The sequence below is a fragment of the Companilactobacillus halodurans genome, assembly GCF_009600985.1.
GTDB lineage: Bacteria > Bacillota > Bacilli > Lactobacillales > Lactobacillaceae > Companilactobacillus > Companilactobacillus halodurans.
On record NZ_VDFP01000006.1, the window covers coordinates 1 to 57,671 of the forward strand.

The 57,671-nt window shown below is 35.2% G+C and carries 44 protein-coding genes, 4 tRNA genes, 1 riboswitch and 1 other annotated feature (1 of these 50 running past the window's edge); of the genes, 14 read left to right on the plus strand and 34 right to left on the minus strand.

Annotated elements, in window-relative coordinates; all coding sequences use genetic code 11:
* Positions 1 to 274 precede the first annotated feature (274 nt).
* The 5 genes from FHL06_RS04105 to FHL06_RS04125 form a co-directional block, all read right to left on the minus strand.
* Complete coding sequence (locus tag FHL06_RS04105; protein WP_238333960.1) at positions 275 to 1,213, minus strand: 3'-5' exoribonuclease YhaM family protein; 939 nt, start codon at positions 1,211 to 1,213, stop codon at positions 275 to 277.
* A complete protein-coding gene (locus FHL06_RS04110; RefSeq protein ID WP_153384978.1) occupies positions 1,194 to 3,638 on the minus strand; it encodes an AAA family ATPase in 2,445 nt (814 codons plus the stop codon). The genes FHL06_RS04105 and FHL06_RS04110 overlap by 20 nt, the downstream gene beginning before the upstream one ends.
* A 2-nt stretch (positions 3,639 to 3,640) precedes the next feature.
* Positions 3,641 to 4,804, minus strand: coding sequence for a metallophosphoesterase family protein (locus FHL06_RS04115; protein WP_153384979.1), 1,164 nt, complete (start codon positions 4,802 to 4,804; stop codon positions 3,641 to 3,643).
* Positions 4,805 to 4,871: 67 nt separating this feature from the next.
* Positions 4,872 to 5,210 carry a YlbF family regulator gene (locus FHL06_RS04120; RefSeq protein WP_153384980.1) on the minus strand — a complete coding sequence of 113 codons (339 nt, stop codon included), beginning with the start codon at positions 5,208 to 5,210 and terminating at the stop codon, positions 4,872 to 4,874.
* Between the two features lie 9 nt (positions 5,211 to 5,219).
* Positions 5,220 to 7,295: a PBP1A family penicillin-binding protein gene (locus tag FHL06_RS04125; protein WP_153384981.1), complete on the minus strand. Its 2,076-nt coding sequence runs from the start codon at positions 7,293 to 7,295 to the stop codon at positions 5,220 to 5,222.
* A gap of 92 nt (positions 7,296 to 7,387) precedes the next feature.
* Between FHL06_RS04125 and FHL06_RS04130 the strand changes: the two genes are divergently transcribed.
* Positions 7,388 to 8,269 (plus strand): RluA family pseudouridine synthase, encoded by an 882-nt coding sequence (locus FHL06_RS04130; protein WP_153384982.1) that lies wholly within the window; start codon positions 7,388 to 7,390, stop codon positions 8,267 to 8,269.
* 107 nt (positions 8,270 to 8,376) lie between these two features.
* On the opposite strand, the gene FHL06_RS04135 is transcribed toward FHL06_RS04130, so the two are convergent.
* The 6 genes from FHL06_RS04135 to FHL06_RS04160 form a co-directional block, all read right to left on the minus strand.
* A complete protein-coding gene (locus FHL06_RS04135) occupies positions 8,377 to 9,297 on the minus strand; it encodes a prenyltransferase (RefSeq protein WP_153384983.1) in 921 nt (306 codons plus the stop codon).
* A gap of 12 nt (positions 9,298 to 9,309) precedes the next feature.
* Positions 9,310 to 11,004 carry an arginine--tRNA ligase gene (argS, locus tag FHL06_RS04140; RefSeq protein ID WP_153384984.1) on the minus strand — a complete coding sequence of 565 codons (1,695 nt, stop codon included), beginning with the start codon at positions 11,002 to 11,004 and terminating at the stop codon, positions 9,310 to 9,312.
* 251 nt (positions 11,005 to 11,255) lie between these two features.
* A complete protein-coding gene (gene arcC / locus FHL06_RS04145) occupies positions 11,256 to 12,197 on the minus strand; it encodes a carbamate kinase (RefSeq protein ID WP_153384985.1) in 942 nt (313 codons plus the stop codon).
* 161 nt (positions 12,198 to 12,358) lie between these two features.
* Positions 12,359 to 13,396, minus strand: coding sequence for an ornithine carbamoyltransferase (gene argF, locus FHL06_RS04150; RefSeq protein WP_238333961.1), 1,038 nt, complete (start codon positions 13,394 to 13,396; stop codon positions 12,359 to 12,361).
* 58 nt (positions 13,397 to 13,454) lie between these two features.
* The gene (arcA, locus tag FHL06_RS04155; RefSeq protein WP_153384987.1) at positions 13,455 to 14,687 is read right to left on the minus strand and encodes an arginine deiminase; all 1,233 of its coding nucleotides are present in this window, start codon (positions 14,685 to 14,687) and stop codon (positions 13,455 to 13,457) included.
* Positions 14,688 to 15,145: 458 nt separating this feature from the next.
* Complete coding sequence (locus FHL06_RS04160; protein ID WP_153384988.1) at positions 15,146 to 15,622, minus strand: hypothetical protein; 477 nt, start codon at positions 15,620 to 15,622, stop codon at positions 15,146 to 15,148.
* A 165-nt stretch (positions 15,623 to 15,787) separates the two neighbouring features.
* Here FHL06_RS04160 and FHL06_RS04165 point away from each other — a divergent pair.
* Positions 15,788 to 15,858 (plus strand) — tRNA-Gly (locus FHL06_RS04165).
* Positions 15,859 to 15,991: 133 nt separating this feature from the next.
* Here FHL06_RS04165 and FHL06_RS14900 read toward each other — a convergent pair.
* The 7 genes from FHL06_RS14900 to FHL06_RS04195 all read right to left on the minus strand — a co-directional run bounded on the left by FHL06_RS14900 (position 15,992) and on the right by FHL06_RS04195 (position 24,833).
* The gene (locus FHL06_RS14900; protein ID WP_272950444.1) at positions 15,992 to 16,117 is read right to left on the minus strand and encodes a hypothetical protein; all 126 of its coding nucleotides are present in this window, start codon (positions 16,115 to 16,117) and stop codon (positions 15,992 to 15,994) included.
* A 371-nt stretch (positions 16,118 to 16,488) separates the two neighbouring features.
* Positions 16,489 to 17,343 (minus strand): diguanylate cyclase domain-containing protein, encoded by an 855-nt coding sequence (locus FHL06_RS04170; protein ID WP_153384989.1) that lies wholly within the window; start codon positions 17,341 to 17,343, stop codon positions 16,489 to 16,491.
* Positions 17,330 to 19,360 carry a cellulose biosynthesis cyclic di-GMP-binding regulatory protein BcsB gene (locus tag FHL06_RS04175; protein ID WP_153385072.1) on the minus strand — a complete coding sequence of 677 codons (2,031 nt, stop codon included), beginning with the start codon at positions 19,358 to 19,360 and terminating at the stop codon, positions 17,330 to 17,332. Before FHL06_RS04175 ends, FHL06_RS04170 begins: the two co-directional genes overlap by 14 nt.
* 19 nt (positions 19,361 to 19,379) lie before the next feature.
* Positions 19,380 to 20,609 (minus strand): glycosyltransferase family 2 protein, encoded by a 1,230-nt coding sequence (locus FHL06_RS04180; protein ID WP_153384990.1) that lies wholly within the window; start codon positions 20,607 to 20,609, stop codon positions 19,380 to 19,382.
* Between the two features lie 49 nt (positions 20,610 to 20,658).
* Positions 20,659 to 22,221: a hypothetical protein gene (locus FHL06_RS04185; RefSeq protein WP_153384991.1), complete on the minus strand. Its 1,563-nt coding sequence runs from the start codon at positions 22,219 to 22,221 to the stop codon at positions 20,659 to 20,661.
* On the minus strand, positions 22,208 to 23,698 hold the full coding sequence (wsfD, locus tag FHL06_RS04190; RefSeq protein WP_153384992.1) for a glycan biosynthesis hexose transferase WsfD: 1,491 nt from the start codon (positions 23,696 to 23,698) through the stop codon (positions 22,208 to 22,210). The genes FHL06_RS04185 and wsfD overlap by 14 nt, the downstream gene beginning before the upstream one ends.
* A 13-nt stretch (positions 23,699 to 23,711) precedes the next feature.
* Positions 23,712 to 24,833, minus strand: a complete 1,122-nt coding sequence (locus FHL06_RS04195; protein WP_153384993.1) for a hypothetical protein — start codon at positions 24,831 to 24,833, stop codon at positions 23,712 to 23,714.
* A gap of 236 nt (positions 24,834 to 25,069) precedes the next feature.
* Here FHL06_RS04195 and FHL06_RS04200 point away from each other — a divergent pair, with 236 nt between their 5' ends.
* Positions 25,070 to 25,351 (plus strand): hypothetical protein, encoded by a 282-nt coding sequence (locus tag FHL06_RS04200; protein ID WP_153384994.1) that lies wholly within the window; start codon positions 25,070 to 25,072, stop codon positions 25,349 to 25,351.
* A gap of 428 nt (positions 25,352 to 25,779) precedes the next feature.
* On the opposite strand, the gene glnA is transcribed toward FHL06_RS04200, so the two are convergent.
* Positions 25,780 to 27,108, minus strand: a complete 1,329-nt coding sequence (gene glnA, locus FHL06_RS04205) for a type I glutamate--ammonia ligase (protein WP_337692527.1) — start codon at positions 27,106 to 27,108, stop codon at positions 25,780 to 25,782.
* A 320-nt stretch (positions 27,109 to 27,428) separates the two neighbouring features.
* Between glnA and FHL06_RS04210 the strand changes: the two genes are divergently transcribed.
* Positions 27,429 to 28,406 carry a GMP reductase gene (locus tag FHL06_RS04210; protein ID WP_153384995.1) on the plus strand — a complete coding sequence of 326 codons (978 nt, stop codon included), beginning with the start codon at positions 27,429 to 27,431 and terminating at the stop codon, positions 28,404 to 28,406.
* Between the two features lie 222 nt (positions 28,407 to 28,628).
* On the opposite strand, the gene FHL06_RS04215 is transcribed toward FHL06_RS04210, so the two are convergent.
* Both FHL06_RS04215 and FHL06_RS04220 read right to left on the minus strand, forming a co-directional pair.
* Positions 28,629 to 29,597, minus strand: coding sequence for a glycosyltransferase family 2 protein (locus FHL06_RS04215; protein ID WP_153384996.1), 969 nt, complete (start codon positions 29,595 to 29,597; stop codon positions 28,629 to 28,631).
* 20 nt (positions 29,598 to 29,617) lie between these two features.
* Positions 29,618 to 32,059, minus strand: coding sequence for an ArnT family glycosyltransferase (locus FHL06_RS04220; RefSeq protein WP_153385074.1), 2,442 nt, complete (start codon positions 32,057 to 32,059; stop codon positions 29,618 to 29,620).
* Positions 32,060 to 32,282: 223 nt separating this feature from the next.
* Here FHL06_RS04220 and FHL06_RS04225 point away from each other — a divergent pair, with 223 nt between their 5' ends.
* The 4 genes from FHL06_RS04225 (at position 32,283) to FHL06_RS04240 (ending at position 37,443) form a co-directional block, all read left to right on the plus strand.
* Positions 32,283 to 32,969 (plus strand): response regulator transcription factor, encoded by a 687-nt coding sequence (locus FHL06_RS04225; RefSeq protein ID WP_153384997.1) that lies wholly within the window; start codon positions 32,283 to 32,285, stop codon positions 32,967 to 32,969.
* Entirely contained in the window at positions 32,938 to 34,302 is a 1,365-nt protein-coding gene (locus tag FHL06_RS04230) for a sensor histidine kinase (protein ID WP_153384998.1), read from the plus strand. Before FHL06_RS04225 ends, FHL06_RS04230 begins: the two co-directional genes overlap by 32 nt.
* A gap of 218 nt (positions 34,303 to 34,520) precedes the next feature.
* Positions 34,521 to 34,898, plus strand: coding sequence for a hypothetical protein (locus tag FHL06_RS04235; protein WP_153384999.1), 378 nt, complete (start codon positions 34,521 to 34,523; stop codon positions 34,896 to 34,898).
* A gap of 16 nt (positions 34,899 to 34,914) precedes the next feature.
* Positions 34,915 to 37,443 carry a hypothetical protein gene (locus FHL06_RS04240; protein ID WP_153385000.1) on the plus strand — a complete coding sequence of 843 codons (2,529 nt, stop codon included), beginning with the start codon at positions 34,915 to 34,917 and terminating at the stop codon, positions 37,441 to 37,443.
* A gap of 60 nt (positions 37,444 to 37,503) precedes the next feature.
* Here the strand turns inward: FHL06_RS04240 and mscL are convergent, their stop codons facing one another.
* Positions 37,504 to 37,890 (minus strand): large-conductance mechanosensitive channel protein MscL, encoded by a 387-nt coding sequence (gene mscL / locus FHL06_RS04245; protein ID WP_153385001.1) that lies wholly within the window; start codon positions 37,888 to 37,890, stop codon positions 37,504 to 37,506.
* Between the two features lie 154 nt (positions 37,891 to 38,044).
* Here mscL and FHL06_RS04250 point away from each other — a divergent pair, with 154 nt between their 5' ends.
* Positions 38,045 to 38,431, plus strand: coding sequence for a hypothetical protein (locus FHL06_RS04250; protein WP_153385002.1), 387 nt, complete (start codon positions 38,045 to 38,047; stop codon positions 38,429 to 38,431).
* Positions 38,432 to 38,563: 132 nt separating this feature from the next.
* Complete coding sequence (locus tag FHL06_RS04255; protein ID WP_153385003.1) at positions 38,564 to 39,937, plus strand: FAD-dependent oxidoreductase; 1,374 nt, start codon at positions 38,564 to 38,566, stop codon at positions 39,935 to 39,937.
* Positions 39,938 to 40,024: 87 nt separating this feature from the next.
* On the opposite strand, the gene FHL06_RS04260 is transcribed toward FHL06_RS04255, so the two are convergent.
* Positions 40,025 to 40,108 (minus strand) — tRNA-Leu (locus FHL06_RS04260).
* 67 nt (positions 40,109 to 40,175) lie between these two features.
* Between FHL06_RS04260 and FHL06_RS04265 the strand changes: the two genes are divergently transcribed.
* Positions 40,176 to 41,030, plus strand: coding sequence for an NAD(P)H-hydrate dehydratase (locus FHL06_RS04265; protein WP_153385004.1), 855 nt, complete (start codon positions 40,176 to 40,178; stop codon positions 41,028 to 41,030).
* 45 nt (positions 41,031 to 41,075) lie between these two features.
* Here FHL06_RS04265 and FHL06_RS04270 read toward each other — a convergent pair whose 3' ends face one another.
* The 3 genes from FHL06_RS04270 to FHL06_RS04280 form a co-directional block, all read right to left on the minus strand.
* Positions 41,076 to 42,713, minus strand: a complete 1,638-nt coding sequence (locus FHL06_RS04270) for a putative polysaccharide biosynthesis protein (protein WP_153385075.1) — start codon at positions 42,711 to 42,713, stop codon at positions 41,076 to 41,078.
* Positions 42,714 to 43,096: 383 nt separating this feature from the next.
* On the minus strand, positions 43,097 to 45,511 hold the full coding sequence (gene leuS, locus FHL06_RS04275) for a leucine--tRNA ligase (RefSeq protein ID WP_153385005.1): 2,415 nt from the start codon (positions 45,509 to 45,511) through the stop codon (positions 43,097 to 43,099).
* 40 nt (positions 45,512 to 45,551) lie between these two features.
* Positions 45,552 to 45,762 (minus strand) — a binding site (T-box leader).
* Positions 45,761 to 47,053, minus strand: a complete 1,293-nt coding sequence (locus FHL06_RS04280) for a glucosaminidase domain-containing protein (protein ID WP_153385006.1) — start codon at positions 47,051 to 47,053, stop codon at positions 45,761 to 45,763. It overlaps the preceding feature by 2 nt.
* An 80-nt stretch (positions 47,054 to 47,133) precedes the next feature.
* Between FHL06_RS04280 and FHL06_RS04285 the strand changes: the two genes are divergently transcribed.
* Complete coding sequence (locus FHL06_RS04285) at positions 47,134 to 47,784, plus strand: phosphatase PAP2 family protein (RefSeq protein ID WP_153385007.1); 651 nt, start codon at positions 47,134 to 47,136, stop codon at positions 47,782 to 47,784.
* Here the strand turns inward: FHL06_RS04285 and FHL06_RS04290 are convergent.
* Positions 47,731 to 49,206, minus strand: coding sequence for an MDR family MFS transporter (locus FHL06_RS04290; RefSeq protein ID WP_153385008.1), 1,476 nt, complete (start codon positions 49,204 to 49,206; stop codon positions 47,731 to 47,733). The two genes, FHL06_RS04285 and FHL06_RS04290, sit on opposite strands and share 54 nt — an antisense overlap.
* A 73-nt stretch (positions 49,207 to 49,279) precedes the next feature.
* The gene (metK, locus tag FHL06_RS04295; RefSeq protein WP_153385009.1) at positions 49,280 to 50,476 is read right to left on the minus strand and encodes a methionine adenosyltransferase; all 1,197 of its coding nucleotides are present in this window, start codon (positions 50,474 to 50,476) and stop codon (positions 49,280 to 49,282) included.
* A riboswitch (SMK box riboswitch) is annotated at positions 50,474 to 50,553 on the minus strand. It overlaps the preceding gene by 3 nt.
* A gap of 92 nt (positions 50,554 to 50,645) precedes the next feature.
* On the opposite strand from metK, the gene FHL06_RS04300 reads away from it, so the two are divergent.
* Entirely contained in the window at positions 50,646 to 51,320 is a 675-nt protein-coding gene (locus FHL06_RS04300) for a hypothetical protein (protein ID WP_153385010.1), read from the plus strand.
* A gap of 92 nt (positions 51,321 to 51,412) precedes the next feature.
* Here FHL06_RS04300 and FHL06_RS04305 read toward each other — a convergent pair.
* Both FHL06_RS04305 and FHL06_RS04310 read right to left on the minus strand, forming a co-directional pair.
* Positions 51,413 to 51,485, minus strand: a tRNA-Val gene (locus FHL06_RS04305).
* 5 nt (positions 51,486 to 51,490) lie between these two features.
* Positions 51,491 to 51,562, minus strand: a tRNA-Glu gene (locus FHL06_RS04310).
* Between the two features lie 128 nt (positions 51,563 to 51,690).
* On the opposite strand from FHL06_RS04310, the gene FHL06_RS04315 reads away from it, so the two are divergent.
* Complete coding sequence (locus FHL06_RS04315; protein ID WP_337692528.1) at positions 51,691 to 52,308, plus strand: DNA-3-methyladenine glycosylase; 618 nt, start codon at positions 51,691 to 51,693, stop codon at positions 52,306 to 52,308.
* Here FHL06_RS04315 and FHL06_RS04320 read toward each other — a convergent pair.
* The 4 genes from FHL06_RS04320 to FHL06_RS04335 form a co-directional block, all read right to left on the minus strand.
* The gene (locus FHL06_RS04320; RefSeq protein WP_153385012.1) at positions 52,303 to 54,102 is read right to left on the minus strand and encodes a heavy metal translocating P-type ATPase; all 1,800 of its coding nucleotides are present in this window, start codon (positions 54,100 to 54,102) and stop codon (positions 52,303 to 52,305) included. The two genes, FHL06_RS04315 and FHL06_RS04320, sit on opposite strands and share 6 nt — an antisense overlap.
* A 271-nt stretch (positions 54,103 to 54,373) precedes the next feature.
* Positions 54,374 to 54,955 carry an anaerobic ribonucleoside-triphosphate reductase activating protein gene (gene nrdG, locus FHL06_RS04325; RefSeq protein WP_153385013.1) on the minus strand — a complete coding sequence of 194 codons (582 nt, stop codon included), beginning with the start codon at positions 54,953 to 54,955 and terminating at the stop codon, positions 54,374 to 54,376.
* Entirely contained in the window at positions 54,885 to 57,083 is a 2,199-nt protein-coding gene (gene nrdD / locus FHL06_RS04330) for an anaerobic ribonucleoside-triphosphate reductase (protein ID WP_153385014.1), read from the minus strand. The genes nrdG and nrdD overlap by 71 nt, the downstream gene beginning before the upstream one ends.
* Before the next feature lie 271 nt (positions 57,084 to 57,354).
* On the minus strand, positions 57,355 to 57,671 hold the end of the coding sequence (locus FHL06_RS04335; protein WP_153385015.1) for a hypothetical protein. Its footprint extends 994 nt past the window's final position; 317 of the gene's 1,311 nt are visible here — the last part of the coding sequence; its start codon lies off the right edge, out of view — the gene reads right to left on this strand; the stop codon is at positions 57,355 to 57,357.

Genomic DNA, 57,671 nt, shown 5'->3' on the forward strand with positions numbered 1-57,671 from the left:
TTTTATATTATCGTCTTTTATATCTAATGCACATAGTATAAAATTGTCTTGGGACATCATGTTCACTCCTGTTTGATTTGGTTTGGTTGCTTAAATCTTAACACGAGAACAGTGATGTTCTTTTTTTATCTAAAAGAGAATAAAAAACTGGCGTTGATTTATTCATCAACACCAGAAAGTTTAGAACCAAATAATTAAGGTTCAATAAAAAATTGAATCAATAACAAAAGAGGTCCGAATTCCAATTGGAATTCGGACCTCTTTTAATTTTATGTTAACTATGTTTATAAAACGAACGATTATCTAAACCAAAGATTCGTTCTGAAAACTTCCCTTTTTCAGTCTTATCAAGTGCCTTAGTAATCATATTGATTGAAGCGTCCATCATATCAATATTGTGCAAAACTTCCGCCTCAAGCAATTTAGGACGTTCTGGAGAGCCATATTCTAAAAGACCATGATGCGACAAAATCATATGACGTAAAAGAATCATATCTTCACTCTCTAAACTGATATCAAGTGCTGAAGCTGCCTTGACGATTTCTTCATCGACAATCATAATGTGACCTAACATATTGCCTTCAAAAGTGTACTCGATATCAAGACTGCCAGTTAGTTCGATAATTTTTCCAAAATCATGCAAGCAGGCACCAGCAATCAATAGAGCTCGATTAATTTGAGGATATTGATCTGCAATATTTTCAGCCATTCTAACCATACTCAAAGTGTGATAAGCCAATCCGCCTTGAAAATCATGATGATTAGTTTTCGCAGCGGCACTCGTAAAGAAACGGTCATGATACTTCTTAAAAAGGTATCTGACGATTCGATTCCAAGATCCGTTAGTTATCTGTAAGAAAACATCATCAAATTCCGCTTCCATATCTTTTCTTTTCATCGGTGCAGTCTGAACGAACTGAGACATATCAACTGTCTTTGGATCAAGTACCCCCAAGCGAGTAATATTTACTTGCGGTTTACCTTGATACAAATCACGACGACCCTCTAATTGAACGACAGCGCCTACGTGATAGTGCTCAGCATCTTCTTCACTAGCATCCCAATACTTACCGGGAATTTGGCCTGATTTATCTTCAAATACTAATGACAAAAAGTTCTTGCCATTTTTTGCAAGGCGAAAATCTGAACGTTTAATAATAACTTCCAAACTCATATTTTCACCTTTATTAAAATCAATTATATGCTTCGGCAATCTCTTCTCCCCCTTGGAGCTCCAAAATATGATCGATTGGTACTTTTGGTTCATTGGCTGTAACGTAAATAACTTGATTGCTCTTAGAAATCTCTTGAATCAATTTAAAGACGTTCTCAGTTCGTGATATATCAAAATCCACAAAAGCATCATCAATCAATATTGGCAACTTGATTAAATCTGATATTTCAGTCACGAATGCTAAACGTAATGACAAGTACAATTGAATTGTTGTAGCTTTGGACAATTCATGCACATCAAAGAGATTCTTATCTGCGCTAGTTATCATAATATCTTTATCATTAAAATCAATTTTAACGTAATTATTATCCGTTAACAGAGCAAAGTATTGCGTTGCTTTTTGAATCATCTTCGGATAACGATTTTCCGTAGCTATATTGAGCATTTCTTTAATCCAATCGCTCGCAAGTTTTTCAGCTAGCCATTCGTCATAATTTTCTAAAATATCCTCTTGGTTTTGAGCCAATTCACTAACGATTCTCTGATACTGAGTATTATCAAAAATCTGTTGCATCTGCTCTTTAAGAGAACCCATCTGACGACTCAATTGATTATTTTTATCAGATAGCTCATTTTTCTTTGCAACTGCTGCAGACAATTCATTGCTTAGGGTTTCTCGGTCAGGATATTTTTGTAGCTGAGCTAAATCGCTGCCCAGAAAATCTTTATCCTGCTTGAATTGATTTACTGCCCTAACATTCTCTACTTGTTGCGTGTGAATTTGAACAAAAGAATTCAGATTAACAATTTTATATTTTGCTAAGATTTGTTCAATTTTAGTTTTCAGTTCTGCTAAATGCTGAGTCTTGTTATCAGCCATTTCTTGAGTGACGGCTTGATTCTGTTGTGCCAAATCAGCTTTAGCTTTAATCTGGTCCAATTCAGCAAAGTACTTCTCAATTTGTTCATTATATTTGTCTGACTTATATGACTCATCTAAAACATTCAACTGAAGTAAAATTTTACGCCACTTATTCAAATCGACCTCAATCGACTTGATGCCATCGACTAATCCACGTTGACTCGTATGAAAATTGTCTAGAGCAATGACAGTTTCCTGAAGATTAATGATGGTTTCGCGAGAAAGATTCTCATAGCCCTTTTGTTTGAGAAAAGCGTAATTAGCTAAATTATTCTTAGCTGCCAAGTTTTTCTTTTGATACCAATACCAAAAGACACTCAAAGCAGCAACAACAATGAATAAGAACCGCAGTGGATTACTTGTTACAAAAGCTAAAACAATTGCCACTGCACAAATTATCAAAGGAATATTAACTTCACTATTAGTTTGCGGCGTCAATTGATCCAATTCACCACTGGTCAAAGGCAACATATCTTCAGCTAATTGCGGGTGATTCTTAAATAATTGGTCAACTTGAGTATCGACTTTTAACAATTTGGAATTCATATCGTCACGATGAAATTGTAAATTTTGCAATTCAAATTTTTGATTGCGAATATAATCTAGTTGACTTTTATTCGCATTGTAATTCTTCAAAATATTTTTCTCGACGTTGTTTAATTCCGAAACCTTATTAGTCGTTTGCGTCTCTTTTAAAGTACTCAGTTCTTGATTAGCCTTTAGAACCTCTTCCCAATCATCGTTGCTTATTTGAATAGAGCTTTCATTTGGATGCTTATTTTTTTGAAATTGTTCATAACGGGACCATTTCTTATCCAAATTACGCAAGCTATCTTCAGCTTCATCAGCTTGTTTCAATAACCTTTCATTATCATCGAAATCACGATTGACCAAACTTAACTGGTCTTTAACTCGTTGATAAGCTGTTTGTTGATTTTCAATTTCAGCTTTTTCTTCAAGCAATTTATCGCGTCGTTTCAATTTCACGACTAAAGGCTGTTTTTGACCGCGTGGTCTATAAATATTTTCCGCATCGGAATTTAAATTATCGGCAGCTTTCAACCAATCTTTACTGCCAACAGCCCCAATCGACATGATTTCAGTTTCTAATTTATTCTCATCCAGACTATAAATTGAAAGAATACTCTGATCGTCAAAAATATGAGTATTTTCAAAGTCATCCTTTGTAAAATTACCCACTATTTGGCCCATCAAAGTATCTGGAACAACTTGGCCATCATGGAATAAAGTGACCTCGCCATTTCCCTTGCCATCGACCCTTTTTACCGTCCAATGACTTTTGTCTTTTGCTTCAAATGTTAATTCTCCACCATAATTGCTACTATTTTTGGGTTTATATTGTTGATACTTGTTGTCTCCCCGAGCTGATGCAAAGCCGAAGAGAATACTTTTTATAAAATTCAATAATGTGGTTTTTCCGGCTTCATTTGATCCAAAAATAACTTGGTAATCCGATTCAAAGTTAAATTCCTGATCAATCCATTTGCCGAAGCCGTATACCTTTGCTTCAACTAATTTCACAACTATTCTCCAGTATATTTTTGATTAATCATATTTCTCGTTAGTTCCTTAATATTTTTCATGAACTCTGGATCATTGATATGTTCACGAATAATCGGCTCAGAATATAATTTACTATCCATATCTTTTATTTTATCTAAATCTGGCACGTTTGACTTAGCTTGATCCCAATATTTTTGATCTATTTTAGCTAATTGTGGATTATCGGTAAATTTTAGATAAATTTTATAAAGGATACCTTGAGTAGCAACACTAATAAAATGTTGCATTACCTCATTTCGTTCAATCGTCTTAACGACATCGTCATTTAAATTCTGAGCATTATTAATCGTTAAAGTAATTAACGAGCCAGGAGTACTCAATAAATCAGTTATCTTCGTAATCAATGAGTCGACAGTATCATCTTTTTTAGCCGTTAATTCCGCTTTTTCCCAAGTATAAATACTCGACTTTACAAACTTCATCTTCGTATTATGGTCAGTTTCTTCAACGATATAAAAACCTTTAGGACTAGTTTCATTTTGATTTCGACCTTGAATATCTCCAGGATAAACGATAACTGGCGAATCGCATAAAATCTCACGCTTATGAATGTGTCCTAAAGCCCAATAATCATAGCCTTTTTTTAAGAGGTCTTGGATTTGAAACGGCGCGTAATTATCATCGCCGACGCCTGCATGCAAAATACCGATTTGATAATCGAAATCGCCACGTGCTGGATAATTTGAAACAATATTTTGATTAATATGCTGTTGATAATAACTAAATCCAGTGATGCCCACTCTTTGACCATCTTTAGCTGTCTGTTCAATTGTTGTAACATCTTGACCAAAGACAACGACATTTTCAGGAAAATCGACCACAGCAAAATTATTGCGATAATAATCATGATTACCGTAAACTAGATAAACTTTAATATTTGCTTGATTCAATTTTTCAAATTGTTCTTTTAAAAACATCTGCGCTTTTAGTGAGCTATCGGTATCGTCAAAAATATCTCCGGCTAAAATCACAAAATCAACTTTTTCTTTCAAAGCTGTCTCAAATAAATTTTCAGTGGCTTTATAAGTTGATTCTTGTAATTTTTTTTGCAAATCTTTTGAAAAATTACTAATACCAACAAATGGCGTATCTAAATGTAAATCAGCTGCATGCAAAAACTTCATTACTACTCTCCCGTAAAAGAAAAGGACCAGAGCAAATTAATTAAGCCCTAAGTCCTTATCCTTATTATTAATCTTGATAAATTTCAGCGATAGGCTTTGAAATGATCTTATTCAATTCATCCATCATTGAATTCATCTTTTGCTCTTTTTCCATTAAGTTTTGGATTTCACTGTAATTTGAAAGTTGGTCAGTTAATTCTCTCATGGATTTAACATCGTCGTCTGTAATCTCTTGACCTTGCATTTGTTTTTGTTGAAGTTCAAATTGTTTGTTTTGAACCTTGTCGAAAAGCTTGTATGCTAAGTCGTTGGCCTTTACAGCTTCAAAAGCAAGCTTCAATTCAGCAACTTCCGTTGTCTTTCTCAAATCTTGTTCGAGTTGATTGGCGCTATCGTAAATGTTCATAAAGTCCTCCTATTGACCAAAAAAATTCTTAATATCATTATACCATTCTGTGGCCTTATCTTTAACGTTATTTACTCCATCTTTTATAGATTTAGTAATATCATTGTCATCAGAATCGTCACTTTCGCCTTGAGCAAGTTTGGCAGCGTCTTTAACTCCAAAACTAGTTCCCTTGGTGTCTGGCAAAATACCGCTCATTTCGCTCTTAAATAATTTTGCCATCCCATCTTCACTCGTGCTTGGAATAAAGTGCGTACTATCAGGATTATCAAATCCAATCCAGCTAGAAACAACGACATCAGGCGTATAGCCTATCATCCATTGATCCTTAGTACCAGCATAGCCCCAAGATTCAGGCACTTCCGTACTACCAGTTTTACCAGCAATTTGGTAGCCTGATGGCTTAGCATTTTTACCAGTACCAGAATTATAAACTCCAAGCATCATACTAGTCATTTCTTTAGCTGTATTTTTACTGATAATCTGTTTATTCGACGTATCAGTATTATTAACAATCACAGTTCCTGTCGAATCAACGATTTTAGTAATAAAGTGAGTTGATGCCAACTTGCCTTGATTAGCAAAAGCTGTGTAAGCTCGTGCCATTTGCATTGGCGAAACGCCATATTTCATTCCACCTAAAGCTAAGGCTAAGTTTTGATCGCTCTTATGAACATTGATACCGAAGTTTTCGACCGAATTGACACCTTTTTTGACACCAATTTTATCTAACAATGCTACAGCAGGAACGTTCTCACTTTGTGTCAAAGCTTTATACATTGGAATCGTCTTTTGATACAGTCCATCAGCATTAGTTGGCGTATATTTATTTTTACCAAAGCTAGTTATTTCATCTGGAAGTTCAGAATCATAGCTATAACCATTTTCAATAGCCGGAGTGTACACTGCCAATGGCTTGATGGTTGATCCAGGCTGACGTTCTTTCATTTGCGTTGCCCGGTTGAATCCTCTAAAGGTGTGATCGCCACGACCACCGATAACGCCCAAGACGCCACCAGTTTTAGGATCAACTGCTACTGACGCACCTTGAATCTTCGTTCCATCGCTAGCATTAGCTGGGAACAGATAACTATTATCAAAAGTATTTTGCATTGAACTTTGAATATTTTGATCCAAAGTCGTATAAATTTTATAACCTTTATTCAATATATCGTCTTCTTTAAGACCATACTTGTTGACGGCTTCATCAATTACCGCATCAAAGAAATAAGGATATTTGTAAGAACTAGCAACTTGATAGTTATCATCTAAATTAATTGCTGTATTCTTGTAATATGATGCTTGAGATGCAGTCAATTTCTTATTTTCAACCATCAAATCTAAGACCAAATTACGTCTAGATTTGGCATTGCTCATACTATCAATTGGATTATAAGTATTAGGTGCTTTCAGGATTCCTGCTAAAACAGCAGCTTGAGCCGGATTCAAATCTGACGCATCCTCACCAAAATATTTCTCAGATGCATCTTGAACGCCCCAGACGCCATTGCCAAAATAGGCATTGTTCAAATACATCGTTAAAATTTGTTTCTTGGAATAAATTCGATTGATTTCAATCGACAAAAATAATTCCTCACCCTTACGAGCTAAAGTTTGCTTTTGCGTTAAGAGCGAGTTCTTTGCCAATTGCTGAGTTAAAGTACTACCACCACCAGTAATGCCATGGTGAATTAGATATCCTAAAGCAGCTCTGGCGTATCCTTTGATACTAAAGCCTGGATTAGTCCAAAATGTTCGATCCTCAGTCGAAATAACAGCATTTTGGATATTCTTTGAAATTTTATTGTACTTAACATAAGTTCCTTTACTAGCGTACAATTGACCAGCATTATCGCCATCTTTATCTAAAATAGTCGTTTTTGTCTGTAAAGATGACTCCAAATCAGAAACATCTGCAGTTTTAGCTTTATATGTCCAATAACTGCTTAAAACTAGTATCATTATTAAGACTAGTAAAACTAACCAACGTGTAATTTGGAATCTTTTCCAATATTTCTTTATAAAAGACCACGCAATTAGTAATTTGGGCTTTAACCAATCCCAAAAACCATTGTTATTATTCATCGTTTAAATACCTCTATATAAGAACAAATTTTATCACATTATGGAACCAATTTTTGAATTACCCCCATAATAATTAAGGAGTCAACAATTAAATGTACCAAAAAACCATCACCTATTACCAGCAGAATCAAGAAAAATTAACAATTAGACAGCTATTAAAAAAATGGCTGATTCCTAAAAAATGGCAACATTTTTTTCGTATCCAACAAGACGTTCTAATCAATGGAACTTATCATTCTTTCAATACAATCGTGAAAAATGGCGACAAAATTACTTTGATTTTCAATTTTCCACCACGAACCAAACAAACTTATTTACCTGGAAAAGACCCTATCGACGTTGTTTACGAAGATGACGATATTATAATCGTCAATAAAAAAGCTGGTAAAAAAACCCATCCTAATTTAAAAACTGAATCAGATTCTTTAATGAATGACGTTGAAACATATTTAAAAAATGGTCATCCCTATATGGTGCATCGAATCGATATGGAAACATCCGGACTTGTTTTGATTTCAAAAACGCCTTATTTGGTACCAATCTTTAATCGACAACTCAGCAGCAAAAAGCTCTTTCGGGAATATTTAGCTGTTATAGATTTAAATGCTCCTATACCTAATTGTGGAGAAATAAATTTACCCATCAAGCAAGACCCCAACGACGTTCGTAAGCGGATGGCCGCTTCTGATGGTTTAAAAGCTATCACCAAATATAAAGTCTTACGCAAGAATGACCGTTTTGCATTAGTTCAATTAAACCTTTTGACAGGAAGAACTCACCAGCTACGTGTTCATTTGGCATATAATAATTGGCCTATCGTTAATGATCCGCTATATAACTCTTCAAAAAAGACAGGCCAACTTTTACTATTTGCCCACAAATTGGTTTTTAGAGAACCCTTTACCAATGAATTAAAAATAATTTCAGCAAAACCATCAAAAAATATGTATAATTTAGTATGTGCTTATTTTTAGCAACCAAAAAGGCTCACCTAATCCCGACAATTAGGTGAGCTCTTCTTTTATCTTCAGAAAGAAGTTTTAGGAGTGATTTTTTTAACTCTTTCTGTGGAAAACTGCAATTAAAATTTTACTGTAATTAATTTAATGATTGCCCCGACAGCAATCAATAAAATATATGTCACAGAGAATTTACTTACAGCTTTAATAACTAAAGGATACGTCTTTGTCTTAACTTGTTCCTTTAAGTAAGGACGAAGATCGTCCCAAATATTTGGATAAAGCAACACTTCTATTAAGGTAATATAAGGCGTTACTTTCAACAAAGCTAGGATGGGTATCAACATAAAAGCTAAAGCCCAGCTAGCTTTAAATAAACTCAATGCATTGGCTTTTCCTACTTTACTAACCAATGTGTTACGACCATTTTTTAGATCTGCTTCTAAGTCGCAGGTGCCATTGCTTAACTCTGCACAAAAGAAGGCAAAGGTATTTGGTAAACTAACCAAGATTACCGAGATGGCTGTGCTAGAATCAAATCTACCTGATCCAAATAGCCCTAGATAGGAGTAGGCTATTGGAATCAACTGGCTAATGGCAATAGCCACCACGATTTCACCAAACATAGTGGAATTAAGCGGCTTAGGACCTGCCGAATATAACAAACCGACCAAAACTCCAATGATACCAATCATCAAAGTTATCCAATCGGTCTGATAAACCAGAAAAGCCCCAATTACTAATGGAAAAATGGCCAAACCGTACATCCATTTTTTGACTATTGCCAGTGATTCACGATTAATGCCGATAGTACTGATTTTTTCACGATATTCTTCATCATGAGAGTTTCGATAATCCATATAATTATTATGAAAATTGATAAATAAATGGATAAAGAAAACCGTCACGAATCCTAAAATACCGTATAAAATATTGAAGGTTCCATAGTTTAAATAAATAAAACAGATTGCGAGCAACAACCAGGCTAAATCTAGCGTGGTTGTTTTTATTTCCGAAAGTTCGCTAAAAAGTTTTTGATTCAAAACGAATTCACCCTACATTTCTTCAGGAGCCTTAACGCCAAGTAGACCCAGTGACATTTGCAAGACGATTGAAACTGCTTTAACTAATGAAAGTCTAGCCTTCAAGTCATCGTCGTCAGCGAGGATTCTACTGTGGGCATAGTATTGGTTGAAGCTCTTAGCTAATTTCAAAACATATTTAGCAACAACTGATGGTTCATATGTGTTAGAAGCACGCTCAACAACAGCTGGGAAGTTTTGCAACATCTTAATTGTGTCCCAAGCTTCTGGATCTGAAATTGCGTGATTGCTGATTGATTCGTAATCAGAAACTCCTGATTTTCTCAAAATACTTAAAGCACGAGCATTAGTATATTGAACGTAAGGACCAGTTTCACCTTCAAAACGAACAACATCTTCAAGATTGAAGTCAAAACTATCACGACGGTCATTCTTCAAATCATGGAAGACAACCGCACCGACACCAACTGCTTCAGCGACAGCTTCTTTATCTTTCAAATTAGGATTTTTCTCTTCGATTTGTTTCTTAGCAAGATCAACTGCATCATTTAGGACATTTTCAAGCAAGATAACACGTCCAGAACGAGTTGAAAGCTTCTTGCCACCAGTAGTAATCAAGCCAAATGGAATGTAGTCGATATCATCTGACCAGTCGTAACCCATTTTCTTAAGTACAATCTTTAATTTAGCAAAATGCTCTGCTTGTTCGCTACCAACGACATAAAGTGATTTCACAAAGTCAAAGGTATCTTTACGATACTTGGCAGCAGCCAAATCACGCGTGATATAAAGTGTGGCACCGTCAGTTTTCTTAATCAAAGCTGGCGATAAGTCATATTCAGAAAGATCAACGATTTCAGCTCCACGACTTTCTTTAAGCAAGCCTTTTTCTTCAAGCGTATCAACGATAGCATCCATCTTGTCGTTGTAGAATGATTCACCAGTGAAGTGGTCGAATTTAACATCCAAACGATCATAAATCTTTTGGAATTCCTTAAGAGACAATTCCTTGAACCATGTCCAAAGAGACAAGGCTTCTTTGTCCCCTTCTTCCATCTTTCTAAACCAAGCACGAGCTTCGTCGTCTAATTCTGGCTTTTCTTCAGCTTCTTTATGGAAACGTACATAATATTTCAAGAGATTATTGATAGGATCAGCTTCAACTTCTTCAACTGAACCCCATAGTTTATATCCAACGATCAACTTACCAAATTGTGTTCCCCAGTCACCCAAGTGGTTGATTTTAACTGGATTGTAATTTAACTTACTAATAATTTTGGCAATTGAATTACCAATAACGGTTGAACGTAAGTGACCCATTGACATTGGCTTTGCAATATTAGGCGATGACATATCGATAGGAACATTGCGTCCTTTACCCTCATCAGCATTACCGTAATCAGTATTTTTTGTTAAAACTTCATTGATAACATCATTTGAAAATGCTTTTTTATCTAAGAAGAAGTTAATGTAGGCACCAGTGTTAACAACCTTTTCAAAACCAGTTGTATCAATTTTTTCAACCAACTCTTCAGCAATCATCTTAGGATTTTTGTGCAATGACTTAGCTAAGATAAATGTTGGAAAAGCATAATCACCAAGTTCTGATGTCTTAGGCTTTTCGATTAATTTGTTAACTTGTTCCTCAGTTATTTCTTCTGGTAAAACTTTAACTAGTGTATCTACTACTTGTTTTTTAAAATCCATATTTATCCTCCTTTAGATAAAAAAAACGCCTCTTCCAATAAACATATTGAAAGAGACGAGATTTCCCGCGGTACCACTCTAATTGATTAATATCCACTCATTAATTGAATTATTTGTTTTTATAAGAAGGTGCGACTCAATCTTTGAAATAGCCAACTCTCACCAAAACATGGCCTCGCTTAAAATCTTTTGATCAATTATTCCTTCTTTTGCACAAGTATGATAGCACATAAAAATCACAATAACAATCATTATTTGTGAATAACAGTGCCCTTATTTCCAGCGATGATTTCCTTAACATCATCCAAGGCACCAATAACTGCCGGTTTGCCAGATGCTTTGACAAAAGCAACTGCCGCTTGAACTTTAGGCATCATGCTGCCTTTAGCAAATTCATGGTTATCAATGTGTTTTTGAATCTCATCAGCTGTTACGTCAAAAATTTCTTTTTGATTTGGTTTACCAAAATTATAGAAAACTCCCCCCACAGAAGTCAAAATAAACAATTTATCTGCCTTAACTAATTGAGCAATTTTTGAAGCACCAAAGTCCTTATCAATCACAGCTTCTTGACCAATCAAACGATTGCCATCTTTAACGACTGGTATTCCGCCACCGCCAGCAACGATTGGAATCACTCCTAAATTGGAAATAGCTTCAATTGCCGGATATTCGTTGATTTCCACCGGTTTTGGAGAGGGTACGGCTCTTCTATAACCCCGTCCAGAATCTTCGACTATCGTCCAATCAGGATGTTCCTGACGCAATTGATTGAGTTCGCCTTTATCATAAAATGGACCAATTGGTTTTGATGGATTACTGAAAGCTGGATCATTTTTATCTACGATTGTTTGCGTAACTAATGTGACTACCTGCTTATTGATACCATTTTTTAATAAAACTTCTTTCATAGCATTCTGAAACCAGTAACCAATACTTCCTTGGGTCATAGCGCCACAAGTATCTAACGGCAAAGCTGGATTTTTTTTACTATTGGCGGCTGCCTGTTGCAACAATAGATTCCCTACTTGCGGACCGTTTCCATGCGTAATAATTAAATCTTGATCATTTTTAACAAATTCCACGAGCGATTCACTCGTCTTCATGACTGCTTTTTGCTGAGCTTTTGCACTAGCATCTTTACTTAAAATAGCATTGCCGCCTAAAGCCACAACAACACGTTCTTTAGTCATAGTTACCTCTCCTAAAACTTTGAAATTTTGTTTACTCTAGATGATGCAATTTTTGGATACACCAATTTTTACAAAAATGCTATTTAATCTCTCCTAAGAAATTGTCTTTAACTTTCGATAAAAAAGGGCCTAACGATACGCTAGACCCTTCTTTAATAACTTTAAACTTTAGGAATAAACAAATTGCCTAAAGTTGCTGCCATAATGGCTTTGATAGAGTGCATTCTGTTTTCCGCTTCTTCAAATTGACGAGCATATTTGCTTCTGAAAACTTCATCTGTTACTTCCATCTCGCTTAAACCGTATTTATTCTTAATATTTTGTCCATACTTCGTATTTGTATCATGGAAGGCAGGCAAACAATGCATAAAGATGATCTGGTCGTCAGGTTGACCGGCTTTTTTTATCATATCCATATTTACTTGATATGGTTTGAGAAGCTTGATTCTTTCTTCCCATTGGCTCTCTTCACCCATTGATACCCAAACATCAGTATAAATAACGTTAGTGCCTTTGACGCCCTTTTCAATATCATCAGTAATCAAGAATTTGCTGCCAGATTCATCAGCATATTTTTGAGCAATATCAACGACTTTTTGATCAGGGAATAATTCTTTAGGAGCAACGATATGAATATTTACGCCGAGCATTGAACCGGTAACTAGAAAACTATTGGCCATGTTATTACGACCATCGCCAACAAATGTTAAGGTCTTGCCCTTTAGACTGCCAAAGGTTTCTTTCATTGTCATAAAGTCAGCCAACATTTGTGTGGGATGCCATTGGTCAGTTAGACCATTCCAAACGGGAACGCCAGAATATTTGGCTAAATCCTCGACTGTTTTTTGTGAGAATCCCCTAAATTCAATAGCATCAAACATGCTTCCCAATACACGAGCCGTATCTTCGACACTTTCTTTACTACCTAATTGAATATCATTGGCACCCAAAAATTCAGGGTGTGCACCAAGGTCAATCGCAGCTGTTGTAAAAGCTGAACGTGTCCGGGTTGAATTTTTTTCAAATAGTAAGGCAATATTTTTACCTTCTAGGTAATGATGAGGAATGCCCTTTTTCTTAAGAGCCTTCAAATGAATTGCAAAATTGATTAAATATTCTAATTCTTCAGGCGTATAGTCTTTTTCTGCTAAAAGACTTCTACCTTGAAATACTGAAGTTTCTTTACCTTTATAGTCCAAAATCATTCCTCCTAATTGTGAATTAAAATTAGTCTATCACAATTTTTTCATGTGCCTTTTATTTTTTCAAATCTTCACGAACTAATGGCATGCTCATGCAGCGAGGACCCCCACGACCACGAGACAATTCACTTGAAACTGTCTCTAAAACTTTTAAGCCATGTTTTCTAAGGATTTCGTTAGAAACATAATTTCTATCGTATGTAACTACTACTCCAGGAGCAATTGCTAAAGTATTTGAGCCATCATTCCACTGTTCTCTTGGAGCAATGATTGGATCTGCGTTTCCTGTTGGGATTAAGTCCAGATCGTCTAAACCAAGTTCTTTTTTCAAAACGGCTTTTAAATCTTGATTATGTTCAAAAGTCAATTCATTATCTTTTCCAGGATGAATGGTCCAAGTATCAATTTTGCCGCCTTCGCCTAAGATACCTGGATGAACAGTAAATTGATCGTAATTAATCATTGTAAAGACGGTATCTAAGTGCATCATTGCATGGTTATGCGGAATTTTGATAGCAATAACCGTATCGTAATTGCTATCTTTAAAAAGATTTCGAGAAATATCTTGAATAGCTGTTGCTGAGGTTCTTTGAGAAACTCCGATTGCCAAGACGTGGTCGCTTAAGACCAATTCATCTCCACCCTCAATTCGGTGCGTGTGATTTCTATCACGCCAGATATGCAATCCTTTATTGGCAAAGCGAGGATGATATTTGATAATTACTTCCATGAACATTGATTCGCGTTGTCTAGCAGGATAGGTCATATGGTTGATACTTAAGCCATCGCCGATCGAAGCTGCTGGATCTCTAGTAAAGTAAAGGTTAGGCATTGGATCGAGATAAAATGGATAATCGTTATCTTCAGCGGCACTGACTAAGTCTGTCGGGATAAAGTCAATATCGCTCTTTCTGATACCAATCATCAATTGGTTAACCATCGCTTTAGTATCTAAACTCATCAGATATTCTTTCAAGGCATCATGATCGGCTCCTTGTGCATAATCCGACTCGCGAAGCATTTTTTCTACAAATGCTTCTTTAATATTTCCAGCATCGATTGCTTCTGCTGCCAGATTTTCCAAGTACAAAACTTCTGTTCCATTGTCACGTAAAATCTGAGCAAAATGGTCATGTTCTTTTTGAGCAATTGGCAAATATGGGATGTCATCGAACAATAGTCGGGGCATTGTATCAGGCGTAATGTTTTCTACTTCGTGGTCGGGACGTTTCAACATTACTACATCCAATTTTCCAATTTCTGAAGTAACATGGATTGGCATAGTCATAAAAAATCACTCCCCAATTTTAAATTTCGTTACCAAACCTCACTATAAAGAACCAAAGTTATATTTGCAAGCGGTTTCATAAGCTAGTTTCTTTTTATTTCTATAATTTTAATCTTGAAAAAAGTTCAATCCTTTATCGCTCTTATCAACTTATCTTAATGATTAAAGAAAATATGATTAAAATTAAATTTTTAAAAATATTTTTGCTTGACAAATAATTCTAAAATTGTTTTCAGAAATGTTTAAAAAGTTAATTTTATACTCATTTAAAAGAGCAATTATTTACAAAAAAAGAATCTCCATCAAATACGATGAAAATTCTTTGTTTTGAAATAAAAGACTTTTGAACTTAAATAAACCTTTTTTAAATCTATTTTTAAAAATAATTTTTAAGCTTTATTTTATGTAAAACTTGATGAATAAAAAAAGCCGAAATTTAACTTCCGGCCTTTTCATGATTATTTTGCATTCTTTTGAGCAGCTTTAACTGCTTGCTTGTGTGATCCATTATATAATTTCCATTGTTTGCCATCAGAAGATTTAATAGTTGTCTTGCCAACCTTTACAAAATTCCAGTCAAAATCAGGTTCCTTGATAACTCTAAATCCATCAATCTTGAATTTCTTGTGGTTCTTTTTATTAAGAACTAACTTAGCTTTCTTGAAATCAGTAATAACTTTCTTGGAGCCATCTTTATTAACACGGACAAATTGAACTGTCTTTTTGTCTTTACCAGTGAAGAAGGTGATGTATTCGTTCTTATTATCTTTGCTAACACCAACATAATCTTGATTCTTAACTTCGCTCTTTGTAATTTTCTTTGCAGAATGTTGTTCAACTTGCTTAGTAGCAGTATTGGAACAACCAGTAGCAACAGTAGCAAAACCACCCATTAATGAAACAGCGGCCATTAAAGTAACCAATGTTTTTTTCATTATAATCTTCTCCTTGATGCAATTTATTGATAGAAATCTATCGTCAACCTTGATTCTATGGTAATGAAAACTAAAAATCAATTTATATTGTAAATTATGACAACTTTTTTAAACAAATCTTATCTTTTTGGAAAAATTTATTGTATAATAAGAGGGGTGTAAAGTGCGAACTTAGTTTAATGGTAAAATACCAGCTTCCCAAGCTAGTGTCGCGAGTTCGATTCTCGTAGTTCGCTTGAAGCAATTTCCTTTAATAAATGTCGTCAATCTTTTTAGATTGATGGCTTTTTTATTTTCATTTAATGATTCAAACAATGATTCAAATTAAAAAGACATCCCCAAATGGCGATGTCTTTTTGCTTAAGCTTTTTAGGAAACTGTTTTGAGTTTTTTTACTGCTTCTTCAATTGTTTTACCATCAGCAAAAACATGTTTGTTTTTATCTTCGACAGTAAACAATTGAGATTTAGTATTTAATTCTACACGATATTTCATTTGTTTACCTCCATCTACTTATTTCTTAATATTGCTCAACGGATAATAAATGAAATTATATTCCTTATTTATTAAAATGCAAGCCCTTTCTTTTTAATCTTTAATGATATTTTGATTTGTTACGGTGGCAAATTTATCCAATTCTAGATATAATGAAACCAGAGAATAAGGAGAAGATGCAAAATGAAGAATATGTCCAAAAAAGAATATCCGTCGTGGTACTTTCATAAGAGAGGCCACAACGCTGTAGAATTTAAAAAGCCAGATAAATGGTACGAATGGTCGGCCATTCTGGATATTGTCTTTTTTGCGATTTTTTTACTTATCATAAATCACTAACAAAAAGCTCTGACAAATTGTCAGAGCTTTTTTTAAACATCATATTGAGTTTCATGAATCCCTTCATTCATCAAATCATATGGAGTTTTCATTGTTTCCCCATTCCAAAGTGCGATTCCGACTTTCATTGAAATCGCCAAATTATTTAATGATGAATCTTCCTCAAGCCGTTTTTCAAAGCCTTCTTCAATCCTTTTAGTAGCAATGTCAGCTCCTTTATCATCGGTATAGAGCAGGATTGCCCAAGTTGGATCTTCATTATCTAATAGATACGTAATATCATTATTTCTCGTTTTTTCTTTAATGGCATCAGAAGTCAATTGTAAAAGTTGTCTTAATTGTTGCGCACTCATCATTCGTTTCAAATCATTAAAGTAGCGAATCTTAATGATTGCCGTAGCTACTGGAATCTTAAAGCGACGATTAGTTTCCGCAAATACAGCAATATCTTCAATATAAGCTACCGTTGTTCGCAAATTGGTCTGTTCATCAAATGCGCCACGTTCCACTAAGGTAGTTCTTAATTCTCGATTAGCTTTTTGTAAAGCTACTTGATTTTGGGTCATTGAGTACAGTGCTAACGACATCAAAATTGGAATCAACATCCAAAAACTCAGTTGCCATGGTATATGAGTAATTGAAGTTACGTACTGATAAACCATAATGACTACCTGAATACAAATAAAAATAATATTGGCAATCAAACTCGGCAAGATACCAAAGAAATAAGTAATCATCAATAACAAAATCGTGCAGAATAGATAAATTACATTTAATAAAATATTTCCACTCAATACCATCAATATTGCAGCAGCACTGAATAAAGTTAGGAAAAGCAACAGTCCAATGTCCTCATACAATGAATTTTTAGCATCATGATTTTCCATTGCGATTACCTCCATTCAAAAATCCCTGTTTGTGGAGCGTTAAAATTACACCGAAACCAATCAAAATAATAATTAATACAGCAATTCCCAGATAAATAATCAACTGTGAATTTTTTGTAATCTGTCTCTTTGTCATTAGATTCTTATCAATAGCTTTATTCTTTTTGAATCGATAGCCAAAATGTCCATTATTCATATCGACCACGATGGCATCCCCATTGTATTTTTGAACGTTATTTTGAAAATTAATTTGGGTCGATGCTAAATAAACGTCATTAGTCGTGGCACCTGTTACTACTAACATGCCTCGTTTATCGTTATAAGGCGAACGCAATAATTGAGCAGTCCCAATATTTCTCCCATAATCTTGTTCAAGACTCATCTTTTCATTGGCGGCGATTCGTTTGAAATCATCGGTATATTTAAAATAAAGATGAGAATTCAGTTCTTTGATCATCTGATTATTTTGGGGAGTTCCAATGACGATTACATTGCTATTTTTTAAGACATTTTGATTGGGTATCTCATTGTAAAACTTAATTTCACCAGTATTGCTCTTAGCAAAATTACCAATCAAATTAAAGATATTAGTCAAAGCCTTAAAATCATTTCCACTGAGCTTTTTAGGGACGACCACGGCCAAATGATCATAAGTCTCATCTTTAATAAAAAGCGATGGGTAATTGCTAAAGAGTAAATCGTTATTTCGTTGCGACTTAATCAACATTTTCGACTGTGGATTAACTTGAGCCCAAGGCGTATTGCCACTGTCAGCTTCAGAATTACCTTTCAAATCCAAATCAAAAGCTACTCGAACTGTAAAGCTGCTGCCCAAAACTAAATTCTTTGGCACATCAACTGTAATCGAATCATTATTAGCTTTTTTGCTAAGGAGCTTGCTGCTGCCAATTACAGTCTGATTAACATAAACGGTCACTAAGGACCGACTAAAATCAAGGTTCTTACTGTAATTAAAATGCAATTGAATCTTTGAACCATTAGCGTTTATCCGATCATTTGGCAATTGCACTAAGTAGCTAGTTTCCTTGTGACCAGCACCTTCCATTCGCTCTGGCGTTGTGGTTAAATGCCTCACTCCGTTGTCATGCAACGTTGAAGTCAACGTATCAGTTTCATTGGTAATAACTTCCGTATCTTTATTGGTTTGCTTCATCAACTCTTCATTAGCAATAAAGCGACCCGCTTTTTCAAGGAGTTTGTCATTTTGCGAGGTTGCTATCAGATAATGCTTCCCGTTGACATAGTAAGTTTTAATTATCGCCTGATCATCGACATCCTTTTTCGAGATTACTTTTTTCAACTGTTTAGGTAAATGTTGATATTTAGAAATTACTAAAGAGTAATCACCCATCTGAGTTTTAGCTTGATCAAATTTAATAACCGGAATTTGACTGTTCTCCGTTATTATTCGTGCTTCACCGGATAAAGCCACCATACTCGCAGTTAGTTCTGCAGCTGAGGCTTTATTGGCTGTCAATATTTGCGAATTCTGATGTGCAATCGTATCTTGCCCAGAGAAATGGTTATAAAATGAGCTTAATGTTTCATCAGCATCTTCTAATTGATATTCAAAATTAACATTGGATCCCTTACCCACAGTTAACCAATTTGCAGGTGTTTGCACTTGATTGTCCTGGTTTAGAATTTGTCCACTGATTGTCAATTTATTGCTGCCGTTCATTAAATCTAAGGGAACATCAACCGATTCAGTTTGAAATCCAGTTGAATCCTGCGGTCTAAATGAATAAAATTTAACGCCATTTAACGACACTGTAATATCAGATGCTTGACTATTAGCCAATTGTGAAACTTGATAGTTGAAATTAAATGTTGCTTTATCAACTTGCCAATAATCCATTTTATTAAAGTACATATCAGTTTCCACAGATTTGCCAGAAATTGTCATAATATTATTTTGAAATTGCTGCGTGTAAGTTTGATCATCTTCAGCTTTAACTGTTGTCTCTGACGTTGCACAATAGACTGCAAAAAGCATCAGAAGAGAAATCAAAACTTTATTTATAACGCTTAGTTTTATACCATTTTGCTTGTTTATGAAATACTTGTTCACGAATATACCCCACCATTCCGTAAGCTGCAACTGCAAGCCACATTTGACTATAAACTAAATACATGTAGACAATCAGTAATAAATTACTGAAAGTTAACTCTCCTCTTTCAGTCGTAATCGTTAAAAAGGTACTGACGATAAACATGACGACTGCGAAGAACCATAAGAAAGTACTGAAACCTTGTAGATTAGAATGAACCAATCCGGCGACCGATAAAACAAACACCGCATCCGATAATAAAAGAGATGTCATCAAGAGAAAATAAATTGTTAGAAAATATATCAAATCAAAACGAATGACACGGCCTTTTTTTTGAAATAATAGTTTGGCATTTTTCAAGATAACGTAGATATTTCCTTTGACCCAACGCGTCCTTTGATGAAACCATACATCCAAAGTTTGTGGTTCTTGTTCCCAAGTGACAGCCCGAGGTTGAAACTTGATTCGATAACCCATTTGATAAATCCTAAAACTGATCTCAGTATCTTCAGCCAATGCTTTAACATCCCAGCCACCAACTTTTTCGATAACGTTTCTTCTAATAACATAATTCGTTCCCGGAATCGTACAAAGATTAAACAATTGTTGTCGTCCGGTTTGGGCCATCCACTGAAAAGACAGTGTTTCAATATTGATAAAGCGTGTTAGCAGACTAGCATTTTTATTTCTAGTCCTAAATTTCCCAATAACGGCCGCCAATTTATCATTTGATAGCAATTCAGCTACCAAAATTCTCAAAGCACCGTGTTCCGGTGTATTATCGGCATCATAAATCGAAATAATGCTCCCTTTTGCTCTTCTTAAACCAATATTCAGAGCATTTGATTTACCTTTTCCACCGGTGACGTTATCGGTATTGATAACTTGCAATCTTTTTTCTCCAAATTGTTGTTGCAAATTACCTAACAATTCACTTGAATCGTCGCTTGAGTTGTCATTAATCACAATAACTTCATACTTATCTTGCGGATAATCAAAACTCAACAACGACAAAACAGTTTTAACGATGACAATACCTTCGTTATGCGCCGGTACTAAAATACTCACAAATGGTATTTTTCTCGGAAGTTTGGGATCATCCAGGTTAACATGTCGCAAATACCAGGTGTACCCGGCAACGGTCAGTAACAGGTTAACAACCAATGTCCCCCAGATTGAAAGTACTGCAATCATTAAAAAGAATTCTAAAACTGAGATAAGGATTCCCCCTCTAACTATTTTTTTAGCGCTTAAACCTATTCCAATAAATCCTACGTCCAATGAAGATAAAGACGATGAATATTATCATGATGATAATGAAAAACACTGTTAAGATATCGCCTTGGATGCGGAAATAGCGACTAAACGACGACTTGGGTTTGCCATCTGAAAATTGCTTATTAAAAACCTTATTAGTCGCTTGAATAGCTTCTCTTTTCCCATTGACAAAATAATCTCCACCTCGATACTCAACAACCGTCGTATCCGTTTCAATTCGAGTTTGCAAATTGTCAGCCACCGGATCGTACCAGCTCAAATCTAAGTTATTAATTTTTGACTTTGCTTGTTGCATGCTCTTCTTAGTATTTGGCATTGAAATGGTTAAGGCCATTGGGGCACTAAAGGTCGTCTCTTGGGTTTTCGTCAGTCTATTTAATGACTGTGCAGGCAGAGCCAAAAGATTTTGTCGTGCCACCTGTGCATCATTATCTTCTTGTAAATGAAGCGGCTTAGATTCATTAGGTAATAGCAGCCAATTATCTGAAAATTGCAAAGAGTGACTTCGCAAAATCGTATCCTGATTCCAAAAACCTTTAGCACTTATCCCTACTGGAAAAACTTGCTCTTTCGCCAGACTAACCAAATACTTTCGCATCATCTGTTCCAAAATCTCACCATTGCTATCTGCCGTCGTTACCATTTCAGGCATTTGGAGAAAAATTACTCCTCCACGATTTTCTACGTTACGTAATACCTTGGTAAACCGAGAGAAAGCTTTCATTTCAATGTTCTTACTGACAGAAACGGTACTGATTGCAAATGGTATCTGATTTTGATAGCAAAAATCACTCAATTCGTCTAAGTAATCTAAGTTGCTATATGGTGAAACATTGGTAAAAGTTAGCACAGGGTGATATTTCCCAACTCGATGGAATAATTTGGCTAAAAATTGTACTTGGGTCAACATTTCAAGTCCACTAGCGGAAAAAAACGGCAAGTATCCACTTTCTCCATTGATAAACCCAAAGGGATAGCTAGTAAGGTTATCTTGAGTTTTTAAGGTTCCAACTTTGTCAGATGTCGAACTTGCTTTACTTACGAGCGTTACATTCTGACTAAATGGCAACAATTTCTTGTTTCCTTCACTGGTTAAAAGCAATTGTTGTTGATAAAGCCTTTTTACCTTTACATCTAAATCAGAAATTTCTCTATCCGTTAAATTATTGCCAATATGCAATTTGATTCCTGAAAACTTAGCTCGATCCTTAATGAAGTCTTGATTATGCAACCCCACTTGTTCCCAATTGATCATCGTTATAACGCCTAAATAATGCTGATTTAACATATTTTTTTGATAATCTTTTTGATTAACCGTCTTGACCCAAAGGTTCATACTCGTCAAGCTGCGTTGTAACGCATCAATTTTTACTTGAGCATTTTCAGCTTCATTTGAAGAATCATAAACTAATAAAACTTGATCACTTTCCACATCCGCGCGAACTGTCTGCGAAGAAACAAATGTCAAAATAATCCCAATGGACAAGAGAAAAGCAAGCAAAATTTGTTTTAGTCTATTCACTGACAACACCATCCCCCACTTCGGTATTCCATAATGTGTGATTGAAAACATCATTGATAAAAATCAACAGCGCTATATTTAAACTAATTGGTATCATAAACAACCTTCTAGATAAATCGGCATCGCCATCTATCAAAATAGCAAAGATGGGCGCAATTACGACAATCGTCATCAATCCAATAATCAAGAACAACCGTAAAATTCCTTGATATCTTTTAGCACGAAAATCCTTGTAAAAACCTACGCTAAAAGCGGCAATAAGTCCGACAGCGATTAAACAATTAAATGTATACCGACTAGGAAATAAGGCTGAAAAAAAGGTACTATAAAATGTAAAATAAGTTACCTGTTCTTTAGCCTCATGACCCGAATCAATTGGATAGTTACCAACTGATTCTGGCTGAATAGCTGTTAAATCTTTTGCAGCAACGTTCAATAAATCTCCCATTTGTTTCAAATGAGTCGCGTAATATTTAATGACCCAGCTTAAATTAGATTTTTTAATCAAATTTTTCTTAACATCTTCACTATTCGGGTTTAAAGCCGTATAGTCCTTTGGATAGTAAGGTTCATTGCGCATCAAGGCGAATTGACCATCTATTCCATTTTTTTCGATTTTTTTTGTTGGATCGCTATTCTCATCTAGAATCCCATGAGTAAAGGTTTGATAATCATTAGCCGCAAAAACCTCAGAACTAGCAGTTTTATAAATTCCTATCCCTGAAAGTAAAATCAGTACAATCCCAAAACCTGCCGCCAAACGACGTGTCTTAAAATTAGGCAAAAACATTATTCCTAATCCCATAATTGCTAAACTGATTGCTAAAATTGCATTTTGTGACCCCATCGTGACTAAAAGTATTGAAGCGATAAAAAACAAAGTGATCATTGGCCAATGGTGAACGTAAATATTTCTTGCTAAAGAAATAATAGCTGCACACAGATAAAGCATCAGAATCAGCATTCCCGGTTCAGCGAAAAAAGAATTAAAGTAAAGCGTAAAAGCTGAATCGCCAAATGCAAAGACAATGAAAATTGCCATCAGATAATTCTTGAACTTTCGAGTGGGGGCTGTTAACGAATTAGTAAATAAATAAATTCCCCCAAGATAAAACACATAGTAGACAAAGCCCAAGAATCGGATATCAAAAATCGTGTGACTGTAAAAAATTTTATTCAATAAAATTGCTAATTGAATAAATAAATTTTGTGATGAAAATAATTGAACCTTATTTTCATTAAAGTACTGTAAAAGCCCAAATTTAGGAACGACATAATCACTATATTGACTGTATGATGTCGGCAAACGATAAATCCCATTGCCAGCAATTGCTCGATAAAAATTTCCGTTATCCGCTAAGCCGTGAATTGGCCATACGAATAACAAAGAACTGCTAGTCAAAATAATCAAAATGATTGCTAAAGTGGCTGGTGAAACTTTTTGAGCAAATTTAGTTAATAAATATTTTGCTTTTTCCCTCATAATTATTTAATCCTCAGTATTTAGAAGCCATTAATGCCATCAAGTTATTGTAAGAATAAGCTTCATTTTTTTGGCCAATCCCAATCCCACCATAAATTGCAGAAGATTTATCGGTAACCTGATATTTAAGAACCAATCCCATTGCTCGATGATACATTTTAGAATTATTTTCCCTTGAAAAAATCATCGCAGCTAAGGCATAACTTCCGGCAGAATGCTCTTTATCGATTACTCCCCCATTTACCGAATAACTATTATAAAGCGTATCGTTATCCACTTGATGCTCTAGCCAATTCAGTGAAGCCTCTTTAACCTTCTTAACCTCAGATAAATGCAAAATTGTTTCTAACGATTCAGAGGTATTCAAATTGTCCTGACTGTATGACTTATCGGACCAGTCGTAATAATTAGCGTAAAGTGGAAAGGCATCGCCTAAATAACCACTTTCAACGACCTCTAATTGTTGTCGATACATTTTTTTAGATTTCTTGGAAACTGACTCAAAATATTTCAAAGTCATTAAGTCATAATATGACAGCGAACCTTCAGCACTGTCTTCCTTTGATTTCACGTCATAAAAACTGGCAATTTTACCATTAGACATCGTATTTTTCTTTAACATGGCAAATCGTTTAGCAGCTTCTTTTTTAAAAGATTTACTATTCGTTAAGTCTGCATAAATCTGTAAGGCGCGAATTATTCGCAAATCATCCAGAGTTGCGTTCACATTATTCAATTTATTAGTCTTAGGATCATAACGGTAACTAAACTGCGTTTTTTGGTTAAAAGTTTCTTTCGTCGCTTGATAAAACTGACGAAATTTTTGATATTGATGCGTATAAGCTAAATATTCCAACCAAAGGCCGGATGACTCGCTCAACATTTCGTGCCCACTAGCGGAGTCTTTTGAGACTTTTTGTTGCTTAAAATTGGTGTAGATACCTTTTTTAGTAACTAATTTGTTTTCGATAAACTCTCTTAACATTTTTTCTTGAGATTGGTATCGATTGTGATTTCCTTGGTGAATAAATTGACTTTTACTAGTAGGAATCTGGTAATCAATTTTTCGATTGATACAGCCACTCATTAATAAAAAAAACAATAAGGATAAAGCTAATAAAACTTTCCTTTTCATTCTCAACCTCACACAAAAACTCTTGGTAGCTAACAGCTTATAACAGAATATTTTTTTTAGATATACAATCCGTACACTATCGGCAAAACCTATTCAGAAAAAATATTTTTAATAAACTTTTAAATTTTTCAACAATTTATTCTTTTATTAATTCAATTTCAATTTTTAAAAGTAATTTCCTCAAGTTACAAGTTAATTACCAATTTTTGCTATAATCAAACTAAGGAGGCGGTATCATGGCTTTAAATATCAATCTCGTTAATGGAAGAAGTATCCATATTACTGAAGAAACATATATTATCGCTTGGAAATACCAATCATCTTTAATGGCAAGTAACGCTGATCACTACTATCTCGATTGCATTTTCAAAGGCAATTTTGAAGATGGTAAAGTGACTGAAGATGATGAAGAAAATAAACTTGAAGGTCTCATCAGTGCTGCAGACTGGCTCACCATTGGAAAAGACAATAAAAATTCCCTAAAGGCCTCTGCGGTTTTAAGCCTTACTAGAGAATAAAATAGTCAATTGCACAAAAAAAGAGCCTCAGCTAAGCTGAGGCTCTTTATGCTCTCTGGGGGGAAAGCAGTAATCAGAATTTTGATTACGATAAATACTAACATTTAAAAAAATGAATTTCCAGAGAAAAGCATCCAAATAAATATTTAATTCTCTATTCATTAATTGTCTTTTGTAGCGGTTTTCACGCTTTTCAAATATTTTAAAACTTAAATGTGTTTTCAACCGTCACCTTTTCTAGGATTTTTTATCTTCCTCTCATAAAAAAAGCAATTAATAAACAACCTTATTATTACAATCGATTTATACTAATAAACAATAAGCAAATCAATTTATTCACTTGCACAATTTAATTTAAACATAGATATAAAAAAGCACCACCCGATTCAACTAGAATTGAGTGGTGCTATTATTTTGAAATTTGTAAATTAATATTGGGACATGTAAGTATCTCTTTCCCATTGGGAAACTGTTTGTTGATATCTTGCCCATTCAGCATTCTTAGCAATGAAGAAACTATTTGTTAGTCCCTTGCCAAGTGATTGTTGAACATATTCATCTTTGCGTAGTGCTTTCAAGGAGTTGTGCAAAGTAGATGGCAAATCAACGATACCTTCTTCACGACGTTTCTCTTCTGACATTTCATAAATGTTGTCTTTAACTTCTGGCATCAAATCATAATTGCTTTGAATACCGTCAAGGCCAGCATCTAAGATACATGCGATTGCAAGGTATGGATTTGTTGTAGGATCAACACTTCTCATTTCGATACGTTTTGACTTGCCAGATGCAGCAGGTACACGAATCAATGGTGAACGGTTCTTGCTTGACCAAGCAATGTATGTTGGAGCTTCATAGCCTGGAACTAAACGTTTGTATGAATTAACAGTTGGATTATTAACGGCTGTTAAAGCACGAGCATGTTTTAAGATACCGCTTAAGAATTGTTTAGCAAGGTCTGACAATTGATCATTTTCATCATCAAAGATATTGTCATCGCCATTGAACAATGACATATTGATGTGCATTCCTGAACCATTGATTCCTTGGATTGGTTTAGGCATAAACGTTGCATAGAGGCCATGTTCTTTAGCAATTGTCTTAACTACCAATTTGAAAGTTTCAATACTATCAGCAGCAGCTAAAGCATCTTGATACTTGAAATCAATTTCTTGTTGTCCTGGGGCAACTTCGTGGTGACTAGCTTCGACTTCAAAGCCCATCTTTTCTAATTCTAAAACAATATCCTTACGAACGTTTACACCTAAGTCAACTGGTGAGAAGTCAAAGTAACTTCCATCATCGTTAAGATGTAAAGTAGGATTTCCTTGTGAATCAGTATTGAACAAGAAAAATTCTGGTTCTGGTCCAATATTGAAATGAGTGTAACCCATGTCGTTCATCTTCTTAATGATTCTTTGGAGATTAACACGAGGGTCGCCTTCAAACGGAGTTCCATCTGTCTTATAAATATCACAGATCAAACGTGCAACTTTACCATGTTCTTCGCCCCACGGGAAAATCAACCATGTAGACAAATCTGGATGGAGCAACATATCGCTCTCTTCAATTCTCGTAAAACCATCAATAGATGAACCATCAAAGGTAATCTTATTGGCAAGAACTTTATCCAATTGTGAAACTGGAACTTCCACATTCTTGATGATTCCGTTGATATCTGTAAACATCAGGCAGATAAACTCAACGTTTTCATCTTTTACCATTTTTGTAATGTCTTCTGCAGTATATTGTCGCACTTCTAACCACTCCTATTATGTATATACCATTTTTTTGAGAGACTCTAACAAACGTTATTAATAAACCGTTTTATTAATAATAAGATGATGATACCAATTACATTTATTAGTGTCAAATGTTTTCATTTCTTTTTTCAAAAAATTCCAATATTAAATACCAAATTTATTATATATGAAAATTCTATCACACTACCTAACTACACCCTAGATAATTAGTAATTTTAATTTGACTTCTCAGTAAATTACAGTTAAATTATAGATACGAACGAAATTGAATATAAAAATAATAATTGTTCGTAATTAATGAGGTGTATAAATAAATGCAAGTTTTCGACTATGAAGATATTCAACTAATTCCGAATAAATGTATTGTTGACAGTCGTTCAGAATGTGATACTAGTGTGAAATTTGGACCTAGAACATTTAAGATTCCGGTTGTTCCTGCCAATATGCAAACCATTATTGATGAAAAGCTGGCTGAAAAGTTAGCTCAAAATGATTATTTTTACGTCATGCATCGTTTCGAACCTGAAAAACGTATTGACTTTATTAAAGATATGAATCAAAAAAACCTCTTCACTTCAATCAGCGTTGGTATTAAAAAAGAGGAATTCAATTTTATCGATCAACTTGTCAACGAAAGTTTAAAGCCTGACTATATTACGATTGATGTTGCTCATGGCCACAGCGATCGAGTAATTCAAATGATTAAATATATTAAAAAGAATTTACCTGATTCATTTTTAATTGCCGGTAATGTCGGTACTCCTGAAGCAGTTCGTGAACTAGAGAACGCTGGTGCAGACGCTACTAAAGTGGGCATTGGACCGGGTAAAGTATGTATCACTAAATTAAAGACTGGCTTTGGTACTGGTGGCTGGCAATTAGCTGCTATTCGTCTTTGCGGCAAGGCTGCAAGCAAACCTATCATTGCTGATGGCGGTGTGAGAAATGACGGCGATATCGCCAAATCTATCCGTTTTGGTGCCAGTATGGTCATGATTGGTTCACTACTAGCCGGACATAAGGAATCCCCTGGTAAAATCATTGAAAAAGATGGTCAAAAGTACAAAGCCTATTTCGGTTCAGCATCTCAATATCAAAAAGGTGCTTATAAAAACGTTGAAGGAAAAAGAATGTTGATTCCTTACAAAGGTGAAATCAAAGACACCTTAACTGAAATGCAACAAGATCTTCAATCCTCAATCTCCTATGCTGGTGGTAAAGACCTTAATTCGCTTCGAAAAGTTGACTACGTAATTGTTAAAAATTCTATTTACAATGGCGATATCTACTAATATAGAAGACAAAATAAAATAGATAAAAAGAAAAGAAGCTGACGACTGGGTGTTCGTCAGCTTCTTTTTTATGAATGGGATAGTTCATGTTCAATTTGATAAGATAGGTTGTCCATCAAACAACTTTAATAACTATCAAATTTAACATTACTGTAACACATTACTTGGCAATTAAAAAGCCAGAAATCTCTTAAAGTAAAAAAGAATTTTTCTAATCTTTTATTAATTATTTATTCTTTGAGCACTGAAATGATGGATTGCTTTATTCCTTTGTTCAAAGCCCTTAGTCTTGCTGACAATAAAGCGTGGACGATTATTAACTTGGTCTAAAACTCGACCCACATAACTGCCAAGGATGCCAATGGCTAGCATCAATAAGCCAAGCGTAAATAACAAGACCGTTATTCCAATTGAAACTAAACTAAAATTGTTACTAGCAATCATGTAGCCTAAAGAAAAAATTGCACTTACAAAAGGTACAATCGAAAAAATATTTACAAAATGCAAAGGTTTCAGCGAAAAAGATATGACGCCATCTAATGCTAATTTAATCATCTTGGAAAGTGGATACTTAGTCTTACCCGCAAATCTTTCTTGACGATGATATCTGACACTAGTTTGCCGAAAACCAATCCAAGTTACCTGACCTCGAACAAAAGGATCTTGCTCATGCAATTTTAATAATTGATTAACAGCCTTTCGATCCATCAATCGAAAATCTCCTGTATCAAGAGGCATATCGATTGTGGCTAATTTTCTAAAAACACGATAAAACATTTTGGCTGTAAATTTTTTGAAAAAAGTTTCGCCGTCTCGTTGAATTCTCTTTCCATAAACAATTTCATAGCCTTCATGCCATTTTTCAATCATTTGTGGGATTACTTCTGGAGGATCTTGTAAATCAGCATCCATTACAACCGCTGCATCCCCTTTCGTATATTGAAGTCCGGCAGTAATTGCCAACTGATGTCCAAAGTTACGGGAAAACTCGATTAATTTAATATTTGAATGTTGCTCAAGTGCCTTATTAATGATTTGAACTGATTTATCCGTCGATCCATCATCAACGAAAATCAATTCGTAGTCTTCTTCTTGCTGCTCAATATAATTTAGTAAAGTATCGATTGTAGCTTGAATTCCAGGTTCTTCATTAAAGACTGGCAAGACGATTGAAATTAATTGATTTTTCATAAAAGATGTCCTTTCACTGATTACTTATAAATACTGGATAAATCATAGAGCGTACCTGATTGACCAGGACCGCCTTGACCTTGTCCCATAGAAGATGGTTCCTTCATACCTGGCTGTTTCATATTTTTTTGTAATTTCTTCATTTGAGACTTAGTCATCTTCTTGCCACTTGGTTTCTTATTACCAGATGGTTTTTGACCACTTGGTGCTTGTCCAGATGGCCCTTGACCATTTTGAGGTTGCTTATTTGAACCACTAGGCTTCGTTGGTGGCGTTGAAGATGAGTCTTCATTATTTTGACTAGGCGTTTGTGGTATCGTCTTAGTCTCTGTTTTAGTAGAAACAGTTACAGAACTTGCACTACCAGTTATAGAATTTTTGGTCTTAAGATTAACTTTTTTGGCATGTTTTTTAATCCAACTAACGATTTCATTGTTAGAACCGCCGGTTTTACCGCCAGAATAGTAATATTTTAATTTGCCTTCCTTAACAAGTTTCTTGAATTGACTAAGCGTGATAGCTTTATCAGTCCCATTGAAACCACCCATTGCCATAACAGCTTTACCAGTAGCAATGATATAAGGAGAAGCTGTACTTGAGTCATCTGTTGCAAACAAATATTCGGCTTTTCCTTGGTGTTTTTCCAAATAAGTCAACAAGGTGGAATCGACTTGGGAATCTCCCATGCCGCCGCCATTGCCTAAGGCAGTAAGCAATGATGGCCCGGCACTTGGTATCCCATCACTCGACCCAGCAAGCGTTGGAGTCAGCGACCACCAAGTAGGTGCCAATAAAACGATTATTAAAGCTGCAATCGGCCAAGCTCGTTTGTTCTTTAATTTAATCGCTATCCAAGGTAAAACGAATAGCGGAATTGAAATAATAATACCAGCAATCAACAAGACCCAAGATAACGTTGGATAATAATTGTTCAAATACCAGGCCTGAAGAATACTTGTGGAAAGAATCGACAAAGGCAATAACATTGACCAGAATGATTTTTCACGCCACTGTTTTACCATAGTGTAAATTCCAACTCCAGCTAAAGCAGCTATTGCGGGTGCCAACATAATCATGTAATAAGGATGGAAGAAACTGGCAATAGAGAAGAATCCAGCTACTGGTACCAGCCAACCAATCCACAACCAAAGTTCCGTTCTTTGGGAATTGAGTGAATACCATTTCTTCATCTTGGAACCTCTAAAATAAGCATAACTTGAAACTAATCCAAATAAAGCTATTAACATCAACCAACTGATCTGTGGTCCTAATTCTTTTTGAAGCAATCTAAATGGTCCGGCAGTACCGATATTGAAGGCTCCAGAGCCTCCACCGCCAGTACCACCACCGGTAGGAGCATTACCTGTATTACCAGTCTTTCCTCCAGCCATTTTAGGAGCATTGCCAGCTTGAGTCTTTGAACCAGATTTTTTATTTGAATTGGGCATTGCTGGTGGATTACCCTTTGCGGATTTCTTAGACCCACTTGGAGGCGTCATTGATTTATTTGCTTTAGTCCCACTTGGCTTTTTTGATTTCTTGCCAGATGGTGGGGTCATGGATTTACCATTTTTCTTAGAAGAGTTCCCCATTCCTGGGAAGGCTCCACCTGTTCCAGTTGTTTGACCTAATAATCTTTGAGTACCGTTATATCCAAAGGCTAATTCCAAAGCTGAATTAGTTTCAGAGCCACCCTCATAAGGACGGTTCGAAGAATTGGTTAAATCAACTGACAAAGGCCAAAATAACGTAAAGACTGCAAGAAAAATCGTTGCAATCGATAAGTGAGCTAACTTCTTTTTCCAATTGGTCTGAGCTGCTAGCCAGTAATACAAATAAAGTGCTGGTAAAACCATAAAGGCTTGCAACATTTTGATATTGAACGAGAAACCAATTAAAGCAAAACCAATCCAAAGATAGCGTTGTTGTTGTTTCAAAACAGCTTTTTGTACAAACCAAAACGACAGCAACAGGAAGAAGATCAAAGTTGCATCCATATTATTAGTTCTTGAATCAGCCACGACAATTGGCGTCAATGTCATAATCAAAGCGGCAATTCGAGCTGGAATTCTACCAAAACGTTTAGAAATCAAATTATAGATTAAATAAACTGATCCAATTCCAAACAAAATTGATGGTAAAACTACGCTCCAGCCATGAACGCCAAAGATTTTTGCACTGATCGTCATAAACCACAATGCAACTGGTGGCTTATCAACCGTAATAAAACCAGCAGGATCAAAGCTGGCATACCAGAAATTCTTAAAACTTTTAGTCATACTAACGACTGCAGCAGTATAAAAGTTGTTGGCCTCACCGGCTTCCCAAATATTCCAAGCATATAAAAATGCCGCTAAAATCAAAATGGCTATTAACCAATAATCATATTTAATAGTTCTTAATTTATTTAAGAAATGGGATTTTTTGTTATTTTGAACACGACTTGGTTCTTTTGAGTTCATCATTTAGCTTCTCCAATCTTTAAATAGCAATATTTACTAAAAAACAAATGATTGAATAAATTAAAATCGAAAAAACAATCGGTCCTAATTGTAAAAATTTTTTCATCTGTTAAATTTCCTTTCCTAACAACAAAAACAAGATTAGACAAACTAGCTTAAACTAAGCTTAAATCGGATAATATGATTTATAATTGTATATATGAAATAGACAAAGGAGTTTGCTATGACAAATAATATAAAAATTTTAGTAGTTGAAGACGATAAGAATTTAGCTGACAACATCGCCTCTTTTTTAAGCGACTTCTCAGAAATAGACATTGAAGGCGATGGCCTCAGCGGAAAATTTGCTGCAACAGAAAATGTCTACGACTTAATAATTTTAGATATTATGTTGCCTGAAATGAACGGTTATGATGTGTTAAAAAATATCCGTGATGCAAAAATAAATACACCGGTTTTAATTTTGACAGCTAAAGCCGATATTGATGATAAAGTGCACGGTTTTAATCTTGGAGCTGACGATTATCTAACCAAACCATTTCATCGTGAAGAATTATTAGCTCGTGTTAAAGCCTTATTAAAGCGGACTGGTGTTTTAACTGACGATTCAACCTTAAAAATTAAGAATCTTGAAATAAATCTCAATAACCACGAAATTATTGCTGGCGGAAATCCATTGTCACTCAATGGAAAAGAATATGATTTATTGGTATATTTGTTTCAAAATAAAAATACAATTTTGACCAAAGATCAAATTTTTGAACGTATCTGGGGATTCGATTCGGATACCTCCATTACAGTGGTCGAAGTTTACATGAGCAACTTACGAAAAAAACTTCGTCCATCAAAAAATGATGGCCTAATCAAGACCATCAGAAATGTTGGGTACATCTTCCAAGATGAAGCTTAATTCTAAACAAAATCGCATCACGCGTCGCCAGCAATTTAAGCTTTTTCTTTCAATAATGGCTGCTTTTGCCATTTTATTTTTAACCTTAGGATTGATTATTTTTAATCTTTTTCAATCTTCAACCTATCGAAGCATTGATAAAGACATCAAGTCTCAAGTCACGGCTATAAAAAAACAACCTAATATGCAAAGAAAAGTTAATAGTTCTCCTACTCCACAAGGTCCTGACGATCAATTCCACCGGCCAGAACCCAAAGCGCCCTTTCAAACTTCAATTTTGATTTTCAATTCAAAAGGTAAATTACTGAACCGGTCTAGTCTTGGTAATCGATACTCTGTTGTTAAAAACATTAAATTGAGAAAAAAGAATTTGAATTTGAAACAAACTATCACGATAAACAATATGAATTTCCGTTCTATTTTAATCAAAGTATCGAAAAATAATAATAATCCAATGTATGCTGGACATTACGTTTTAATCATGCAAAACATCGATACCCAGATTCAATCAATGATTCAATCAATGGAAAACTTTGAAAAGATTCTAATTATCACGTTCTTTCTCTTTTGGATTGCCGCTTTAATTACTTCATACTTTTTAGCTCGTATCAACATGTTGCCCATCGTCAAATCATGGAAGCAACAAACTGAATTTGTTAATGATGCTGCCCATGAATTACGGACGCCGTTGACAATTATCCAAGGTAAATTAGAGTACATGCTAACTAAACCTAAGCAAAAAATCATCGATGAAGCCGAGGCAATTTCAGTGTCACTCGATGAAGTCAGTCGTTTGAATTCTTTAACGAATAACCTCTTGGATTTAGCAAGATTCGACCAGGCAACTACCAAACTGTACTTTGAATTAACCAAACCACAGTTCTTCTTAAAAGACCCAATCATCCCTTTTAAGGACATCATCAATTCACAAGAAAAGGTCTTTCAAATAAACTTGCGTCATAAACCGACGCTTAATCTTGACCGTAATAAAATTAAACAATTATTGATAATTTTGTTGGACAATGCTACAAAATACACTCCTAAAAATGGCACAATTAAAATTTATGATCACGTTGAAAATTCCAAATATCAATTCATTATTTCCGACACTGGCGTTGGCATCAGTGACAGTGATAAACAAAAAGTCTTTGGAAGATTCTATCGAGTTGATAAATCTAGAAATCAAAGTAGCGGCGGTCATGGTTTGGGGTTGGCAATTGCCAAACAAATTGTCACTAATCATAAAGGAAACATCTTTGTAAGAGATAATTTGCCTCATGGAAGCGAATTTGTAGTTGAACTACCAATCAAGAAAACCCATAAGAACGATTAATTTTAATCATTAAAAGCACGGCCTAAATTGATAGGCCGTGCTTTTAGTTTCATAAATATTTTAATAGACACTATAACTTCTATTTCAAATTAATATTTTTCATTGAACAATTAATATTTCTTGCTTCATTTAACAAAAAAAAACCTCCTAATTTTTGAATTAGAAAATTCTTCACTCAATGATAAGATTATAAAATTGTTTGCGAGGGAGGATTGCTTGTGTTAAAAAAAGGATTAATTATACTAGAGCTTACTTTTGTATTTTTTCTAACAATATTATTTTCCAAACCAACCATCACCAAAGCTAAGCCTGTAACTGATGCTGATGTAGTTCAACACTTTGAAACTAAAGACCACGAGGAATTAATCATCAGTTATGTATTGGAAGATAAAAAAGAACTATTTTTTAAAACCACTACAGAAAATGCTATCGACATTCAAGCATTAAAAAAGGAACTGGGAGCGCAAAAAATTGAGGAAATAACTTCTGAAGAAATTAAAGTTACACTTGATAATCCTGACAAAATTGATTTCAAAATGCTGCTTACTAACAAAAAAAGATTTTACACTGATTGCACTAGACTCCAACCACAATGAAATTTTCCGCAGAGAAATGAATGAACAAACTAAAGATTCTAGACTCGCTGCAGAAGATGATGAATGGTTAACTGAAGAAGAAATTGCCAACTTTGAAGAAGGAACCTGGACTGAGGCCGATAGTTTAAGATTAAGTGAAGGACCGATTTTAGAACACTCAGATGGCACCACCACTAGGCCATACCTTTATTTTGGCGATTATGTTTATGCATCCCAAAATATATCGCTTTTAGATGCTTATCAAAAAAAGGGCGATTCAAGGCAAGTCAGTTTGACAGCTGCTAATTCAGCCATTTTATTTGCTGACAAAGGCAGTCGTATTTCCGATGGATTACGAAGTCCCAATAACCATATTTACACGACTCACTATGGAGACAACCAGAATCTTGATACAGGATTGTATAATTTAGAAATAGAAAACAGACCTTACGGCTCACCGAATTCTTTTGTCTCTAACACCCTCTATAATACTGTGCAACAAACCGATAATTGGCTATTGCCAGGTACTTCTGGTCCAGATAAAGCAGGATACAGTTTTGCCTTTTTAGAGAGGCCACGTTTCTTTTATCGAATCGATCCTAATACCGGTTTTGAGGAACAGCGTTTGGTTTTTCGACAAAGAGCTTTTGATTCTGAAAAAAAAGGCCGCGCCAATCCGGAAGTGACTACTACGATTCGCCAGAAGTTTGACAAAGGCGGACGAATAATCACTATTATTTCATCTAAAAATACTGGGAAAACAACAATTAATAACTTCACAGCTTTTTCTAACCAAGATTTTTCTCTAAATAAAGATGGCAAAGAAATTATTTCCGTTGACGGAAAAAAAGCTGGAAATTATTTACCAATGTATTCTTTGGGTAATAATCGTGGAATGTATATCCAATCAAAAAACGATGAAGTCCGAACTAGTATTTATACTAAAGAAAGCAATTATCCACCTAAGGCCTGGGCCGCAAGGTCAATTTCACATTCATACATTGCTACTAAAGGATACATGGTTACTCATGGCTTGTTAGAAATCGGTCGAACAACCGAAAGATATTATCCGTGGAAAGTCGGTAAGCCAAAAGGAAGAGTCAGCTTAGTCGGAAATAACTTTTACGATCGTAAAACTCAAACATATAAATCGCCTTATGTTCCCGAAAATCTCTATAATGCATTCGATGATCAACGTGATTTAGGCGATGCTGAAAATAATTTAACCGCAGGAACACGTTTAGGTGCATCAAGAGCTGAATCAATGTGGGATACTGGTTTAACAATGCATTCGCCGACAATCGATTTAGAGGTTGGTAAATCATCCAAAATACAATATACAACTAAAACAGACGTTAATGGTAAAGACTTCAATCCTGTTTTGAAAATTGATGATAAAGGGACTGACGACAAACCAAATATCTTAATTCTTGGCCAAAAAGACCTCCCCATTACTGGCAGTTGGTTCGACTTTGACAGCACTAACGCAACAATTTATTACACGGTCGATAGTATGAATCCTAATGATCTGCAAATACTTGCGAATGGCGTCCAAACTAATAATGAAGCTGCAAGCGGCAAAGTCAACGAAATCAAAAAATCCATCCCTCTTCGAGGCCTTGATAAGAGCAAACATCGCATTCGTTTCATTATGAAAGATGGTGAAGGTCATTTATCTACAATTGAAGAAACGATTTTTAGATTCATCAAGGATACAACAAACCAACCGCAAATCAATGTTATCTCGCCTAGTTCTAGTTACGAAGATCCGCACACCCCTTTCTCCCATCAGATTACCTTGAGAGGTATTTGGAGCGACAAGGACAGCAAAAACATCAAATCTATTTCCTATTCAATTGACGACGGCGAAGAAAAAGCTATTCAGGAAAATGTTCCTGTTAAAGATAATAGTCGCTTCGCATTTTGGGAACTTCAAGATTTAAATATTGGTTCGCAAAACGACTTTAAACCACATAAAATCACTTTTAAAATTGTTGATGACGAAGACAATATTGGAAAAGAAGATTTTTACTTTCAACACAAATCAGGCAGTACCCAACTGATTGCACCCCAAAAAATCGATTTAGGAAGTTTAGTTATTTCACCAATTAGTTCTAAAAAAATAAAGCCAACCATAAAAGAAGGAAAAATTATCCTGGATGATTTTAGAGAAAATAGTTCTCATCCAATTAACGTTACCTTATCGATTGCAAGATTTTACAAATCTAATAAAAATCAAGAAGAAACTCATCATCATAGTGAAGATGGCGATGATAGTCAATCTAGTCACGATCCGGACACTTCTACTAAAGCCTTAGCCTTAGAAACCGATAAATCTAAATATATTTCTCATAAAGTCTATTGGAAAAATAAAAGGGTCAGTTCTAAAAATTTAATAATAGGTCAATCCGTTAAAAAAGATGAAAAGCCATGGCATTTTACTAATGATTTCACCAATGAAGTTTTAAAAAATCTCGAACTAACCTTTAAGTCAGTCAAAAATAAATCTGTCTTTGGTGAATATGTCAGTCAATGGACTTGGCAAACAATTGATTCAATTGAATAAAAATCCTTATGACACTAAAAAAACGTAACTTAGCCTGATTTTTTCAGCTAGTTACGTTTTTTATTTGTTGTTTTCTTTTTCATCCAATGATTCAGAAATCTTCTTCAAATACATTACGATTTCTTCATCTTTATTGTCCTCTTCTGGTTCAGCTTCACGGGTTTTGATAATCCTATTCATAAATTTAACCAATAGAAAAACGACAAAGGCGATAATGATAAAGTTAATGATAGATTCAATAAAAGTTCCGTACTTAAAGGTCGCATCCCCTACTTCCAAAACTAAGTTGCTCAAATTTACTTTTCCTAAAAAGAGACCGATTAAAGGATTAATCAAATTGCCTACTAATGATTGAACGATAGCTGTAAAAGCAGCACCCATAATAACTCCGACGGCAAGATCCATGACATTGCCTCGACTGATAAAATCTTTAAATTCTTTTAACATTTCCCAAATCTCCTAAAATTTATTTCTACCATTAATTATGGCGTTTTAAAGGGTATTTATGCAAATAATTAACTATAGACAAGATATCTGCCATTATTTTGTATTAAAGTTTTCGCAATTTAATTTATAATTAGATGTGAAAGGCTGTGAAAAAATGAATAAGTTTGATATTTACAAAATGATTTTGGAAATTATGGCTGAAGACAATCCCAAAGATTTCCAAGAACTTTTAGACAAGGCACAAAAGTACCAAATCGTTAAAGATTATATTGCTAGCGATAATGCTAATCAGTTTTTAATTCAAGACATGCAAGATACTACGATTAGTATGATCAACGATAACCTTATTTCTGGAATCATCAGTCCCCTTAAATACGTCACTTTAATCAAATTGAATGGTCTAACTATTGAAGGCTTTCAATATTTAAAGAAAATAAAAGATAAAGAAACTAAAGAACAAGTTCAACAGCTAATGCAAAAAGATGGACTGTCAATGAATCCTAAAACGTTGACTCAAGTACTATCAAGGCTGATTTTTTAGATGTAATTTGTTTCTTAGTTTCACTTAAATTATTTACTATTGTCAACTAACTTATCGATTGACACCTCTTTTTAATAGATATATTCTTAGAACGTATTAAGTTATTTTATAAATCAAAGCGGAGGTTTTTTTATGTCAAAGACAAAAGTAGTAATTATTGGTGCATCACACGGTGGGCATCAATCAATTCTTGAATTGCTTAAGCGTTACGACGACGTTGATATCAAATTATTCGAGGCTGGCGATTTTGTCTCCTTCATGTCTTGTGGTACTGAATTATATCTTGAAAATAGTGTCACCGATGTCAATGACGTTCGTAATTTCAGACCAAGCGATTTCTCTGAAAACAAAAATGTCGAAATTTTAAATAACCACCAAGTAACAAAAATTGACGCTGACAAGAAAACAATTACAGCTGTCGATACGAAAAACAATACTAACGCTGACTACGAATATGACAAACTTATTCTTAGTCCTGGTGTAAATCCTAAGTCCATCCCCGTTCCTGGAAACGACCTCGAAAATGTTTTTCTAATGCGTGGTTACGATTGGGCAACAAAGATTAAAGCTAAACTTGAAGACCCAGCAGTGAAAAACGTTACAATCGTTGGTGCTGGATATATCGGTATTGAAGCTGCTGAAGCAAGTAAAAAAGCCGGCAAAAATGTCACTATCTTAGATGTTATCGATCGTCCATTAGGTACTTACCTTGATGGTGAAATGACTGACATCTTAGCTACTCACCTTGAAGATAAGGGCGTTAAAGTTGTAACTAGCGCTAATATCAAAGAATACACTGGAAATGGCAAAGTTACTGGCGTTAAAACTGACAAAGCTGAATACCCTAGCGACTTAGTTATCCAAGCTGCTGGTGTCAAACCAAATACTGATTGGCTCAAAGGTACTGTTGACCTAGACAATCGTGGTTGGATCAAAGTTGACGAATATCTACAAACCAATCTAAAAGATGTTTATGCTATCGGTGATGCTACATTGGCTTATTCAATCCCCGCTGATAACCATGTTCCCATCGCTTTAGCAACTGTCGCCCGTCGTGAAGCAAGATACGTTATCAAGCATCTCTTCGAGAAAGTTCCTGCATTGCCATTTGGTGGCGTTGTTGGTTCTTCAGCTTTGAGCGTCTTTGATTATCACTTTGCTGAAAGTGGCCTCAACAGTTTTACAGCTAAGAACTCAAACGTTGAAATTAAATCATCATTTTATTCAGGAGACTTGAGACCTGCTTACGTGCCTCAAGGAAAAGATAATCCTAAAGTTTGTGTTCAATTGTTCTTCAATCCAAGTTCACACGTTCTCTTAGGTGGTGCCGTTCTTTCAACTTATGACATCACTGCTCAAGGAAATGTTCTAGCCTTAGCAATTCAACATAAATTAACCGTTGAAGATTTAGCCGATGCTGACTTCTTCTTCCAACCTGGTTTTGACAGACAATGGAGTATCTTAAACGTTGCTGCTCAACATGCACTAGGTGAAACTGATTTCTAATTAGAAATCTTAAAAAGTAGTTTTTTTATATAAAAAAGATAGTAAGAAATGCATTTTGCACTTCTTCCTAACTTTTTCCTGTATTTATGCCGCTGGCGAGATTCGAACTCGCACCTAGAAAACTAGACAACGACCTGAACGTTGCGCGTCTGCCAATTCCGCCACAGCGGCAAAACAATACAAATAATCACTAAATTGGCTTACAATTAAAATGATACTACAAATGGAGGGTATTGTAATGGAAAAAATCAATAAAAACATCTTGAATCAAGTAATCACTCTCCGAAATCCCGTATCATACAAAGGAAATTACGGAAAAATCCTGATTATCGCTGGATCAACTCACTTTGGTGGCGCCGCCATCCTTTGTAGCAGTGCTGCTGTTGCTAGCGGTGCCGGTTTAGTGACAGTTGCAACCGTCCCTGAAAAGTTCACTGCTATCAATACGCGGATTCCTGAAGCTATGACAATTGATTATCAAAATAAAAACGACCTCTTAGAAGCAATCCAGAATAATACCGTCATTGCAATCGGCCCTGGATTAGGAATCTCATCGGTTGCCAAGGGCTTGGTTAAAGTTGTTTTAAAAGAAGCTACGAAAAATCAGACAGTAATTATCGATGCGTCAGCATTAACCTTAATTGCAGAAGAAAAAATACCGCTGACAACTAATGCTAAAATTATTATGACGCCACATCAAGGAGAATGGGAACGACTCTCGACGCTTAAAATTCATGAGCAAAATGAACTCAATAATATTGATGAATTGCATAAGCTAAACCCCAAAGCCGCTTTAGTTTTGAAAAAACATCATTCAGAAATCTATTATCAAGGCAAGGTCCTACAAATAACTGCTGGAAATGCTGGTATGGCTACTGGTGGTATGGGCGATACTTTAACAGGTATCATGGCTGGTTTTATTGGTCAATTTGGATTTTCAATTGAAACAATTTCGGCAGCCCTTTTAATTCATAGTTATATTGCCGATAAACTCAATAAAAAACATTACGTTATCTTGCCTTCGCTCTTGATTGAAAAACTACCAAAGTACATGGCTAGTTTCAGCTATGAAAATGGGCACTATTTATCATAAGAAATGAAAAAATCATCAATTCTTAAAAAAATTGATGATTTTTATTTATTTCATATTAAAGATTTTTCTGATTCGAGCAACTTTAGATCCTAGAATCTTATCAGCTAAGGAAGTTTTCAAAACTAGATAACCGTAAATTATGCCACCTAATCCTGCCTCAAGAATCAAAACGACTACACTGATGATTCGATCAGTATTGCCAACGAAATGGAAAACGACCCAGTTAACAAAAATTACTGACACGAACATAATCAATGAAAAGAGAATGATTCCACTGATACGACGAGTTATTCGACCAGTATCAAATGGATAAATTGCATGTAATTCTTTAGTCATTAACCAACAAACTACGGCCATTCCGATACTGGTTGCTACTAAAGGTCCAAATTCATGGAAGATGGCAATCATTGGCAATTGAACGACCACTTTAACAATAAAACCATAAACAAAGTACTTAATAGCTAAACGATTACGATACAACGCTTGCAAAACTGCGGAAAGAACGGTAAACAATCCTAGTAGAATTGAAATTACTGATGAGAATTGCAACATCAAAACTCCTAAGGCGTCATAACGATAGAATGTCGTCCATAATGGTTGAGCCACAGCATACATTCCTAAAGAAGCCGGAATCATAATAAAAAAGAATAACTCCAAAGTATTAGAAATTTGTCCTTCAATCTTTCCTTCGTCTCCTTTTGAATAGAGGCCAGATAAAATCGGCACTGCTGTAACGGCCATAGCGGTCGACAATGACACGATAATCATAATTAATTTATTAGCTTGAAAACCAAACAATGAATAATAGTTATCCAATTGTGCACCCGTCGCATTGACGAACATTCTCATAAATTGATTAAAAGTTGACTGATCATAAAGATTAAAGAAAGTTATTCCGGCATCGAGAATGATAAATGGAACAGCTTGCTCAAAAATCTCTTTAGTAAAGTTTCTTTCATTTACATCAGTCACTGGCTTACCGTTACGCGAAAGCTGCCTTAATTTTGGTAGTTTCTTTAAGAGAGCTAAAACTAGGATTCCAATTGCAAAAGCTGCTCCGATAAAAGCCGCAAATGTCGATTGAACAACAGCATTAATATAACTGCCCTTATTAATGACCATAATGATATAAGTCGCAATCAACATGTAAACAACACGAGCAATCTGCTCAATAAACTGCGAGATGGCTGAAGGCGCCATATCTGCATAGCCTTGCAAATAACCTCTTAAAATACTCAAGATAGGAATTATCAAAACCGCTACGGCTAAAGATTTGATAACTGGGATACTTCGTGGGTCGCCATCAGTGAACAATGTCGCTAGAACTGGTGCTCCAAAGTACATAATGGCTCCAAAAATCACTCCCATAAAAGTCATGATTTTTAATCCATGTTTGAATAATTTGTTACCTGTCGAATACTGATCTAAGGCATTATAATGTGAAATCTGTTTCGATATCGCACCCGGAATACCTGCTGTCGACACGATTAAAAATAAACTATAAATATTGTATCCTTTGGCAAATAGAGCATTAGCAGCTGGATAATATGAGCCCATCCAAGCCATCCAAGGGATGATATATATTGCACCTAAAATACGTGAAAAAATACTTCCAGCCGTCATCCATGCTGAACCTTTCAACATGGTATCTTGTGAAGAAACTTCTGGTTCCAACACCGGCATAACTTCTTCATTATCACGGCTATTATTTACGCCCAAAACATGCACCACCTTAAAAACTGTCCATTTAATTATAGCAAAGTTCTCATCTTAAAAATCTAAAATTACTCTTAAATTAACTAAATTGCAAATTAATTTCAAATGTTGCTTAAACTTTACAGATACGATAAATTGTAAAGGCTATTTAATCAAGATAAATGGTAATATAAATCTATTGATGGCAAGAGATTGATTCATTATTAAAACTCACCTAAAAGTTTGCATTAAGCAATTATTCTCAATTGAAATTCCTTCATATCATATATAATATTAAATACTGCTTGGTCTCTGCCATCAATGACGTAAAAAAAGAGCTTCGGAAAATCCGAAGCTCTTTTTCTTATTTCCTATTTTACTACGATATTAACTAATTTATTAGGAATAGCAATTATCTTAACGATATTTTTGCCATCTGTAAATTTCTTAACTTTTTCATCAGTTGTAGCCATTTTTTCTAAATCATCTTTAGAAGTTCCTGTAGCAACTTTAATCTTGTCTCTAAGTTTACCATTGACTTGTAAAATGATTTCAACTGTATCAGAAACCAATTTCTTTTCATCATAAGTAGGCCATTTAGCGTAACTGATTGATTCATCGTGACCAAACTTACTCCAAAGTTCCTCCATCATGTGTGGAGCAATTGGTGCAAGCATCTTCACTAGACCTTCAGCGTAAGCCTTAGGCATTGTGTCAACCTTATGTGCTTCGTTAACAAAGACCATCATTTGAGAAATAGCAGTGTTAAAGTGTAAAGCATCAAAGTCTTCAGTTACTTTCTTAACTGTTTCATTATAAACTTTATCTAATTTACCGTCATTTTCCTTAGTTAAGAAGCCTTCACGAATTGTGCTGTAATCATCATCATTAATGAATAAGTTCCAAACACGATCCAAGAATTTAGCTGAACCTGACAAGCCATTTTCTGACCAGGCAATTGAAGCATCCAATGGACCCATGAACATTTCATAAGTTCTCAAAGTATCAGCACCGTATGATTCAACGACATCATCAGGGTTAACGACATTACCTTTAGACTTAGACATCTTTTCATGACCCTTGCCTAAAATCATTCCTTGATTAAATAATTTTTGGAATGGTTCTTTAGTTGGGACAACACCCAAATCATATAATACCTTGTGCCAAAATCTTGCGTATAACAAGTGCAAGACAGCATGTTCAGCTCCACCAATATACAAGTCAACTGGTAGCCATTGTTTCAATAAGTCATAATCAGCCAACTCTTTATCGTTATGTGGATCGATATATCTCAAGTAATACCATGAAGAACCAGCCCATTGTGGCATCGTATTAGTTTCACGTTTACCTTTACGACCATTTTTATCCACAACATTTACCCAATCAGTTAAATTAGCAAGTGGACTTTCACCAGTACCTGAAGGTTTGATATCTTGATCAGCTGGTAATTCCAATGGCAATTCATTTTCTGGAACTAATGAAGTCGTTCCATCTTCCCAGTGAATGACAGGGATTGGTTCACCCCAATATCTTTGACGTGAGAAGACCCAATCACGAAGACGATAGTTAACTTTTTTCTTACCAAAGCCTTTATCCTCAAGATATTCAACCATGCGATCGATAGCATCTTTTTTGTTCAATCCATCCAAGAAATCAGAATTAATATGTTTGCCATCACCAGTAATGGCACCGTCATCAAGATTTCCTTCAATAACTTGTTTCATTGGTAAATTGAATTTCTTAGCAAAAGCAAAATCACGATCATCATGAGCAGGAACGGCCATAACGGCACCTGTACCATAAGTTACCAAGACATAATCAGAAATCCAAATTGGAATTCTGTCGCCATTGACAGGATTAGTAGCGTAAGCTCCTGTGAAGACTCCGGTCTTTTCATCATTCAAATCAGTTCTATCAAGATCTGACTTGTGTGAAACTTTTTCTTTATATGCATCTACAGCTGCTTTTTGTTCAGGAGTAGTAATCTTATCAACTAAATCATGTTCTGGAGCTAAAGTCATGTATTGAACTCCAAAAACAGTATCTGGTCTAGTTGTGAAGACATCGATTTTATCGTCAAAACCAACAACTGGGAAAGTGATTTGAGCACCAACTGAGCGACCAATCCAATTTCTTTGTTGTTCTTTGATACTTTCTGGCCAATCGATATCATCAAGGTCATCGATCAATCTGTCTGCATAAGCTGTAATCTTTAGCATCCATTGACGCATTGGTTTTCTAATAACTGGGAAACCGCCACGCTCTGTTTTGCCATCGATAATTTCCTCATTAGCCACAACTGTACCTAAATCTGGAGACCAGTTAACTGGTACTTCTGCTTCATAAGCGAGACCTTTTTTGTACATTTGTTCAAAGATCCATTGTGTCCACTTATAGAACTTAGGATCAGTTGTTTGTACTTCACGATCCCAATCGTAAGAGAAGCCTAATGAATTGATTTGACGCTTGAAGTTTTGAATATTTTTTTCTGTGAAGTCAGCAGGATTGTGACCCGTATTCAAAGCATATTGTTCAGCTGGCAACCCAAAAGCATCGAAGCCCATTGGATGCAAAACATTATATCCTTGTGCAAGTTTCATTCTGGCAACAATATCTGTTGCTGTGTATCCTTCAGGGTGACCTACGTGAAGTCCTTGTCCTGATGGGTATGGGAACATATCCAAGGCATAAAAATTCTTTTTCTTTGGATCATTAGTTGTTCTAAAAGTATCGTGTTCTTTCCAATACTTTTGCCATTTTTTCTCTACGGTATTGTGATTGTACATATTTTTCCTCCTATACAAAAAAAGTCCCATGATTATATAATCATAGGACGAGTTATCGCGTTACCACCTAAGTTCCGCACTAAATAAGTACGACTCTTGAAATCCTTAACGAGGATCATTCGCAGTCGCTTACTGAAGTTCGGCAACTAAATCAGTGGACGAGTTCGAAAATAGAAATCTATGCATTCACATCCCCATGCACTTTCTGAGAAGCATTTCTATTATCTACTATTTCCGTTGTTTTACATTCTATACCAATAATGATTGACCGACAACCAATAAATCTGAATTTAAGTTATTTAATTGTTTAATATTGTCAATCGTTGTTCCTGCTTGTGAAGCAATTGAATCAATTGTATCGCCACTTTGAACAGTTACAGTATCATTATTTTTATTTCCTGAATCGTTATTATCATTTGAATTATAATCATTTTGCACATCGATTGAAGATGTATCGGTCGTATCGTCAGAAGCAACATACTTTTTAACTCCATTGCGTTCATCTTGAACAATAACTGGAGCTTGTTGAGTTCCATAAGCGTCTGAAACATTCCCTGTATCAACAATTTTATCGTTGTCATTAGAACTATTGGTATTCGTAGTATTTGCCAAATTCGTCAACGATGCAGCTTGAGTTGTCTGTGTGGCGTCATTGCCAATAATCTTTTTAATCGTCAAAGTCTTGCCTGGATAAATATAATTATCAGTCTTCAAATTATTCAAACTCATCAAACTGTTCTTATCTATATTAAATTTATCAGCAATTGATTGAACAGTATCGCCTTGACTGACAGTGTATGTCTGATCCTTATCTGAAAGATTAGTATCAAATTGAGTCAAATCGTACTTTTCAATCATACTATTCAATTTATCAGCATATGTTGTATCGGTTGCATAACGGCCTGTTAAAAATTTTGTAGCATCTTTATAAGAATCAGTGTTACTCTTCCAAGCTCCAGCGTATAATTGTGAATTTTCTGAAGTACCGCCACGAATTAAACTGACGTAGTCTTCCAAAGACTCTTTGTATGAAGGATATTTTCTAAAATTAGAACTAATTGAATAAAGATTACCTGTTCCATCATCTTCTTGAGTACCCATATTAACAGATGAATCCTTGTAACTTCCCTTGATACCAAAGAGATTATAGTTTGGCGAACTTGCTAAGCCACTAGTTCCCCAACCGCTTTCAACCATGGCCTGAGCAATCATAACTGACGCATACAGGTCATTGTTAGAAGCTAATTTACGAGCCGAATTACCAATATAATCAAGAAATTGCTCATCACCGACACCAGTGGAACTTACGGGAGTAGTAACTGCCGCTGAATTTTGTGATATTAAATTGCTGACCGACAAAGCCTCAGCCTTAACTGGCGTTGGCGCAGAAATACTAGTAATTTCAGCTACGGCAGTGCCGACAAAAACACTAGACCCCAAAATTGTCATATTTCGACGTAAATTTGCGTTCTTATTTTTTTTATTATTTAATTTAGTCAAACGACTATCTTCGATTTTGCGCTCACGACGTGTTATAACCATAAGTATCTGCTCTCCCTCAAAATCTTTATACTTTATTATATTTCTTAACAAAAACTTAAACAATAGAGAGATCAAAAATTATGAAAATATTTGCAAAAATAACTATCCTAAATATACTTTTACTGGTCGCCTTTTGCTTTTGGAGCTTGAATGTAGCTCTAAAAACAACTTTAATCAAAAACTTCGACATGACTTTAATTAGGCAAATCTATCATGCAAATGACCTGACGCTTACTTTCTTCCGACAAGTTACCAATATTGGTGACACCTATCAAACCATTACAATAGCAGCGATTATTTTTATCATATTAATAATTAAAAAATATAACTATGCTGCCATTTTTCTAGTCTTAAATAAGGTCGTCGTTGCTGGACTCAATAGTTTGATCAAACTGATCGTTCAAAGACCACGCCCTGAACATCATCATTTCGTCTATGCCGGAGGTTATAGTTTCCCCAGTGGACATTCTGCCAGTTCATTTGCTTTATACATTTCAGTACTGATAATTAGTTTATTTATCTTCAAAAAAATCAGCATCAAAATAATTATCAGTATGATTGCCATTTTGTTGGTTATTTTGGTTGGTTACAGTCGAATCTTTTTAGGTGTCCACTATCCTAGCGATGTCCTCGGTGGCTACCTCTTAGCGGCTACAATCCTAACTTTCAATACTCTATTATTTAGCATGAAGGATTTTTTTATTCTTCAACTCAAAGGCATTAAGAATTAATCCCACTACTAATAGTACAAGAGAAGCGACGTAAATATTGTGCAATCCTGAAAAAAGAATTTGTCGCATTTTGGGTAAAAGCTGATGTGGCAAGGAACTAGCCGTTTGTGGATCAATCAATTGATTCATCATATCGACTGTAATATTTTTGTTTTCTGCAGCCCCTTTGGCTAAAGCTGTATTCAAAACGATTCCATAAACTGAAACCATCATCGATTGACCAATAGTCCGCAACAACGTATTAAAACTCGTTGCCACTCCAACATTTTCTGGGTCGACAACCGTTTGGGCTGTGACAGTAGTTGTGGTAATCGTTAAACCAAAACCTAGACCTGCAATCCCTGCTAAACCGCAGAAGTACCAAAATGGCGTGCTGGCATTTGCTAACAATAACAAACCATTAGCAATGGCTAAGAAAAAGAGACTGATATAAATGACACGATTAGGTGCCATTTTTTTTATCAACGTACCAGCCCAGAATGAACCCAAAATCCAAACTATGGAACTAGGTGTGACAGCAAATCCTCCCATTGAAGGGCTTAATCCTAGTAGACCTTGCATCCAAGTTGGGATATAAGCTTCAAAACCAATCAAGAAACCACTAACCAAAAGTGCTAAAACATTTTGAATAACAAAAGTTTTATTTTTAAATAGCTCTAAAGGTAAAATTGGATCACTAACATGTTTTTCAACTTTGATAAACACAAAGATTGAAATAATCGAAACTAAAACTAAACCTATTGGCAACATTGGATTAGTGCTACCAATGTATTGAAGTGCCAACATCAATGGCAAAAGAACCAAAATCAACAAAATTGTACCTGAATAGTCAATTTTTATTTTTTCATGTTCTCTCTTGTCTTCTTTAAAGAAGAACCAAATCAAAGCCATAGTCAATAGACCAACTGGCAAGTTAATCAAGAAAACCCAGTGCCAGCTTAATTGTTCAACAATAAAACCACCTAATAATGGCGCAATAATTGCAGCAATTCCCCACGCGGAACCATTGAAACCAAGGATTTTAGCTCTTTTTTCCAGTGGATAAATGTCAGCGATAATCGTAAAAGTCAAAGGCTGAATGGCACCAGAACCAATACCTTGAATCACCCGAGCTAAAATCAATGTCAACATCGAGTTCGACATCGCACAAAGAGTCGAACCAATAACAAAAATAACTAAACCTATCAAAAGAATCGGTTTTCGTCCAATAATATCTGATAATTTTCCATAAATAGGCGTAGCTACCGCCGTCATCAGCAAATAAATTGAAAAGACCCAGTTCATTAAACTGACGCCATGCAAACTTCCAATAATTGTTGGCATCGCCGTCGAGACAATCGTCCCCTCAATTGCTGTCATAAATGTCGCAATAAATACCGCGATAGTGACAATTACAACATTCGATTGATTTTTTGGTGCCATTAAATAATTCCTCCCATAAAAAAAAGAGACGCTTCCTAAAGTTTACCTTTAAGAACGCCTCTGTAATCACCGATTAAATATGTAAGAAGTTCTTGATATCATCAACTTTATCAAGTTTTTCCCATGGTAAATCGATATCTGTACGTCCGAAGTGACCATATGCGGCCGTCTTCTTATAAATTGGTCTTTGTAAATCAAGCATTTCAATGATACCTAGTGGACGAAGATCAAAGAACTCATTGATACATTTTTCAATTTGTTCTTCAGAAAAGTCACTAGTACCAAATGTATCAACGTGAATTGATACAGGTCTTGCCACACCAATAGCGTAAGCAATTTGAATTTCAACCTTTTCAGCAACACCGGCAGCTACAAGGTTTTTAGCGATGTATCTGGCAGCGTAACTAGCTGAACGGTCAACTTTAGTAGCATCCTTACCTGAGAAGGCACCACCACCATGACGAGCAAAACCACCGTAAGTATCAACGATAACTTTACGTCCAGTTAGACCAGAATCCCCTTCTGGTCCACCGATAACAAAACGACCTGTTGGATTAATTAAAATCTTAGTCTTGTCATCCATCATGTTTGCTGGAACTACTTCATCAATAACATATTTCTTGATGTCTTTTTTAACTTGATTCAGACTAGCCTCAGCTTTATGTTGAGTACTCAAAACAATTGTATCAACACGAACTGGATGATCGTTTTCATCGTATTCGATAGTTACTTGTGACTTAGCATCTGGCATCAAGTAATCAATTGTTCCGTTCTTTCTAACTTCAGCAGTCTTTCTCATTAACTTATGAGCCAGTGAAATTGGCAAAGGCATGAACTCTTTAGTTTCATTTGTTGCAAAACCAAAAACAAATCCTTGATCACCGGCACCAATTTGGTCCAATGGATCAATATCTTTGTTGTTGTCACGTCTTTCTAGCGCGTCATCAACACCTTGAGCAATATCAGGTGATTGTTCATCAAGTGCGACTAAAATGGCACAGCTATTTCCATCGAAACCAGGATTTGAACCATCATAGCCAATATCAGTGATAGTCTTACGAACTACACTTTGAATATCGACATATGCTGAAGTTGAAATCTCACCAACAACTAATACAAGACCAGTTGTGACAGTTGTTTCGCAGGCAACACGTGCATCTTTATCCTTTGCTAAAATTGCATCGAGAATTGCATCACTAATTTGATCAGCAACTTTATCTGGATGTCCCTCTGAAACTGACTCAGAAGTAAATAAATAATTTTTTGACATAATTTCTTTCCACCTTTTCGGTTACAGGGCCTCTCCTTAAACAAAAAAAGGATCCCATCAGGAACCTTTTAATAGGTTAACACAAAACTAGACCATTTTCATGAAAAATCATGGTTTGACGTTAAACTTTTTCTACATTAATATTATTTTATACATCAAAGGAGTCACTATGGATAAGTTAAAATCTAAAAAATTATTATTAGCTTTGATTGAATTTATCAGTTACCATATCTTTCCGTTCCTTTTTATTTTCGTACATGGTCTCAACAATTATTCAATTCATGGTTTCTTAATCATCATGGTCGCAATGGTTGCCTTATATAAAGAATTCATTTTGACCTTGAATCCTAATAAATATTTTCACCTTCTATACAGTGCTATCTATTTATTATTAGCTATTTTATCAATTCATTCCTTAAACAACTTTGTTATGATTTTGATTTTTGCTCAATTAGTTTTCTTATACCTAATTCGCTACTTACCAAAGAATAGCGAAAATATTGCCTCTCTGATAGCTGATTTTATTGTCCCAAGCTTTATGTCAATTGCTTTAGCCTTCACTTATATGCACTTTATCTCAATAACTTTTATTGTTCCTTTATTGTTAGTAAATCTAGCAACAGTCTTAATTAATTATTTTGAAGGCGCAAAAACTGATTATATTGAATTGATCAGTATCTCTGGATTAAGTTTCATCCTATTTCTACTAGGTTATATCAGTCTTTGGACTGCTGTGGTTATCATAATTTTTGTCATGATTATGTCATTACTGAAAAAATACAAGAATTTTTCACAACCGAACCTTTTCTATCGCATCGTTGGAAATTTAATTTTAATTATTTAACCTTTAGAGTCCAAATACCGCATTTGGGCTTTTTTATTTCAAAATTTAAACAAAAAAACATCTAACCGAAGTTAGATGTTTTAAACTTTTGATGGAGGATACAGGGATCGAACCTGTGACCTCCTGCTTGTAAGGCAGATGCTCTCCCAGCTGAGCTAATCCTCCAAAAGTGACCCGTACGAGATTTGAACTCATGTTACCGCCGTGAAAGGGCGGTGTCTTAACCACTTGACCAACGGGTCATAATATTTATTTGTTTGTCGCTCTCTCAAGCACAAGAAATATAATACAATAATAATTAAGGTCTAGCAAGCTTTTTTTAAACTTTTTGAAACTTTTTTGAAAATTAGGAGGATAATGGATTTTGAACGTGCAAAATTACTTTGAAACATCTAAAACTATGGACTTGGCCCAAGACATGTTGGGACACAGTTTTACATATGATTCTAACCAAGGCCATTTCAAAGGTCTGATTGTCGAAACAGAGGCTTACTTAGGACCTATCGATATGGCTGCTCACAGTTACAATAGTCGCCATACCAAAGCAAACGATCCCCTTTACCAAGCTGGCGGTACTATTTACATTTATTCAATCCACAGTTGGTTAGATATGGATATCAGTATTCAAAAAGCTGGTACTCCAAATGGAATTTTAATTCGCGCACTACAGCCACTGGCAGGAATTGATTTGATGGAAGAAAACCGTGGCAAAACTGGTTTTGATGCAACTAATGGACCTGCTAAGTGGATGGCCGCCTTTGGTATCACAGACAAAACTTTATCAGGAACCGTTTTAAATGAAAACAATTTTGTTTTTTCAGACAAAAAAATTCAGACTCCAAAAGAAATATTAGCCACGCCAAGGATCGGCGTGAAAAATAAGGAGCCATGGACTTCAAAAAATATGCGCTTTATTGTAAAAGGAAATCCTTATGTTTCTAAATTGCCCAAGCGTGATATGAATTTAGATACTTACGGTTGGTTATAATTTGTCGCTACGAGCACGTAAGGCATAAAGAATGGCCACTGTATCGACTACTTCCTGGCATAAAGCTCCAATGATAGTTGGAATCAGTCCAAAAGCTGCAATTACCATTAAGGCAATACAGATAAATATACCTAACAAAACCGCTTCTTTAGCAATCCTCATTGTGTCGTGAGATATTTTTACCACGGTACTAACTTTACTGAGGTCGTCTTGTAAAATAACTGCATCAGCAGATTCACTAGCAGCATTGGCACCTTTATATCCCATTGCAATGCCGACATCAGCTAAAGCTAATGCTGGAGCATCATTTACTCCATCGCCGACCATTACAGTTGGATGGTAATCCTTATCTAGATTATCGATAATTCTTACTTTGTCAGCCGGTAAACTAGAAGGATAAGCTTTTGTTATTCCTACACTTGAAGCAACCATTTCGGTTGCTTCTTTTTTATCTCCAGAAATCATTAAAATATTCTGGATACCAAAATCTTTTAATTTTTGAATGGTCATTTTCGATTCTGGCCGAATTTGATCCAAAAGACTAAAACTGCCAGCATATTGATTATCAATTGATATATAAACACCAGAGCCTTTTACTTCTTCAACTTTTTGATCAGTTACAAAACTACCTTGACCAACTTTAACCTGGTGACCTTGAATTTTACCAACAATACCTTTAGCAGTGATTTCTTTCAAATCTTCAGCGTTATATAACGATAGATTATGTTCCTTAGCAAAATTGACAATGGCCTCAGCCATTACATGGCTTGAATTTTGTTCAAGTGAAGCCGCATAACTTAAAACAGTTTTCTCATCAAAGCCATTTGTTACCTGGAAATCATCAACAACTAATTTTCCCATGGTAATGGTTCCTGTCTTATCGAACGCTACCGTTTTAGCAGCATTTAGTTTTTCCAAAGCCGTTCCCGATTTAACTATAATGCCGTTACGGCTGGTACGACTCATACCCGAAACAAAGGCAATTGGAGCCGCTAAGATCAAAGGACATGGTGAAGCAACAACTAGAACCTGAGCAATTCTTACCGGATCTTTTGAAATATACCAAGCTAATCCAGCAATAATATAAGCAATCAAAGTGAAAGGAACCGCATAACGGTCAGCTAGTCTGACAAAATGTGCTGGATGAGTCTCTGATTCCTTAACTAATTTAACAATTGCTTGATATTCTGAATCAGCTGCAATTTTTTCTGCTTTTATCTTAAAAGGATTTTCGCCATTAATTGAACCAGACATAACAGAGGTTCCAGTCGTGACATTAACCGGAACTGATTCACCAGTCAAAGAAGATTCATCGACTTCGGAATTCCCTTCAATGACTATTCCATCAACTGGCACTTGTTCTTTTGGACGAACCAGTAACTCGTCCCCCACTTTAACATCATCAATCTCAACATCGACTAAATCATTTTTAGAAACTAAATGAGCTTGTGAAGGAGTATTATCCAGCAATGATTTTAATTCACTTTTAGCCTTATTAGCAGCGTACTCCTCTAAAGTATCTCCACCAGTCAGCATTAGTAACACGATCCAACCAGCCCAATATTGCCCTAAAACAATTGTGGCAACAATAGCTGTAATTGCCAAAAGGTCAATTCCAAAATTACCAGATTTAAGAACTTTTATCATATCGATAAACATAATCAATGCTAATAAAAGTCCTAAAATACTAATTATCAATTGTGCATAATATGGTAAATGGAAAATGAATTCTAAAACTGCGGCAATGAAACCAATGGTCAAAGTACCATATAATTTGATTTTGTCAGAGTTCATAAAATCACAATCCTCTCTAATTCTTCTTTCTCAATCAAAGTATAACCGGTCTCTCACAAAAGATAAAGTATTAAGCTGGAATAATTCTCATTTAGGTTTCATTTTTATATTATTTTCAAATTAGTCTACATCAGTGGTTTTGTTAGCAAGGTCAATAAATAGATTGAGTACCAATTAGCAGAATTATCAAAAAATAGTTTAAAAAATAGTCATATCATGAATTTGATATGACTATCCCTAGTATGATTTAATTTATCAATCGATAAAACGATTATCTAACCAATTTATCCCAGATAACAACTTTATTTTGTTTTAAAGATTTTTGAACATCAATGATTCTTTGATTAGAAGAACCACGAAATTGCAGAGTTAAATCTTTCTTACGCAACAAAAAACGACCATCAACTAGAATGTCTAATAATGATAATAATTCCAATTTATCATTTGATTCTTTCATCATCTCGTCCCATGAATAACCAGTCCATGACCAAATATCTTTGCTATGACCAAATTCTTTCCGGATTCGTTTACATAACGATAAACAAACTTCCGTATTCAAAAATGGTTCTCCACCTAAAAGAGTTAACCCCTGAACATAATCATGATCTAGGTCCGTTATAATCTTATCTTCAAGCTCTTTTGTATAGGGCTTGCCGTAACGGAAATCTTGAGCCGCAACGTTATAACACCCTGGGCATCTAAAAAGACAGCCCGATACATATAGACTGCATCGAACCCCTTCCCCATCAACAAAATTAAAAGGCTTGTAATCAGCAATCCTCTTAAGACTGTGGTCCTTGCTTAACCATTCTTTGGGAGTCGGATTGTTTGGCTCTCTCATATTTTGCCGCATGCTGTATCATCTCCGAAGTCATATTTTTTCTACGTGAAGCTATTTCTACGTGACGACCATGAATCATTGGTCTTTGTTGAGGATTACCAAGATACCCACAAGTCCGTTTGACCACATCACAAGTTAAAGGATCGTGATTTCCACACTTTGGACAAACGAATCCTCGAGCAGTTGCTTTAAATTCACCCTTGAAACCACATTCAAAACACTGATCAATTGAAGTATTAGTTCCTAAATAACCAACGTGATCATAAGCCCAATCCCAAACAGCTTCTAATGCCTTAGGATTTTGACGCAAGTTTGGATATTCGCAGTAATGAATAAATCCTCCAGAAGCATACTTTGGAAAAACCTCTTCAAAAGTCAATTTTTCAAATGGATTGGGGTGTTTGCGAACATCGTAGTGAAAACTATTCGTATAATATTCTTTTTCAGTAATATTAGGGACCGAGCCAAATTTGTCCAAGTCATCTCGACAAAAAGTATCCGTCAAAGATTCAGCTGGAGTTGAATAAAGACTATAGTGATATCCACTAATTTGAGCCCATTGATGACATTTTTGACTTAAGGCCTTAACGATACTTTCAGCAAAATCATGTGCTTCTTGATTGTTTTCCCATTTATCTCCATAGAACTCGGTACAAACTTCATAAAGACCAATGTAACCTAAAGAAACCGTAGCTCGTTGATTTTTAAAGAGTTCATCTATTTTGTCAGTCTTTTTCAAACGTTTGCCAAAGGCTCCATACATATACAATAACGGAGCATTTTCAGGTTTAACCTGTTTAGTTCGCTTGATTCGATACTCCAAGGCTATGTGACAAAGTTGAATTTTTTCTTCAAATATTTCCCAAAATAAGGTTTTATCACCATTTGATTCTAGGGCAATCCTAGGCAAATTAACCGTTACAACGCCAAGATTCATTCGCCCTGAATTAACTTCTTTACCAGTCTCATCTTTCCAACCTTGTAAAAACGAGCGACAGCCCATCGGAGTTTTAAAACTACCTGTAATTTCTTTGATTTTGTCGTACATCAAAAGATCAGGATACATTCTCTTGGTTGAACATTCTAAGGCCAATTCTTTAATATCATAGTTTGGATCACTGGGATTAAGGTTTAAGCCTCTTTTAATCGTAAAAGTCAATTTTGGAAAGATAGCCGTCCGATGTTCCTTACCTAATCCCTTGATTCTAATTTTCAAAATTGATTTTTGGATTTCACGTTCGATCCAATTAGTTCCTAATCCAAAATTAATGGTCGTAAAAGGCGTTTGGCCTTGAGATGAATAAAGCGTGTTGATTTCATATTCCAAGGCTTGCATTGCATCATAAATATCCTTTTTCGTCTTTTCACGCGCAAACTCATCTTGTTTATTTTTAGGAACCCATTTCTTAGCATCACTTAAATGTTTTTGAAAATTTATTTTTGCGTAAGGTGCCAATAGTTGATCAATTCGATTAGCTGAGCAGCCTCCATATTGTAACGACGCTACATTAGCAATTATTTGCGACATCTGAGCTGTTGCCGTTTGAATCGATCTTGGAGAAGATACCCAAGCATTGCCAATTTTAAAACCATTCTTGAGCATTTCATCAAAATCAATCAAACAACAATTAGTTTCAGGAGTAACCGGAGAATAATCTAAGTCATGCCAGTGAATGTCGCCACGTAAATGAGCTTTGGCCACTAATTCTGGCAACATCTTTAATCCCAATGCTCGACTAGTTACTCCAGCCTCTAAATCACGTTGCGTATTAAAAACATTACTGTCCTTGTTAGCATTTTCATGAATCACATCAGCATTGCGCTTGAATAATCGCCCAATATTTTCTTGAACATTAGTAGCATGTGCAAACTTGGCTTGATCGCCTTGAAAATATTCTTCATATTGATTGGCCTGCTTTTCTTTTAATGAATTGAAAATAAACTCATGAATCTTAGTCGTTAAAATCAAACTATCATTTTCAAAATAATGGAGGAAATCCATTTCTAATTTAGATTTTTCTTCACTGCTTAGACCTAGTTTGTCCAAAATAAATCTAATCTTATAAGGATAAAATTTAGTTATCACGCCACTTCTTTTCTTAACTGATTTTTCTTTTAATTTATCCAATGGCTCTTCCATGCTTACTCCCCCAAATTCAACTTGCTAAAACATTTACTGAAGTTATTCTACAAAAAAAATCATAAAAAAACAAGACTGCCAAATACAATATGGTGTGGTATATAACACACGCATACTATATATAGTAGTCTAGAATCATTTTTTATAAATTTATAATTATATAACTGTGTTCTTACGTCGTTGCATCAATCGCTAAAACAGTAGTAGCAACCCTTTTAGGATCAATTCCCAAAAATAACTATTTTATATCTTGTAACGTTGTAATGGCTTTTTACTCTTTTCCACGAGCAAAATAAAAAGTTGTAGCTGCATAAACAAAGACGATAGCAGTAATGAAGATATGTACGCCATAAAGGATGCCGATATCTGGTCCATCAGTAATATGATTGTTGAAGAAACCTAAAGCATTGATTTTAGTAAAGAAACTGACAAAATAAATCGTTGTCATATAAACTAATTGTTGCGATACATTACCAACACATGATAACTGATACTTGATTAAAAAAGCTCGTTCAGAATCGATATCTGCTTTGTGATACAAATTATCATTTAAAATCCGATTGTCATCTCCAACAAAGACAGAACAAA

Excerpts from the sequence above, each read along its gene's own strand:
- FHL06_RS04300 (WP_153385010.1), top strand. The coding sequence starts at position 50,646 with ATGGATAAGTTAAAATCTAAAAAATTATTATTAGCTTTGATTGAATTT.
- FHL06_RS04180 (WP_153384990.1), bottom strand. The coding sequence starts at position 20,609 with ATGATTGCAGTACTTTCAATCTGGGGGACATTGGTTGTTAACCTGTTA.
- nrdG (WP_153385013.1), bottom strand. The coding sequence starts at position 54,955 with ATGCGGCAAAATATGAGAGAGCCAAACAATCCGACTCCCAAAGAATGG.
- FHL06_RS04320 (WP_153385012.1), bottom strand. The coding sequence starts at position 54,102 with ATGAACTCTGACAAAATCAAATTATATGGTACTTTGACCATTGGTTTC.
- FHL06_RS04225 (WP_153384997.1), top strand. The coding sequence starts at position 32,283 with ATGACAAATAATATAAAAATTTTAGTAGTTGAAGACGATAAGAATTTA.
- leuS (WP_153385005.1), bottom strand. The coding sequence starts at position 45,511 with ATGTACAATCACAATACCGTAGAGAAAAAATGGCAAAAGTATTGGAAA.
- FHL06_RS04280 (WP_153385006.1), bottom strand. The coding sequence starts at position 47,053 with ATGGTTATAACACGTCGTGAGCGCAAAATCGAAGATAGTCGTTTGACT.
- FHL06_RS04255 (WP_153385003.1), top strand. The coding sequence starts at position 38,564 with ATGTCAAAGACAAAAGTAGTAATTATTGGTGCATCACACGGTGGGCAT.
- FHL06_RS04285 (WP_153385007.1), top strand. The coding sequence starts at position 47,134 with ATGAAAATATTTGCAAAAATAACTATCCTAAATATACTTTTACTGGTC.
- FHL06_RS04200 (WP_153384994.1), top strand. The coding sequence starts at position 25,070 with ATGGCTTTAAATATCAATCTCGTTAATGGAAGAAGTATCCATATTACT.
- FHL06_RS04115 (WP_153384979.1), bottom strand. The coding sequence starts at position 4,804 with ATGAAGTTTTTGCATGCAGCTGATTTACATTTAGATACGCCATTTGTT.
- FHL06_RS04265 (WP_153385004.1), top strand. The coding sequence starts at position 40,176 with ATGGAAAAAATCAATAAAAACATCTTGAATCAAGTAATCACTCTCCGA.
- FHL06_RS04240 (WP_153385000.1), top strand. The coding sequence starts at position 34,915 with ATGAATGAACAAACTAAAGATTCTAGACTCGCTGCAGAAGATGATGAA.
- FHL06_RS04220 (WP_153385074.1), bottom strand. The coding sequence starts at position 32,059 with ATGAACTCAAAAGAACCAAGTCGTGTTCAAAATAACAAAAAATCCCAT.
- FHL06_RS04270 (WP_153385075.1), bottom strand. The coding sequence starts at position 42,713 with ATGCCGGTGTTGGAACCAGAAGTTTCTTCACAAGATACCATGTTGAAA.
- FHL06_RS04230 (WP_153384998.1), top strand. The coding sequence starts at position 32,938 with ATGTTGGGTACATCTTCCAAGATGAAGCTTAATTCTAAACAAAATCGC.
- FHL06_RS04170 (WP_153384989.1), bottom strand. The coding sequence starts at position 17,343 with ATGGAAAATCATGATGCTAAAAATTCATTGTATGAGGACATTGGACTG.
- FHL06_RS04160 (WP_153384988.1), bottom strand. The coding sequence starts at position 15,622 with ATGAAAAAAACATTGGTTACTTTAATGGCCGCTGTTTCATTAATGGGT.
- FHL06_RS04130 (WP_153384982.1), top strand. The coding sequence starts at position 7,388 with ATGTACCAAAAAACCATCACCTATTACCAGCAGAATCAAGAAAAATTA.
- FHL06_RS04250 (WP_153385002.1), top strand. The coding sequence starts at position 38,045 with ATGAATAAGTTTGATATTTACAAAATGATTTTGGAAATTATGGCTGAA.
- FHL06_RS04290 (WP_153385008.1), bottom strand. The coding sequence starts at position 49,206 with ATGGCACCAAAAAATCAATCGAATGTTGTAATTGTCACTATCGCGGTA.
- FHL06_RS14900 (WP_272950444.1), bottom strand. The coding sequence starts at position 16,117 with ATGAAATATCGTGTAGAATTAAATACTAAATCTCAATTGTTTACTGTC.
- FHL06_RS04215 (WP_153384996.1), bottom strand. The coding sequence starts at position 29,597 with ATGAAAAATCAATTAATTTCAATCGTCTTGCCAGTCTTTAATGAAGAA.
- FHL06_RS04210 (WP_153384995.1), top strand. The coding sequence starts at position 27,429 with ATGCAAGTTTTCGACTATGAAGATATTCAACTAATTCCGAATAAATGT.
- wsfD (WP_153384992.1), bottom strand. The coding sequence starts at position 23,698 with ATGAGGGAAAAAGCAAAATATTTATTAACTAAATTTGCTCAAAAAGTT.
- argS (WP_153384984.1), bottom strand. The coding sequence starts at position 11,004 with ATGGATTTTAAAAAACAAGTAGTAGATACACTAGTTAAAGTTTTACCA.
- arcA (WP_153384987.1), bottom strand. The coding sequence starts at position 14,687 with ATGACTATGCCAATCCATGTTACTTCAGAAATTGGAAAATTGGATGTA.
- arcC (WP_153384985.1), bottom strand. The coding sequence starts at position 12,197 with ATGACTAAAGAACGTGTTGTTGTGGCTTTAGGCGGCAATGCTATTTTA.
- mscL (WP_153385001.1), bottom strand. The coding sequence starts at position 37,890 with ATGTTAAAAGAATTTAAAGATTTTATCAGTCGAGGCAATGTCATGGAT.
- nrdD (WP_153385014.1), bottom strand. The coding sequence starts at position 57,083 with ATGGAAGAGCCATTGGATAAATTAAAAGAAAAATCAGTTAAGAAAAGA.
- FHL06_RS04125 (WP_153384981.1), bottom strand. The coding sequence starts at position 7,295 with ATGAATAATAACAATGGTTTTTGGGATTGGTTAAAGCCCAAATTACTA.
- metK (WP_153385009.1), bottom strand. The coding sequence starts at position 50,476 with ATGTCAAAAAATTATTTATTTACTTCTGAGTCAGTTTCAGAGGGACAT.
- FHL06_RS04195 (WP_153384993.1), bottom strand. The coding sequence starts at position 24,833 with ATGAAAAGGAAAGTTTTATTAGCTTTATCCTTATTGTTTTTTTTATTA.
- FHL06_RS04175 (WP_153385072.1), bottom strand. The coding sequence starts at position 19,360 with ATGCTTTTTGCAGTCTATTGTGCAACGTCAGAGACAACAGTTAAAGCT.
- FHL06_RS04120 (WP_153384980.1), bottom strand. The coding sequence starts at position 5,210 with ATGAACATTTACGATAGCGCCAATCAACTCGAACAAGATTTGAGAAAG.